The sequence below is a fragment of the Chryseobacterium sp. 22532 genome (genome assembly GCF_052044665.1).
GTDB classification, from domain to species: domain Bacteria; phylum Bacteroidota; class Bacteroidia; order Flavobacteriales; family Weeksellaceae; genus Chryseobacterium; species Chryseobacterium lathyri.
On sequence record NZ_JBQENJ010000005.1, the window covers coordinates 230,686 to 288,356 of the forward strand.

The following is a 57,671-nucleotide window of genomic DNA, read 5'->3' on the forward strand; positions in this document are numbered from 1 at the left end:
GTCACCATCGAAATTTAAAACCACATCTACCATATGCTCCAGCACTTTTGGGCCGGCAATCTGGCCGTCTTTTGTAATATGGCCTACCAGGAATACGGGGGTATTGTTCTCTTTTGCAAATTTTATAATTTCATTCGAACACTCCCTGATCTGGGAAACGGTTCCGGGTGAACTTTCGATCAACTGAGACTGTAAGGTCTGGATAGAATCAATGATTATGAAATCCGGTTCCAGCTTTTTGGCTTCGTGGAGAATCTTTTCCAGTGAAGTTTCCGTAAAAAGGAAACAGTTCGGATTCTGAACATCTGTCAGCCTGTCTGCCCTCATCTTGATCTGTGAAGCACTTTCTTCTCCGGAAACATAAAAGATTTTTTTCTTCATCTTTAAAGCAAGCTGAAGCAGAAGTGTAGATTTTCCGATTCCGGGCTCTCCTCCGATCAGTGTGACAGAACCCAGCACAATACCTCCGCCCAGAACACGGTTTAACTCTTCAGAAGGTGTTTTTATTCTCGGTTCTTCGCTGGTCTCAACTTCAATAATGTTGATGACGTGCTGTTTTGATTTTGAAAACGGCGGAGTTTTGGATGAGGTTTTTTCTACGACTTCCTCCACAAGGGTATTCCATTCGCCACAATTTTTGCACTGCCCCATCCATTGGGAATATTGAGTTCCGCAGTTTTGACAGAAATATGCTGTTTTCAGTTTTGCCATACTGCGAAGTTAAAAAAAATGAATGTCCTTTCAGAATTTTAATTAATTTCCAAACATGAAAAATATTTTAATGAGAAGTTTGGTCATATTTATTGTGATGAGTCTTCTTAATGCCCAATTCAGCGAATGGACATTACGTTTTTTAAAAGAAAAATCAGACGGAATTGCCCTGGTGCCAATTGGGGTTTTAGTGGAATGTATTATTGTAACAATTGTCAGTTTTATTACGATATTAATCTTCAGAAAGAATTATAGTTCAGTTTTAAAAATTGTGGTTTTATTTGAAATCATTTATTTAATAACATTAATTATTTCTGGAACGGACCCCTTTGCTTATTTTTCAAATAAAACAGATGCCGGACTTCTTGCTTTATTCCTTTATGTTAATTCACTCGTTGTATTTCTGATCATATTTGTCTTCAACTTGTTATATTCTAAAATAATTTCATCTAAAATTAAAAACTAACCTACATCAAGAACAGGATAATCAATATGTGTTATCTTTACTCAACTAAAATTAAGTTATTATGAAAAAAGTATTTTTATCTTTCGTTTTCACACTGTTAAGCGTTCTGGGTTTCGCACAAACTGAATGGGCAGTAGATCCTATGCATTCTTCGGTAAACTTTAATATCAAGCATATGGGGATTAGCTTTGTACAGGGACGTTTCGATTCTTTTAAAGGAAGAGTAACGACTGAAGGCACTAATTTAGATAATGCCGTTTTCGATTTTGGAGTAGAGGTGAGCTCTATTAACACAGGAGTAGAAATGAGAGACAGACATCTTAAAAGCGCTGATTTTTTTGATGTGGAAAAATACCCGGCAATAAGCTTTCACAGTACCTCTATTACCAAGGATAAAAATTCATACATCCTGAAAGGAACCCTGAAAATTAAAGAGACTGTAAAGGAAATAAGTGTTCCGGTAACATTCGGAGGAGTCACTAAAAACCAACAGGGAAAAGAGGTAATGGGTTTTCAGACAAAATTCACAGTTAACCGCTTAGACTATGGAATTAAATACGATCCTACCGGTGCAGGAGTAGCTAAAGATGTGGAAGTAAGTCTATATTTTGAGTTGATAAAACAATAATTTTGTAAATAATTAAATTCAAAAGGTTTTTCAAGTGATTGAGAAGCCTTTTTTATGGTCATTAATTTTTCCCGTTGGTCAACATCCTATCAGATTAAAAAGACATTCTTATGCAAAAGGTAATACGGGTGGCAGCTGTTGGAATTTCGGTTTTAATTTGTATGCCGAAATCATGATGGTTATCGCATTTTGTCATTGCGTTTATGAAAATATGGATGAAATTTTTAATCAGAATTTATAAATGATACAGGAGGTTTTTCGGTTTTCAAAATTTAAAAAATTGCTTTGTATCTCTTTTTCCCATAACTTTGCACAAACCTAATCTAATGAGTAAAAAGAATACAAAGTACATCTTTGTGACAGGAGGTGTAACTTCATCTTTGGGAAAAGGAATCGTGTCTGCTTCTCTGGGACTTTTGTTAAAATCACGCGGTTTTAGCGTAACGATCCAAAAACTGGATCCTTATATCAACATCGACCCCGGAACACTGAATCCATATGAACACGGAGAATGCTATGTAACCGAAGATGGTGCAGAAACGGATCTGGATTTAGGTCATTACGAGCGTTATTTGGATGCTCCTACCTCCCAAAACAACAACGTTACTACTGGGAAAATCTACCAAACAGTTATTGAAAAAGAAAGAAAAGGAGATTTCTTGGGAAAAACGGTTCAGGTAATTCCTCATATCACCAACGAGATCAAAAGAAGAATTAAAATGCTTTCCAAGCAGAACTACGATATCATCATTACTGAGATCGGAGGAACGGTAGGAGATATTGAATCTCTTCCATACATTGAAACTGTACGTCAGCTAAAATGGGAGCTTGGTGAGAAGAATTCTATGGTGATCCACCTTACCCTGTTGCCTTATCTGGCTTCAAGCGGTGAATTGAAAACAAAACCTTCACAGCATTCCGTTCGTCAATTGATGGAAAGCGGAATTATGGCAGATGTATTGGTTTGCAGAACAGAACATAATATTCCAAAAGATCAGAGAGCGAAATTAGCTCAATTCTGTAATGTGTCTCTGGATAATGTTATTGAATGTAAAGATCTTGAAACGATCTATGAAGTTCCAATGTATCTTCAGAAACAAAATTTTGACGATGTCGTTTTAAAAGAACTGGATCTGAAAAATGATAAAGAAGCTGATCTGAAAGATTGGAAAACTTTCCTTAAAAAATTCAAAAACCCTAAAAGAACTGTAGAAATTGCCTTGGTAGGAAAATATATTTCTCTGCAGGATTCTTATATTTCTATTGCTGAAGCTTTCAAACATGCAGGGGCAAGTCTTGAAACTGAAGTGAAAGTAAGATGGGTATACAGTGGAGATATCACTGCTGAAAATATTAAAGAGACTTTAAATGGGGTAGACGGAATCCTTATTGCTCCAGGTTTTGGCGATAGAGGAATTGAAGGAAAAGTGCTTACAGCTCAATATGCAAGAGAAAATAAAGTTCCGATGCTGGGAATTTGCCTAGGAATGCAGATCATGACAATTGAATTTGCAAGAAATGTTCTTGGTCATACCAAGTCGAATTCAATGGAATTTGACACCTCTACACCGGATCCTGTAATTTCTATCATGGAAGAACAGAAAAATATCGTAGACAAAGGAGGCACAATGCGCCTTGGAGCTTGGAAATGTTCATTGAAAAACGGTTCCAAACTATACGATATCTACGGAACTAAAAATATTACAGAAAGACACCGTCACCGTTATGAATTTAACAGTGATTATCTTCAGGAATTTGAAAAGAACGGATTCCTGGCAACAGGTACCAACCCGGAAACAGGTCTGGTAGAGGCTCTTGAACTTCCTGACCATCCGTTCTATGTAGGAGTGCAGTACCACCCTGAATACAAAAGTACAGTAGCAACGCCGCACCCTCTATTCAGAGCCTTTGTCAAGGCTTGCGAAAAGAAATAAGGTAATTATTTACTATAAACGTCTTAAAATAAACTCAGGCTGATTATTCTCAGCTTGAGTTTATTATATAGTAACATGGTAATGCATAGAGTTTTGATAAAAAAACAGTATTTTTGTCAGCTCAAAAAGCAGCATATTGTGATGCTTGATTAAATTTAAAATTTTAATATAAAAATAAAATGCAAGAAAACAAAGGAATCGATAAAAGTCAAATGATCAGTTTTGCGGTTTTATGTTTGGTTCTTTTCGGATTCATGTTCTATTTCCAGAACAAACAGTCGAAAGAAGAGCAGTTAAAAGCTCAGGAACAGAAAGTTGAGCAGGTAAAAAATGCTGTAAAACAGACTCAGGCAAGCAATATCAATCCAAATGTAACTCCTGGTGCCATCCAGACGGCCAGTTTGAACAACAAAGAACTGAACGTGGAATTCTCAAGCTTAGGAGGACAGGTTTCTAAAGTGCAGCTTTCGGAATATAAAGCATATGACCATAAAACAGATAAGGCGGATCTTCCTCTTTACCTGATCGACAAAAAGAATTCGAACTACGGTTTTCAGTTTAAAGATAAAACAGGAAAAGTAATCAATACTAAAGATTTGGTTTTTACACCTGCCGTTAATGGAAATACCGTAACAATGACGGCTAATTACAACAGTGCTGTTATTCAGTTTGTTTACACATTACTTCCAAAATATACACTTGATTTTAAAGTAAGAACGAAAGGGCTTGCTGCTATTACTGCTGATAACAAAGCAGATTTTATCTGGGACTACAGTGTAAGAAACCTGGAGAAAGGTAGAGCTCAGGAACAGTCTCACTCAGAATTCTCATATGCCTTCAATAATTATAAAGATTATGATTATGACGGAAGAACAACAATGGAGGAAGAAAAAGAAACTCTTAACTGGATTGGTGTAAAACAGCAGTTCTTTTCCTCTGTAATTGAATCCAAAAGCGGTTTCACACAAAGTAAAGGAAATCAGGAAGCTATTGAAGAAGGCGAATATCTGAAGAAACTTAATTTTGAAGGATTCGTACAGATGACAGGAAGCGAGCTTAACCAGGATTTTACCTGGTATTTTATGCCGCTTGATTTACCTCTGTTAAAATCATATGATAAAAACTTTGATGAAATATTACCATTAGGATGGTCTTTAATCGGTTGGATGAACCGTGGGTTCTTTATGCCAATGTATAATTTTATTGCCAGTTGGGGACTTACAGCAGGTTGGGTGATCTTCTTAATGACAATTATTGTAAAGCTGATCTTATCACCAATTATGTATAAGCAGCATAAGTTAAGTGCGATGATGAAAGTGATTCGTCCTGAAATTGACGAAGTAAATGCCAAGCTGAAAGATGCAGATCCAATGAAAAAGCAGCAGGCTACCATGGAAATCTACCGAAAGGCAGGAGTGAACCAGATGGCAGGGTGTCTTCCGGCTCTGGTACAGATTCCGATCTTCTACGCCTTATTCCGTTTCTTCCCGAACTTTATAGATCTTAGAGGAAAAGGGTTCTGGTTTGCAAAAGATTTAACGGCTTATGATGATTTGATTAAACTTCCATTTAAGATTCCTTTCTTAGGAGATCATTTAAGTATTTTTGCATTAGCGTGTACCATTGTGATTTTAATCTACACAGTAATGACTTCAGGAAATATGCAACAGCCTCAACAGGAGGGCATGCCGAATATGAAAGTGTTGATGTATATTTTCCCTATTACATTCCTTTTCTTCTTGAATACATCAGCATCAGGTCTTTCATGGTATTATTTTGTATCCAATGCGATCAATATTCTGATTATTCTTGTTATTAAATACTGGATACTGGATGAAAAGAAAATTCATGCGCAGATACAGGCAAATAAAGAAAAACCAAAATCTGAAGGTAAATTCCAGAAGAAAATGAGAGAAATGATGGAGAAAGCTCAGGATCAACAAAAAATTCAGGAGCAGCAGAAAAAAAAGAAATAAAATAACAGTATATTATAAAAAAGAGAAGCAAATTTTGCTTCTCTTTTTTGTTATGTTCTATTTAATCATATTCTAATCTGAATGATCTTCGGTGGTGTTTTGTCGGACCATATTTTATTAAAGCCTGCTGATGAGCTTTGGTGGCATATCCAAAATTGGTGTTCCAGTTATATTGTGGAAATTCTTCATGAAGTTCAATCATCAATCGATCCCTGTAGTTTTTGGCAAGAATAGAAGCTGCTGCAATAGATAAAACCTTTGCATCTCCTTGTATGATGCACTGATGAGGAATGTAATTATAAGGATGGAATTTATTTCCGTCTACTAAAATCAGCTCCGGAATTATTGTTAATTGATCTAATGCACGATGCATAGCATGAATGCTCGCATTAAGAATATTGTGTTCATCAATAAAAGAAGGAGGCAGTTCTGCAATGGCGTAATTTTTTACATTATCTTTTATATAACTATCCAGTTCCATCCTCGTCTTGAATGTCAGCTTCTTTGAATCATTAACTAAATTTGGCTTAAAGCTATCATCCAGAATAACGGCTGCCGCAACTACCGGACCGCTTAAGCATCCTCTTCCCACTTCATCACATCCAGCCTCGATGTAGAGATCCGTCCATTTTTGTAATAAGCCCATAAGTTTTTACCATATCATAAAGTGGTGTAAAATTAGTAAAATATATTGTAGTCTTAATCAATGAATATTTAGAACCTATTTATAATATATTGGTTAAAATCTCATAACAACTTTTATCGCTTGTGATTGTGTTTTATTTAAAAGTAGCGCTTTAGTCCCTGTTTAAATAGATAAAATATTTATATGCAATACATTGTATTATAAATGAAGTAAGTAATTATTTATCATTATAATGTGATTAATTCATTTGATAATCAGGTTGTTATCATGATATTTTGTTAATGTTTCCTATAGAAATTATCAATTAAAATGATTTGCCTTTTTCTGAAAAAAGATATTGTTTAAATAGTTTGTTATTGTTAATTATTTTGTTTTTAACTTAATTTAGTAATTTTTATCATATTTTTTTTAAAAATAAATGAATAATTGATATTTTTTTAAGATTTTATTTTGTGTTTTTAAGAAAGTTTTACAAATTTGTAGATGATACAAAATTAAAATTTGATATGAAGAAACTAACGACAAGTCTGCTTGTTTTGGTATTGTCTTCATCTGTTGCCATTGCTAACGCTCAACAGAAGAATGATACTGTAAAAACAAAAGAAATCGAGGGAGTAGTAGTAACTGCACTCGGAATTAAGAGAGAGAAAAGATCTCTCGGTTATGCTACTCAGGAAGTAAAGGGAGAGGCTGTTAATAAAAATCCTACTACTAACTTCTTAAATAACCTATCCGGTAAAGTAGCGGGTTTAGAAATTAAGCAAAGTACAAACTTTGGAGGATCTATCAATGTTGTTACAAGAGGATATAAATCTCTATTAGGAGATAACCAGGCGCTTTTTGTAGTAGATGGTGTTCCTATTATGAATAAAAATATCAATACGGCCAACCAAGCCACTGGTGGTGGTGGTTATGACTATGGAAGTTCAGTATCAGATATCAACCCCAATGATATAGAGACTATCAACGTTCTTAAAGGTGCGGCAGCAACTGCATTATATGGTTCGAGAGCACAGAATGGTGCCATCATTATTACTACAAAAAGAGGAAAGAAGAATAAAGAAGGTATTGGGATGGAATTCTCTACTTCTATTACTATGTCTACTATAGATAAATCTACTTTCCCGGAATATCAGACTCAATATGGACAAGGGTATACGGGCAGAAGCTTTAGTAGTGCATTGTATCAAGGAAGCCCAAGGGTATCTTTTGGTAATGATGCTTCTTACGGTTCGCCTTATGATGGATCAATGGTATGGCAGTATGGTGCATTTATTCCGGGTTCTCCAACTGAAGGACAAAGAACACCTTGGCAAATGGCGAAAAATGGTCCGATTAAATTCTTTAATACAGGAACAAATTACGTAAATAGTTTATCTTTCAATGGAGGAAATGATCAGGCAACTTATCGATTAAGTTATACAAACACTGATGCTTCTGATATAATGCCAAACAGTTCATTGATTAAAAATAACTTCAGTGGAAATGCATCATATAAATTGACAGATAAGTTGACTGCTAACTTATATGCCAATTATATTACTCAAAAAACTGTTGGTCGAAATACGACCGGTTATAATGATAATATTATGACTAATTTCAGACAATGGTGGGCTACAAACACTGATGTTAAAGATTTGCAGTATCTCTATGATGCGTATAAAAAGAATTATACATGGAATATGAGGAGTATGACAGATCTGACACCGGCATTCTGGGATAATCCTTATTTTCAGCGATATGAAAACTATCAGAATGACTCAAGAGACAGATTTGCAGGAAACTTCAGTTTAAGTTATGATGTAACAAAAGATATTAACCTATTAGTAAGAATGGGAAGAGATGGTTACACAATGATTACCGAGGACAGAAAAGCTGTAGGGTCATATACAGGGAATTCCTTTGGGTTAAATGGAGGGGTTAATCAGCCTTCAGGTTATGCTACGAGTCAATATAAGTTTTCCGAAACCAATTATGATTTCATAGGAACATATAAAAAGAATATTACTGATGATTTTAACTTCAATGTTCTATTAGGAGGTAACGTTAATGTACAAAAAACGTATTCTAATCAGCAATCTACATCAGGAGGTCTTTATATTCCTGGAATTTATACAATAGCGAATTCAAATTCTGCGCCAGTTAGACCTATAATTTCAGACTTATCAAAATATGTTTATGGCGTATTTGGTCAAATATCACTGGGGTATAAAAACACATATTACTTAGAAGGTACTTACAGAAGAGATCAGTCTACTGCTCTTCCTGAAAATGATGCTGTTTACTGGTATCCTTCATTATCTGCCAGTGTTGTATTTTCAAACCTAATAAAAGCAAACTGGTTGAATTTTGGTAAGATACGTGCAGCCTATGCAGAAGTGGGATCAGATACTGGAGCAGACCAGTTATTGAATAGATATTTCTCACAGCCTTCTTATGGAGACATTCCAATCTATGCTTACAACACAACTCTTAGAAATTTTGAACTTAAATCTCAAGGGCTTAAAAACATAGAATTCGGTATTGAAACAAAAATGTTTAATAATCGTTTAGGTTTTGATGTTGCTTGGTTCCAGAATAAAGCATTTGATCAGATATTACCGTTGCCAGTTTCTTTTGCTAACGGAGCGCTGGCTAAGACCCAAAATGCAGGAGAACTTACAACAAAAGGTTTTGAAGTATCCATTAATGCAACACCTATTAAAACAACTAATTTCTCTTGGGATTTAAGTTTAAACTGGTCTAATCCTTGGACAAAAGTAACGGCACTTGCTGAAGGTATTGAAAATATTACAATGGGTAGAGCCCAGGGTGGGGTTAGTATTAATGCCCCTCTTAATGGAGATTATGGTTCAATATGGACATCTGACTATGTTTATGATTCAAATGGACAGCGTATTGTTGGAGAAAATGGGGCTTATTTAGTAACAGACACTCCTACATATAACCAAGGAAGTTTCCAGGCTGACTGGACGGCTGGTATGAATAATACATTGAATTACAAGAACTTGTCATTAAGCTTCTTAATTGATTGGAGAAAAGGAGGAAAAATATATTCATTAGATCAATTTTATGGATATGGAACAGGGATCTATCCGGATTCAGTAGGATTTAATGATCTAGGAAATCCAATCAGAAATACGCTAGCCAATGGTGGAGGGGTAATTCTTCCGGGAGTAATGGAAAACCCTAATAGTCCTGGAACTTATATTCCGAATACAATCAGGTTGGATAAATCACAATCAAGCCAAGTGCTTGGAACAGACCTTCCTGGAGCAGCTTATGTATATGATGCAAGTTTCATAAAACTAAGAGAGGTAGCAATAACTTATAGATTTAATAAAGAATTCTTTAATTCTAAATTTATACAGGGCATGTCGGTAAGTTTAATAGGAAATAACTTATGGATTATGCATAAAAATTTACCTTATTCTGATCCGGAAGCAGGGCTTTCCTCTGGAAATATTCAAGGATACCAATCTGGACCAATGCCAGCTACTAGAAACATTTCATTTAATGTAAAAATTAATTTCTAAAGAACATGAAAAAATATATAATAACACCAATATTAGCTCTTTTGTTTATAGGATGTTCAACTACTGATGATGTCAATTTGGATGATCATGCATTTTATAACACGACTCAGGAGTCTTTACTTACTTATGCACAAAAAGAGCTTAGTGATTATATGAACACGCCTAGTGTGAATGAAAACAACTTTAGGCTGACTATGCAGTACTGGACAGAAACTATTTATGTAAATGAAAGTAATTATGACTTTACGAATAGAACCGTATCTAATAATGTTTGGACCGACAATTATGTGAACGTGTTGAAAAACCTGGATCAGGCAGAAAGAATTATTAATGCTTACGCGCCAACTCCCTCAGAAATAGCTTCATGGCCTGCTAAAAAGAAAAATCAGTTAGCTATAGTTGATATGTTGAAGGTTTATACTTATCAGGTTTTAGTGGATACCTATGGAGATATTCCTTATTCACAGGCTCTGAACATAGATCTTTATCCACTTCCGAAATATGACAAAGCATCTGAAATATACTCATCTCTTATAACTAAATTAACTGATGATATTAATAATTTATCAGCTACTGGAGGTACTTTTGGTAATGGAGATATATATTACAAGGGTGATATAGCAAAATGGAGGAAATTTGGAAATTCATTATTGCTTAAATTGGGAATTAGTTTAGCAGATGTTAATCCTACCTTAGCACAAAATACTGTAAACAAAGCAATAACAGGCGGTGTAATAACTTCATCAGGTGATAATTGCCAGTTTCAATATCTAGAAGCTTCTCCTAATGAAAATCCTATGTTCCAGGAAACGAGCTCCAGAGATGACTTTATTGCTGGAAAGACTTTGGTTGATTATATGAATGCTAATAGCGATCCAAGAATCAGTGCATATTATACAGATGTTGACGGTGATTATATAGGCCAAGTTATTGGGACTCCGGGAGAATTTGCTGATTTTTCAAATGCTGGCGAGTTTGCATATACTGCTACTACACCAGGGATAATTTTAAGCTATACTGAAGTGTCTTTTTATCGTGCTGAAGCCGCTGCAAGATGGGGTATAGGAGGAAGCCCTGCTGCATTATATTCTGATGCAATTACTTCATCTTTTAATGATTGGGGATTAGCATCAGATGCTGCCGCTTATATTGCTGCGCATCCATATAATGCTGCCAACTGGAAGAAATCTATTGGTGAGCAGGCTTGGGTTGCAATGTATAATCAGGCAATAACTTCCTGGAATTTTTACAGAAGATTAGACTATCCTCAATTGGTTGCTCCTTCAACTGCAATTCCAAATGCCGAAGGAAAAGTTCCTGTAAGACTTCAATATCCTACTGCTGAAGCTACAACGAATGGTAGTAATTATGCTGCTGCAAGTGCTGCAATCGGTGGAGATAAATTAACCACAAAAATATTCTGGGATATCAACTAAAGATATATTTTAACATTCATATCAAAAGCCGCCTTCGGGCGGTTTTTTTTGTTTAATATTTGTGACTTAAGGATTTTTTACAACGAAAATATGATATGTATGACATTGTTAATTTTGTGATTTATTTTTGCCTTACTCATTTTTAAGTGAGTAATTATTTTATTATCAGTAACTTATTGTGTATTTAGAAATATTCTATATAGAAAATATCAATTAAAATCAGTTGGATTTTTCTGAAACAAAATAATGGTTAGATGTTTTGTTTTTGTTAATTATATTGATTTTAACATAATTTAATGAATTATTGTTATTAATTATTAAATTTAATAAATATTTTGTATTTTTTTTATGATTTTACTTTGTGCTTTTAATAAAGTTTTACAAATTTGTACAGTCTTATAATTAAATTTGATATGAAGAAACTGACAACAAGTCTGCTTGTTTTGGTATTGTCTTCCTCTGTTGCTATTGCTCAAGCACAAGAGAAGAATGATACGATTAAAGCAAAAGAAATTGAAGGGGTGGTAGTAACTGCACTTGGGATTAAAAGAGAAAAGAAATCTCTTGGTTATGCTTCCCAGGAAATTAAGGCAAGTGCACTCTCTGATGGTACAACAAATACAGGGAATATAGCATCGCAATTATCAGGAAAGGTAGCTGGCTTAAATGTTACAACAAATAACAACTTTGGAGGCTCATCAAACTTATTGATAAGAGGTATAAAAACTCTTGGAGGGGGAAATCCTTTAATTGTGATTGATGGATCTCCAGTAAATAATACGTATACCCAGGAGAAAAATATTGATTATGGTAATGCTTTATCTGATATCAATCAGGAAGATATTGAATCTATCAACGTTTTAAAAGGTGCTGCGGCATCTGCTCTTTATGGAGAAAGAGGTTTAAATGGAGTAATTGTAATAACAACAAAGAATGGAAAGGGGAAAGATGACGGTTCCTGGGGAGTTACATTTTCTTCTTCGATGCAGGTTGGTTTTATTGATAAATCAACATTTCCCGAATACCAAACAAGCTATGGCGCCGGGTATTCTCAAAAATTTGGAACGCAGGCTGGTGATGGTTTAAATAATGCAAATTTCAATGCGGATGCATCTTGGGGTCCAAAATTTGATCCTAATTTGATGGTTTATCAATGGGACTCTTTTGACCCGACTTCTCCTAACTACAAAAAAGCTACACCATGGGTAGCTGCTAAAAACGGCCCGATTAAATTCTTTGATAATCCAACTACATTTAGTAATAGTGTAACCCTGGAAAAAGGACAAAAAGGGAAAAATATTAGTTTTACCTATGAAAATATGATGTCAGATGGTTTGATTCCTAATTCACATCTCAACAAGAATAATTTCTCTTTAAAGATTAACTATGACTTAACTCCCAAATTGCATACTTCCTTTTATTCTACAATGACTTTGCAGGATACCAAAGGACGTGGGATTACAGGGTATTCCAATAATATAGCAACAGGTTTCAGACAATGGTGGCAAACCAATGTAGATCTTAAGGACCTGGAGAATTCATATTTTGCGAATGTTGATCCTGCGATTGCCAGTGCATCGAACAATTATGGTAACGTCGTGTGGAATAGAAAATCAGCAACTAATGGAGCACCGGCATATTGGAATAACCCATATTTTCAAGCTTACCAAAACTATACTTCAGATAATAGGTTCAGAAGTTTTACTTATGCACAAGCAACCTATGATGTAATAGATAATATTTCTATTACTGGAAAAGTTTCTTATGATAGATCAAATCTTTTGGCAGAAAGTAGATTGGCTGTAGGATCTCTGCCACAAGCCTTTGGGCAATCCAATAATACTATTTCTTCTGGCTATGCAAGGCGTGATGTATTGAGGACTGAAACCAATTACGACTTAATGGCTAATTATAAATTTAATATAACAGATGATATTAATGTTTCTGGAGTTGTAGGTGGAAATATACGTAGAAATTATTTTAATTCTGTTTATGCTTCAACAGAAGGAGGCTTGGTAGTTGCGGGAATTTATGCATTGTCAAACTCTAAAAAATCACCTTTGGCATCAGATGAAAATGAGTTCACAACTCAAACAAATTCTGGATACATTACAGCCTCATTTGATTTCTTCAAAAAATTCTATATAGACGGAACATGGAGAGTGGATCAAAGCTCAACTTTGCCGGCAGGAAATAATGTATATAATTATCCTTCTGTAACAGGTGCAGTAATTATGTCTGAAATTTTAGATACTAAAAATTGGATGAATTTCTGGAAATTAAGAGCGAACTATGCAGAGGTTGGTGGTACAGCTGATCCATATCAGCTAGCTAATAATTATAGATCTGCAGGAATCTTATCAACTATAGGAATATACAATTCAATCTTAAATCAGTCTAATCCAAATCTAAAACCTCAAAGATCTAAAGAATTTGAAATAGGGACTGAAGCTCATTTCCTAAAAGATAGAATAACCGTTGACTTCGCTTATTATAAAACAAAAACAGTTGATCAAATCATTGTTCTTCCTGTTTCTTCAGGAATCGGATATACAGGTAAGGTTATCAACGCTGGTAGAATTGACAATACCGGATACGAAGTGCAGTTAGGATTAGTGCCAATTAAATCTAAAGATTTTACTTGGAATATAGATGTCAACTGGTCTAAAAATAAAAATGAAGTGGTTAGTCTGTATCCAGGAATCACCAATCTTTTATTAAATAGTTTTCAAGGAGGAGTTTCTTTAAATGCAAGAGTAGGAGAAGCTTGGGGAACATTGGTTGGGGCTGACTATACGTATTTAAACGGTGAGAAAGTAGTTGATCCAAAAACCGGAAAGTATTTGCAGAACCCTAATCAGATTATTGGTAACACTACTCCTGATTGGATTGGAGGGATAAGAAATAGTCTTAGTTATAAAGGATTCTCTTTAAGCTTCTTAATCGATATGCGCAAAGGAGGAGATATATTCTCAACGGATATGTATTATGGATTATCTTCAGGTCTATACAAAGAAACAGCTATTGGAGATTATAGAGATAAAAACGTTATACTCCCAGGAGTTCTTCCAAATGGAACTCCCAATAATATTGAATTGTCTCAGTTTGATAATGGAAGTTCTATGGGGTATAAAACACAGCCATCCCGTGAATTTGTTTATGATGGTTCCTTTATTAAGTTAAGAGAGGCTAGTATTGGATATATGCTTCCTAAATCTTTATTGGCTGGAACCAAAATTTATGATGCTAAAATTTCGATTGTAGGAAGAAATTTATGGATTATCCATAAAAATTTACCATATGCTGATCCTGAGGCTGTTGTGGGTGGAGGGCTCAATTCTTATGGGTGGTCCATCGGCTCAATGCCAACTACAAGAGATCTTGGAGTCAATGTAACATTTAAATTCTAAATTGCGTAAAAATGAAAAATATTTTAAAAATAAGTTTGGTATCTCTATGTGTAGGTTTAAGTTTAAGTTCATGTCAAAGTGATCTGACTTCTCTTAATGATGATCCTAAGCACCCATCGGTTCTACCATCAGAAAACTTGCTAGCTACTGCTTTGTATCAGTCATCCTATTATATGGATAATCCAAGTGTGAATTTTAACAATTACAGATTTTTTACACAACAGTGGGCTGAAACTCAATATCCGGACGAAAGTCAATATAACCTGGTTACCAGAAACCAGCCTAGAAATCATTTTAATAGAATGTATGTCTATAGTCTTAATAATATTAGACAAGCCAAAACTAATTTGAAAAACGAGGTTAATACCGATGATGTTCGTATTAATAAATTGGCAACGTTAGAAATTGAAGAAATCTTTATCTGGGAGAATTTGGTGGATACCTTTGGTGATGTTCCTTATTCTGAGACCTTTAAACCGGATGAAATTTTAACACCAAAATACGACGATGCAAAAACTATTTATGTTGATTTGATCAAAAGAATCAATGATGTTATTGCAACCATTAAGCCGGGTGCTAAAGGATACATGCCAATTGGCGGAGATTACTCCGGAGATCTGGTTTATTCCGGAGACATGGCGAAATGGACAAAGTTTGCTAATTCGATAAAATTAAGATTAGGTATAAATTTAGCGGATGTTGACCCTGCATTATCAAAAACTACTGTAGAATCAGCGATTGCTGGAGGTGTAATTTCTTCAGATGCGGAAGCCTATAAATTTAAATATGATGGAAATACATTTTCAAATCCTGTTTTTGACAATCTTGTAGCTTCCGGTAGAAATGACTTTTTACCAAGTCAGTTAGTTATTAATACCATGAGTAGTTTATCAGATCCAAGAATGGACGTATGGTTTACAAAAGTTGGGGGAGTTTATAAAGGAGGAGTTTTCGGAGAATTAAATGATCCTTATACTAATTTCTCACAATTAAGTCCTTATTTCAGATCTGCAACTACCGCTTCAAATTTATTGAGTTATGCGGAAGTGTCCTTCTTAAAAGCTGAAGCTGCAGCAAGAGGATACTCTGTTGGAGGTACTGCTGCAGATCTTTATATTGCTGCTGTAACAGAATCTATGAGAGAAAATGGAGTAAGTACAGCCAATACAGTAACGTATTTAGCTGCTAATCCATTTAATGTGGCAAACTGGAAACAATCTATCGGTACACAAGCTTGGATTGCAATGTTTAACAAAGGATTTGCAAGCTGGAATTTTACAAGACGTTTGGATAGTCCAACACTTGTTAATCCTCCAAAGTCTAATTTATCATCTGTACCTTACAGAATGCCATATTCCGATCAGGAGTATGTCTTAAACGGGGCTAACGTTAACGCAGCTGCCAGTAAAATTGGTGGAGATAAAGCAACAACAAAACTTTTCTGGGATAAATTTTAATCCCTTAGTATATTTAACATTCATATCAAAACCGCCTTCGGGCGGTTTTTTTATTTCCGTATATTTGTATCTCAAATTTGAGATGAAATAAGGCTATTCCATGTGGCCTTTAAAAAGTTAATATATAACACATGAATATTAAAGATAGTATAGAAAAGAAACTTGCAGAGGTTATTTTAAATGTATACCAGTTAAAAGATATCCATCTGGAGATTCAGGAAAATAAAACGGAATTTGAAGGTGACTTTACCATTGTAACATTTCCATTGGTAAAACAGCTGAAGAAAAATCCGGAAAGTATTGGCGTTGAACTGGGAGAAGCTTTAACTGAGCAGTCTGATCTGTTTGAAAGTTTTAATGTGGTGAAAGGGTTCCTTAATGTTAAGATACAGAACCAGCTGTTTGTGGATAATTTCAGATCTGTGAGCAATGATTTTGATACGATTGAAAAGAAAAATTCTACAGTAATGGTGGAATATTCTTCTCCAAATACGAACAAGCCACTTCACCTGGGACACGTAAGAAACAACCTGTTAGGTTTTTCTGTAGCTCAAATCTTAAAAGAGGCCGGTTATGATGTGATTAAATCACAAATCATTAACGACCGAGGAATTCATATCTGCAAATCGATGTTGGCCTGGGAGAAATTCGGACATGGAGAAACTCCTGAAACATCCCATATAAAAGGAGATAAATTTGTTGGAAACTACTATGTAGAATTCGATAAGAACTATAAAAAAGAAATTGCCGAACTTGTAGGTCAGGGAATAGAAGAAGAGCAGGCTAAAAAAGAGGCTCCTTTGATCAAAGAAGCTCAGAAAATGCTTGTAGATTGGGAAAACGGAGATCAGCAGGTAAGAGATCTTTGGAACGAAATGAATTCCTGGGTTTATAAAGGATTCAATGAAACTTACAAAAGATTGGGAGTAGATTTTGATCAGGTTCAGTACGAAAGCAATACGTATATTTTAGGAAAAGATCTGATCCAGGAAGGATTGGACAAAGGTATTCTTTATCAGAAAGAAGATGGCTCCGTATGGTGTGATCTTACCGATGAAGGCCTTGATCAGAAACTGCTGCTTCGTTCAGACGGAACTTCGGTTTATATGACTCAGGATTTGGGAACGGCTGTTCAGCGTTTCAAGGAAAATAATATTCAGAAGCTGATCTATACGGTAGGAAACGAGCAGGATTATCATTTCCAGGTTTTATTTAAAATCATGAAGAAGTTGGGATATTCCTGGGCAGATCAATTGTTCCATCTTTCTTATGGAATGGTAGAACTTCCTGAAGGTAAAATGAAATCCCGTGAAGGAACCGTAGTGGATGCAGATGATCTCATGCAGGAAATGTATGGGACAGCAAAATCTATCACTACAGAATTAGGAAAACTGGAGGGGCTTTCTGAAGAAGAAAAAGAAGTTTCTTATGAGATAATAGGATTAGCTGCTTTGAAGTATTTTATGCTAAAGGTAGATCCAAAGAAAAAAATGATGTTTAATCCTGCTGAAAGTGTAGAGTTTTCAGGAAATACAGGTCCGTTTATTCTTTATACCTATGCACGTATTCAATCCTTGCTTTCAAAAGCCGGCGTAGATTACAAGGAAATTTCTGATGTAACCTTAAATCAATACGAGAAAGAACTGATCATGTTATTGACAAATTATAAAACTGTGGTTGCGAAATCAGCAGAAGCATTAAGCCCTGCTTTAGTAGCGAACTATGTTTATGATCTGGTTAAATCTTATAATTCATTCTATCAGAGTAATATCATTCTGAAACTGGAAGATGAAAAATTAAAACAATTCCGTTTAAATTTATCTGACCTGACAGCTAAAACGATCAAAAAATCATTAGCATTGCTCGGTATCGGAACTGTAGACAGAATGTAAAAAATAAAGCCTCCTGAAATTTTTGGGAGGCTTTTTTATGTGTAAAATGTATTAATGATAAACAACCATTAATGTTACCGTTTTGTAACTACGTATTCCAAGGTTATCATATTTCTTTCAACTCATCCTCTCTTTTGCTATCTCTGTACAACTTTGCAGCACTCCATTTTGCGTGCTTGGAAAGAACAACCTTATAGCCTTTTTTGTAGTTATACACTTTCGTAAATTCGGCTCCGAAAAAGATAAGCATACAGGAATAATTAATCCACATCATAATTAAAATAACGGTTCCTGCGGCTCCAAAAGTAGATGTAGGTTTAAAATTACCAAAATAAAGGCTCAGTAAAAATTTACCCAGTGTAAATAAAATGGTGGTCAGTAAAGCTCCTTTCCATACAGGTTTCCAACTGATTTTGATATCAGGAAGCACTTTGAACATAAGTGCAAATAAAAGCATCACCAATCCAAAACCAATGGCAAAATTCACCAACTCTACAAGCATATAAGTCTCAAGACCAAAGTAATTGGTAATCCAATTGTTAAACAGGCTGATCATTGAAGATAAAATCATTGTGATCATCAGTAAAAATCCAAGAATCAGGATCATTCCTAATGAGTTGGCTCTGTCCAAAAGAAATTTCACCAGGGCTTTTTTAGGAGCAGCTTCCACATCCCAAAGCGTATTCAAAGTATGCTGCAGCTGAAAAAATAAAGTAGTGGAACCAAAAACTAACGATCCGATCCCTACAATTTTCATAAAAATATTTTGCTTGTCAATGAGTGCTCCCGCAATCATCCCTTCAATACTTTTAGCAACGTCTTTTCCCATCAATCCGCTGATCTGGTTGCTGATCTCACCGCGGATGGCTTCCTCACCAAAGAAATTTCCTGCAATCCAGATAATAATGATCAATAATCCCGGGATAGAAAAAATCGCATAATAGGCAAGACTTGCCGAATCTTTTGATGCGGAAGAATTGTTCCATTCAGCGAAGGTATCTTTCAGTACCTCCCAGAAAAATTTGATGGTATTGATCATATTAGAAAGGATATCCGATGGCTATATTTAAAACTAAATTATCTTTTCTCCATTGTGAATCTCCGAAATTGATCCTGTTAAATGCCCATCGGTCGCCTTTTTCGTAATAAGGAACCCTTAAAGGCATTGCCAGGTCAAGTCTCAAAATCAGGATGGAAAAATCAAGTCTTAGGCCAACTCCGGCTCCCACTGCAATTTCACTTAAAAATTCTTTGGAAAATTTAGCGCCCGGTCTTTGAGCATCTTCGTTAATTAACCATACATTTCCTGCATCTGCGAAGACAGCAACATTTAAAAATTTATAAAGATTGGCACGGTATTCAGCGTTAAGTTCTAACTTGATATCCCCGGACTGGTCAAAATAATAACCGGATTTAATGGTTCTCGGATCAAAACTTCCAGGGCCTAATGTTCTGGCACGGAATGCTCTTACGCTGTTACTTCCTCCCGAAAAGAACTGTTTGGAGAACGGAATATTTTCTGAATTCCCGTAAGGATAAGCTATTCCACCTATAAATCTTGTAGCTAAAGATGTTTTCTCTGTGAACTTATGATAAAGCCTGAAGTCATTCTCCATTTTGGCATATTGGCTGAAAGGAATTCCGAAAATCTTTTTTTCTTTTCCTTTTTCAACATTAGCACCCGTTACCAAACCTGTAATATTTCCTGCTAAGTCCAATGTTCCTTTATAATAAATTGTGGTGGGTTTAGGCAGCATTGTATTGGTGTATGTATAAGAATAGGTAGGTCCAAAAATAAGCTGTTTTTGAACAACTCTTTGCATGGCATCACTGTTCGCCGATATCGAGTCATACAAAGCGGTAACCTTGGCAGGAGAAACCAATGTTACATCCAATAGCTTCAGGTCATGTTCCTTTCTTACATTTTCCTTCCATAAATAACCAAATGATGCACTAAACGTATTAAGCGTATAATACTCGGTGCGATTCTGGAATTCAAATCCTAAATTAATATTTGTTCTAGGAACGAAAGCACTTGAAGAATTAAAACGGAAAGGCGCTACAATTCTTGGAATCGAAAGCTGAACATTCGTTCCTGCACGGAAGAGGTTCTTTGCATTCTCCTGACCTCCCATCTGGAAATCAAAAGCTCCGTAAACAGCTGCCTTAAACTGTTCGGCTCCTCTGAAAAAATTTCTGTGCGTCCAGTTCAGGTTTAATTCACTACCTGCATAATTGGCGGAATTGGTTCTTCCCAAAGCTTCCAGCCTCAACGACTGAATTTGCCTCGGGGTCAGTAAATAATAAGCATCAAACTGATGTTTTAATGAATCCGAAACAATGAATTCGTTTTTTACAAATTTAAAAACTCCCAGACTGATCAGACGGTTAAGCGTAAGGTTGTGATTGGAACGGTTGTAAAGATCCCCTTTCTTAAAATACAGAGCTCTGTCGAAAATCTTAGGTTTGAATTTATGCTGAGGATCAATTACATAAATATCATTGTACGCATATTTAGAAAGTGAATCCGTATTCATCGGAACGCTGTACTTGCCTCGCTTTACGTCCTGTATATTATAATTAGGAAATACAATGACCTTGTCAATACTGAACTGCTGCGTTGCCAGATCTGGAGTATTTTCTTTTAATTTTACGTTAAGTTCAACCTTGTGATTTTTACTTACCGTACTGTCTGCCTGAACAATAATATTATCAGGATTGAAATAATAGAATCCCCTTTCCTTTAAACCATTATCAATACGTTCTCTTTCATCTTTAATCACGTCAAGGTCAAAAGGTTTTCCGGGTTTAAGCAAAGTTTTATTTGTTAAACTTTGAATTTCTTTATTGACAAGAGAAGAATCCTGCTGAAACTTAACATTACTGATGAAGTATCTTGAGCCCGGCCTTAAAGTATAAATTACCTTTGCCTTTTTATTTTTGGAAACCGTATCATAGGTAGCTCTGGCATTGAAATAGCCTTTGTTTTCAGAATAGTTTTCAATGATTTTTCTGTTGAATTCCCGATCTACATCCCCTAGCAGAACAGGTTTTTCGCCTGCTTTATATTTCAGCCAGTAATTGAACCCTTTATCTTTTTTAGGCTCTTTGGCGATGTTATAAAAATACAATCTCGGACGGAGCCCTAATATGGTGGAATTAGGCTTTGGAACCAGATTTTCTTCCAATGCAGACTGAAGCTCATTTTTCTCCTTCTTGGAGATGGTATCATTCTCTATTTTCACTTCTCCACCTACGTAAAGCATCTGGTCTTCCTTCAGGAATTTTGTATTGCTGCATGAGAAAGTAACAGCCGCAAAGCCTGAAACAAATAGGTATTTCCAATATATATTAAATCTGATTTTCATTATTTAAATTCTACTACCTGGTTATTTTTGTTTTCTTTTTTACGTCTGTCCTTCTTGGATTTTTGAAAAATCTCCCGGAATTTATCATAGTCTAAAGTGATGATAAATCCTAATCCCGTTTCTATAATCTGTCCCTGAAGAGCTACCTGATACTCATCCTTACGATAAGCCCGAAGCATATATCTTCCGTCTTTTGAAAGACTGTAGTCTACAGTGACGTTTCCTGCAATATTCGTTGTATTCTCATTTTGGCGTGCTTCACCTTCCAGGGCAAAATTACTTCCTACAGAAACTTTCAGACGGTCATTCAGTAATTTTTTGCTTACTCCCACATTCAGGTCCGTTCTTGTATTCTTTGTTCCGCTTGAATAATCTTCAGAAGAATCAAGACCCAGATCAATATCAACCCCTTTGATCAATCCTGAAGCCAGATTATTCAGCTGCTGGGATAGAATTTTACTCACACTCTGTCTGGCCATCATCTCAGCTGACATTCCTGCGCCGGATTCAAACGGATTCTCCCCAATGAAACGGTTCAGCAGCAGAAGAGCAAAAACCTGTTTGTTCATTTCCGATTCCTGTGTTCTGAGCTGAGTAAGCTTTTGGTCTACAATATCAGTTACCGTTGAGGATACAGAATTGTTTTTTTCGTCCGTAGTAATATCAAAAGTGATTTGCGGTTTCAGAAGCTCACCTTTCATTTTTAATAAAGTATTGAAAGGTATTCTCTGTTTAAACTGATTCATTACAGACGCATCTTCACCGCTTACCTGTTGCTCAACGAGATCTATAGGCGGAGCTTCCGTTTTATAGACTGCGGTAATATCCATTGTTGCTGCGGTAGGCTCTCCGGTCCAGGTAATGGTGCTTCCTTTCTGGATATCAAACTTACGTTTCAGAAGACTTACAGAAAGTTCATAAGATCCTTTTTCCACTTCATACACTCCCACAAGAGTTGTTTTCCCCGACGGGTCTATTCCTCCGGTCAGTTCCGCTTCACCCTGAAGTTTTACAAAATCTCCGTTAGCTTTATCAATAACAATAGAGAGTTTAGCTTCTTTACTTACTTCAATGTTTACACTTACATCCATTCCTTTGAAACGGCTTTGTGCTTTCAGCGAATCGGCAATGATGGTTTTATTTAAAACTACCTGATCCTGGTCGATAAATTCTACAATTCCGTCTCTTTCCTGCAGAGAGGGGCTGGACTGTGGAAGAACAAAAGTGAAATCCGTATCATCAGAAACCGACAGCCTGCCGTCAACTTTTGGAAGATCTAAATTTCCTCTGATATGAAGTCCTGCATCAATCGCAAGAATCCCATACATCATCGCATCATTGGATTTTTCTGAATTGACTACCTTGAAGTCTTTGGCGTTCACATCCAGGTTGAATGCAAAATCCCTGTAAGTCTGAGTAAGAATCTGCCCATTGATCACAAGAGAATTTCCATCCTTATCATTTATTTTAAACTTATTAAGCTCGATTCCTCGGTTTGTAAAATCAATTTCGTCATTCAATTTTCTGAAATCGCTGCCTGTTTTTGTAATTTCAAGTCCGGCATCATTGAATTTTACTTTACCTAAAATATTGGGTTTATCTGTATTTCCTGTGATTTTTAAATTTCCTGAAAGATAGCCTTCCGTATTCGTTATCGCATTCATGGAAAAGCCCTGAACACTCTTCATCTGGAGCTGGTTGATAGCCATATTCAGATCAAATGTACTGGAAGAAGTATTGTAATCTCCAAGAATTTTCACATCATTGTTATTGCCGGAAAGAGCAACATCAGCATTTAAAATATTCGGTGAAGTGTTGTTCACTTTTACCGCCAGATTTCCAACCGGACTTCCGTACACAATCAGATCTGTAATATTAAGATCGGAAGTGAAGGTCATGTTTTTCGTAACATCTCTAAGTTGAGCTGTTCCGTTAATGGTTCCTTTTGCAAGGACCGTATCTTTTTTGATGAGTTCAGTAATGGTTTCAATTTTAAAATCTTTTAATGAAACATTTAAAGGGCTGGTTGGGCGGTCGGTTTCAGACTGAAGCGAAATTTCACTTCCGCCATTGGACAGGATGAAATGATCTGCTAAAATCCCCTGGCTGCTGATCTGGATTTTATTGTTTTCAGCAACATTCCAGTCCGAATAATTTAATTTCAAACCGTTCGGATTCAAAGAAATTTCTGTAATGTCATTCAAAGATTTGGCATTTCCTGCAATCAGAAACTGTGTGGCATCTTTATCATCTTTTGTGGTAATATTGTAATTGATGATATTATTGGCAACATCTCCATTGACTGCAATTTTTTTCAGGGTGAAGCTGGAGCTTTTTAAAGCACCTGCGTTAAGGCTGTACTGTAGCGCCTGATTTTCATTGGTTACTTTTAAAGCAACATTTTCCAACGAATTTTCACCATATAATAATTGCGGGATCTGCCCGTCTATTTCTATTTTTTGAGAATCTGCATCATAATTTCCGGCTAAATTAATGGTTTCAAAGCTTTTCAGATCCGGAACAAATTTCCTGATCAGGTCATCATTTTTGATCTTTGCATTGAATGTGAAAAACTGCCCCGGATCAATTTTCTGTCCTTTATCGGGCTTCTGGAATTGGTAATATTGATTAACCGTCTGCGTTAAAGCACCAAAAATCTGTGTCAGCTTATATTTTCCTTTTAAAGAAACATCAGCAATCTGAGAATTGAAAATAACCTTCGTTGAATCCTGTGTGGAAGAAGCTTTCAGATTCATTTCCTGTACAGGATAAACCTCTTTGGTATCTGAAAAAGCAAAATCTTTCAGGTTTAGGTAACCGTTTAAAGCATCTGGATTGAGGCTTGAAAAATCACCATCAATTTTTCCGGCAATAATCATTGGTTTTTCATAGAATCCAAGTTTATTCACATCGAGCTTGATCACTTCACCATTGATCTTTATCGTAGGATTTTTTTCGCTGTAGACTCCGGAAGCTATTAAATTCAGATTGGCGTTCGGGTCTTTTGAGTTCAAAACGATATTATAAACACCACGGTTTATTTTACCTGTTAAATCCATGTTCTGATAACGGTATCCTTTGTAGACAGCTGATGCTACATGACCTTTCAGATTAGCGTTGGCATTTTTGAAATCAAAGCTTTCGCCTTTTGCTGAAATTTGTGCGGTAATAGGACCAATATCTTTATTTTGAATGATCTTTCCAACCTGAACAGCCTGAAGATTGGCTTTTACATCATACAGTTCCCTGTTTTTTCTACTCATGTCCACATCAGCAATAATACCGGCATTTCCAAGGGTAGAGTAGAGGTTCAGGTCTGCCTTAACTACTTTTGTTGTTCCTTTTGCATTTCCTTTGATGCTGAAATGAGAAGGCAGGGATATATTGGAAGGAATTGTATTTTTCGGAACCAGATTGTACACTGTTTTAGCTTCTGCTGAAAATTCTCCGACCCTAAGATCATAATACAGATTTTCAGGTTTCATCGCATTTTTAATTTTTCCTGATGCAGCAACTCTCAACTGATCCAGTCCTGAGACTTTAAGATCTTTGATCAGAAGGTCATTCACCATTCCCTGAACGTTGGCATTGACATTCAGTATAGCGTTCGGATATTTGTTGAAGGGAACAGTATTTCGTAAAGTCGGAACAATGTTTAAAATATCGGCGAAACCTATTTTGGAATCTTTAATGTTGGCTGAAATTTTTACAGCGCCCGGGTTTGAAGTCAGCTGGTCAAAGGAGTCATAATTTAAAATCACCTCATCACGGATCAGTGTCTTCGGGGTTTGCAGATAAAGATCTTTCAGGTAAGCCTGTTTTTCTGCATACACAAAATCTGTATTGAATTTCTGGATATTCAAGCCCCTTCCTTCCTGGATTTCTGCTGAATTCACTGTGCCTGCAAAAGTATTGTTCTCCATTTTGAAGCGTCTTACCTCCACGTTCATTTTAGAAAAATTCATGTGGTTGAAATCCATTCCCTGTTTGGTAGGAGCCATAGCTGTGTTATTGTAAATGGCTTTTACATCATTCAGGACAAGCTTCCCAAGAAGCAGTTTCATGGCTTTCTCCTTGTCTGAAACTTTTGAAATTTCAGGTTCTTTCTGATCTTTCGGATTGGCGTCCTGCGCAGGAAGATACAGATTGGCGTTAATATCTGCCCCGGAAAGAAAAACATTGGAAATATTGTAGGAGTTATTCTCAAGATCAAGTTTATTGACCTTCGTACTTAATTCTTTAAACAGAACTTTAGCAAAAGTTTTAGTGTTATCGTCACCGTAATCAATATTGAAATTGGTAAGTTTGATTCCTCTGAGACCAATACTCATTGGCTTTTTATTATTAAGAGAATCTACCTTTTTCTCTACTTTTTTAGAGACTTCTTCAACAAGATCCTGCTTTAATTTTAGTCTCAGTCCGTCCAGATTAATATCATTAACGGCATAGGTGTTTTTATTAAGGTCAAAAGTTTTAACCCTTGTGTCAAATGATTTGAAATATAACTGAATGTCATTCCTCGACTGTTGGTCGTTGAACGTCACCCCGATATCTTTTAAATTGATCTTATCCAGGGAAATAATAAACGGTTTGGAAGGGCTTTCCTCTTTATCGCTGGTCGCAAAAGCATTGATAATATAATCGAAATTGAAAGTCCCGTTGGGTTTTCGTACTACATTGGCGCGGGCTCCTTCAAGATCTACCGAAGTAATATCAGCTGTGGAACTGATAAGCTTCAGCATGTTTAAGCCCACATCCAGCTTTTTTACAGCAAGAAGTGTATCTACATCCTGGCCTTTAAGGTAAAGGTTTTCCATGATAAGGCTGTTCGGAAATCCTATATTAACCCTTTCCAGGCTTACTTTGGTTTTGATTTTTTTCTCAAGATATACAACCAGTTTATCTTTAATGAAGTTCTGAACGACAGGAAGCCTTAAGCTAAATATCAGAAGGGTAAGAAAAACCAATATTGAAATAAAGGTTATTGCAATACGCTTTAAGAGCTTTCTTTTGTTAATTTTCAGTTTCAAATGCGATTAGGTTTCAAACAAAGATAGGAATACTATTTTATAAGTTCTTTGTTGTGGTATCCTACTAGCAATACAAAAATCCTGCCTTGGCTGCCTTATTATGGAATTTAGTTTAGTAGTTGTCAAGTGAATCAGTTGATAAAGACAGCCAAGGTTTGGATTTTTTTTTTTAAAGCCCCCTTTTAATCATTTTTAATGTTGAAAAGGTTAGCAAAAATGAAATTCAAATGTTAGAGTAGTTTCAAAGGGGGCAAGGAATATATGGAGTTAATAAATTTTGTTAAGTTATGTGAGCTAAGTTTTAAAGGACTGGAAGCTGGAGGAGGGAGGCTGGAAGTTATATTGTATATTCATTTTTAACAGTGCTCTTAAACTAGCTTTAAAAAAATAATAAAATGGTTCTGTAAGTCTTCTTTTAGACTTCAATAACTTCCCTCTTCCAGCTTCAAACTTCCATACTAAATTAATTGTTTCCGTTTTCCCATTTCACTTCTTCACCCTGTGGAGCGGCACCGCCCTGAGCCGGAGTGATAGGAGAAGTTTCCTGGTTGATATGATAGATATAGGCTGCAATTTTTTCAGCATCTCTTCCTGTGATTGTTCCTTCTTTGATGAAAGGTCTCATCGTAGGATTATTGGGAGAGCCGTTTTCAAGCATCCAGAAAACATTTTTAAACAGGCTTTTTTCTTTGATATTGATCCAGTGCGTATCCGTAAGGTTCGGGCCAATGCCTCCTTTTCCGCCGTCACCGTGACAGGTTACGCAGTTGGTTTTGAAAAGTTCCTGGCCTTCTGCTATATGGTCTGCGCTGTATTTTGCCGTTTCCAGGTCAATCTGGGGTGCCGTTTTTTCATATTCGGCTATGGATGCCAGCATTGTTTTTACTTCTTTATCGTATTCTGCTTCTGGGTGGGCATATTCTGTAAAAGCAAAAGCAGTCATATACACGACGCAGAATATGCATCCGAACCAGAAAAGACCTATCCACCATTTAGGCAGTGAGTTGTCAAGCTCCGTGATTCCGTCAAAACCGTGGTCGATCAAAATATCTTTTTCTTCGGTAGCAGATTGTTTTTTGAACGCTGAATTCCAAAGCTTCTGGTAATACGGAATGCTTTTTTCAGCTAAATATTCTTTCTTTTCCTCTTCCGACAGTCTGCTGAAACTCTCGTTTTCCACCAGATCTCCGATAGAGTTCATAATCAGAAGAAGGATTACAGCGATTAGAATAAGTGCCCAGAAAAACGGCGAGGAAAAATAACCTGAGTCTCCGGCGAACATTTCAAACGCCATGATCGTTAAGCCTATCGTTGTTGCGATATATATTGAAATGGGGGTTCTCTTTTTCATTGCAGTCAATTTTAAAAGTTACTCAGCGCTTGCTGTCTGAATCTGTGTTGTTTTAATATCGGTTCCTAATCTTTGCAGGTAGGCGATCATCGCTACAATTTCTCTCTGCTCAAGCGGCACATAAGATGCACCTTTCGCTGTTTTTTCTTTTTCCATTTGATCTTTCACATCCGTTGCCTCAGAATAAATTCTCTGTACAATGGCTTTAGACTGGTTATCTGCCCATTTTCCCGCAGAATCTATTTCTGCTTTTGAATAAGGCACATCGAAAGCATTTTTCATTAACCTCATTTTGTCTACCATTTGAGTACGGTCCAGCTTATTGGTGATCAGCCATGGGAAACGAGGCATAATGGAGCCTGCAGATGTAATTCTTGGGTTATACATATGTTTGAAGTGCCACGAATCAGGGTTCCTGCCGCCTTCTCTGTGAAGATCCGGTCCGGTTCTTTTGGATCCCCATAAGAAAGGTCTGTCATAAATGAATTCTCCGGCCTTGGAATACTGTCCGTTTTTGCCTTCAAACCTTACGATTTCATCACGGAAAGGGCGGATCATCTGTGAGTGGCAGGAGTTACATCCTTCACGGACGTATAGATCTCTTCCTTCCAGTTCCAGCGGTGTGTAAGGTTTTACAGCTGTAATTGTAGGAACACTCTGTTTCAGTGATAATGTGGGAACGATTTCTATTAATCCACCTATCGCTACAGTGATGAAAGCTAAAATAGAAAGTAGTTTTGGAGTTCTTTCCAGCCAAAGGTGTACACCTTCGCCTTCTTTTCTCGCGGTACCGATGTCTGCCAATGCCGGTGCTTCTGCCGGAACGTTTTTCTGGAATGAGCCCGATCTTACAGTTTTGATCACATTCACCACCATTAAAATTGCTCCTGAAAGATAAAGGATACCTCCTAAGAATCTCATTTTAAAATAAGGAATGATTGCCGTTACCGTATCCAGCCAGTTTTTATACATTAAAGTACCATCCGGGTTGAACTGTTTCCACATCAATCCCTGGGTGAATCCTGAGATATACATCGGAACTGCATAGAAGATAATTCCTAAAGTTCCCAGCCAGAAGTGCCAGTTGGCCAGTTTTTTAGACCATAGCGGTGTTCTCCACATGATAGGGATCAGGTAATACACGACTCCGAAGGCCATGAACCCGTTCCATCCAAGCGCTCCTAAGTGTACGTGCCCGATCACCCAGTCGGTGTAATGCCCGATTTTATTTAAAGATTTTGTGGCTAATAAAGGTCCTTCGAAAGTAGCCATACCATAACAGGTAATCGCTACCACAAAGAATTTAAGGATCGGGTTTTCTCTTACTTTATCCCAGGCTCCTCTTAAGGTAAGAAGGCCGTTCAGCATTCCTCCCCATGATGGAGCGATAAGCATGATAGAGAATCCAGTTCCTACGGCCTGAGCCCATGCCGGAAGCGCCGTATACTGAAGGTGGTGAGGGCCAGCCCAAAGGTATACGAAAATCAGCGACCAAAAGTGAATAATGGATAATTTATAGGAGAATACAGGTCGCTGTGCCGCTTTCGGCATGAAATAGTACATCAGACCTAACACCGGTGTTGTCAGTACGAATGCTACGGCGTTGTGACCGTACCACCACTGTACAAGTGCATCTTTTACGCCGGCATATACAGAATAGGATTTCCAGCTTGTGAATGATAAGGGAACTTCAAGGTTATTAAAGATGTGCAGCATGGCCACGGCGATCCAGGTTGCGATGTAGAACCAGATGGCTACATAAAGATGTCTTACCCTTCTCTTCGCAATGGTTCCGAACATATTGATTCCGAAAATAACCCATGAGAAGGTAATCAGGATATCAATAGGCCACTCGTGTTCTGCGTATTCTTTGGAAGTATTGATTCCCATTAAGAATGTAATCACTACGGCAACGATCATCAGCTGCCAGCTCCAGAAATGGATCCATGAAAGCGTGTCGCTGTACATTCTTGTTTTTAAAAGCCTCTGCATACTGTAGTAAGCACCGCAGAAGAAGGAATTACACACAAAAGCAAAAATAACGGCACTGGTATGGAGCATTCTGATCCTTCCGAATCCCATGGCACCCTGCGTGTTGATAAGGCCCTGGATATTTCCGCTTCTCAGACTCTGGATTGTGGTATCATCTGTCCCGAATAAAAACTCTGGTAATTCAGGGTAGAAAAGCATCAGCGCGGCTGTAAGTCCCAGCAGAAAGCCGACCAGCCCGAATACGATAGTAGCATACAAGAATGCTCTGACAATGTTATTGTCATAATTGAATTTTTGCGTCTCCATAATTCCAATTGTATTGTACCGAAAATATTTATCCTCTGAAATCAGATGGTATTGACCTTGATTTATATGAAAAAATAAATATCATGTAACGTGTATAATGTTTTGACAAAGGTATTTATTAACTTTGTGTAAGTCTAGTAGGTATCCTTCTAAACTATACTGAAAACTACTAAAAACAAAAACGATGAAAGTATGTGGTCAAAATATCAGGAAAATCCGTAGAAGCAAAGACTTTACACAGGAGTATATGGCTTTTGAGATGGGCATTTCCCAGAAGGCCTATTCTGACATTGAAAATTCTAAAGTAAAGATCAATCTGGAAATCCTGACGAAGATCTCCGATATCCTGGAAATTAAGCCTTCCGATATCTGCAGTATTTCCCATAAATGCGGAACAGATGGGAATGATGACCGATATCAGTCGCTTTTGGAGTATATGAAAAAGAATAATATTTCAATTCCGGAGGAGTATTTGTAAAGAAATATGGCTTTTTTACTTTTTATTTCTTTAAAACTGAATCTATTGACTGTTCTTACAGCTTCATAGAAGTCAAATTTCTCTAAAGTTTTATATATTTAGGGCATAATTGATTTTATGAGCAGCGAACAGAAAACGGAGCCCAATGATGGGACTCTAGTCAGAGGATTAACCAACAGACATATTCAATTAATTGCCCTTGGAGGAGCCATAGGAACAGGATTGTTTCTTGGGATCGGTCCGGCAGCAGTTTTAGCGGGACCTTCCGTTATTCTGGGATATGCTTTAGCAGGGATTATTGCATTCTTTATTATGCGCCAGCTTGGTGAAATGGTGGTTCAGGAGCCTGTTTCGGGAAGTTTCAGTCATTTTGCCTATAAATACTGGGGGAATTTTCCCGGATTTGCTTCCGGCTGGAATTACTGGATTCTCTATATTCTGGTAAGTATGGCTGAATTGACGGCTATCGGGCATTATATTCATTTTTGGTGGCCCGAAATCCCGCTCTGGGTGTCCAGTTTATTCTTTTTTGTCATGATTACAGCCTTAAATCTGGCTTCTGTAAAAGTGTATGGGGAAACTGAATTTTGGTTTTCTATCATTAAAGTGGTAGCCATTATTGGGATGATCGTTTTTGGTATTTATTTACTGTTGAGCGGTACTGGAGGAGATAAAGCAAGTATATCGAATTTGTGGAACGACGGCGGATTTTTCCCCAAAGGATTTTTTAATAAAGGAGAAGGTGGATTTTCCGGATTGTTTGCCGCTATGGCGATGATCATGTTCTCTTTCGGAGGCTTGGAATTAATAGGAATTACGGCTGCGGAAGCTAAAAATCCTGAAAAGACCATTCCTAAAGCGACGAATCAGGTTATTTACAGAATTTTAATTTTCTACGTGGGTGCTTTGGTTATTTTATTTGCATTGAGCCCGTGGAGAGAGATTACAGAAGGGACAAGCCCGTTTGTTATGGTTTTTCAGAATTTAAATGGATTTGAATTCAATATCTTCGGAAAGGTGATCCAGTTCAATGTTTTAATTGCCAATATTCTTAATCTGATTGTTTTAACCGCGGCTTTGTCGGTGTACAACAGCAGTGTTTACAGCAACAGCAGAATGCTTTTTGGGTTGGCTCAACAGGGGAATGCCCCTAAGTTTTTAAAGAAACTGAATAAAAACAGTGTTCCTACCAATGCAATTCTGATCTCGTCCTGTTTTGCCGGAATCTGTATTATCATCAATAAACTGGTACCTGAAAAAGCATTTGAGTATTTAATGGCTTTGGTGGTTTCTACGTTAATTATCAATTGGCTGATGATCTGCTATACCCATTTGAAATTTAGAAAGGAGAAAGATAGAACGGGTGTGAAGACCTCATTCCCTTCCATATTTTATCCGGTATCGAATTACATCTGTATCCTGTTTTTAGTCGCTATTTTGGTATTGATGAGCATTACGGGAATGGAAATTCAGGTGATCCTAATTCCCATATGGCTGGCTTTCCTGTTTCTGATGTTTAAGCTGTATAAAAACAAATAATCAGTGAATGAAATATAAGGGATGGATTTTTATCTGTCCTTTTTTTGTGCATTATTGTGATGTTTACTGAACTACAGTATTTAAGGAAAATATAATGTTATGGTGAATAGTTCAGGAGAAAAAATAACTGCTGCATGAAAATCAATTCTGCGGCAGTTATCATCATTGTGTATTTAGAATCGCTGTAAACATTCTGAAACAGGGAACATTATTTCATCATGAATACAATTGTTTAGAGAATACATAGAAATGTGCTTCTAAACAAGTTTTATAAGTATCCGGATAAGCCTAAGCATTTTCTGAACTTTTTTAGTTGATTAATGGTGTATACGGCAAAATATTTAAATCTGTGTCAAGTGATCATAGCCTCCCCCGAAAGGGGCCGGAGTGTGGCTTATCTCCGGCCAATAACTAAACTCTTAGCCACAAAAAATATATTTTATAAAAATTTGTTTTGAACTTTAGAGGTACATATAAATTGTTTTAATTTTTATTTGTCATGATTAAAACTATAGTCCTTTAATAATTGCTATTGAGCTGTAAAGTTGAATGATCAATCCATTTATTCAAAAAAAACATCTATTACATGAATATTACATGAGTTGAATCAGCTGAATTTTCAGTAATAATTTGAATTGAGAATGCTTATAACTGCGGTATGAAAATAATTTTTGCAGCAGTTGATCATCGTTGTATATTAGAATATTCTGAAATAGGGAACATTATTTCATTCATGAATACAATTTATTTAGAGAGTTAGATAATCTTTATTTAACATAAACGTCTGCTCTGCCTACCGTACCCCAATTGGTAACAGCACCTACTCCTATTTCTCCTTCCCTTGAAACTTGTAAATTAAAGGTGTAGGTTCCAGGGTTCAGACCTGAAATGGAGTATGAGGTTGAATGATTAAAGCTTCTAATAGCTCCACTGAGCGAGACCCAGCTCATCATGTTTACTGAGCCATATGTTGCCGTTGCTGTGCCTGTCTGAACAATTTGGAAACGCAATGTACCTTGGGCATTTGTTGTACCTGACCCTTCTCCAAAGCCTGTAAAATTTAATACTACTTTTCTCTGAGTGTATCCTGCCGGAACTATTACAGTAACCGCACTGCCACTTAATGTAGTATAGCCCGATGTACTTATTGCCTGAAATGCAATTACCGGTCCTTGGTTATCCATACTGGCAAGCTCCCAATTATTAGCAGCAACGCTGGATACAACAACATCCAGATCCCATCCATTGGCCCCACTGGCTGTAAGCACGGCATATTTTCCCGGCTGCATCATAAAAGTATTATTTGCAGCTGCCATTCCTCCCGAGCGTATTATTTGTCCGGCCGCAGCTACTAATGTTAAATTGTTTGTCGTACTATTATTCTTGATATAGTATTTCCTGCCTCTAAAATCTGCAGGAGTACCATCGGTAGTAGATTTTGCAGGAAGGTTCAGAGTTGCATCTGATGTCCCGGAAAAAGAAACATGGTAGTCCAGAATGTCAAGAGTACTTGTGCCTGTGATTTCCCGAAAATTGCCTTCAACAGATCCCTTTACATCTAAGGTACTGGAAGGTGTTGGGGTATTAATTCCTACTTGGGAGTGAGCGTTTACTGATAAAAATAAAATGCTCGCTAAAAGTAATAATCTTGTTTTCATTTTTTTATTTTTAATGGTTAAACTATAGTTTTTTAATAATAGTTGTTGAGTTGCAAAGTTGAATGATCAATCTATTTATTCAAAAAAAACACCTATTACATGAATATTACATGAGTTGAATTAGCTGATTTTTCAATAATTATTTGAACTAATTAATTGAGGATATTTATAAACTGCCGCTTCTGCAGCAGTTTATCATCATTGTGTATTTAGAATAGCTGTAAACATTCTGAAACAGGGAACATTATTTCATCGTGAACATCATTGTTTAGAACGCATGGAACTGTGCTTCTAGACGCAAGCCTATACATTTAATTGATTAATTGTAAAATATTTAGATTTCACCCAAGAGATCGTAAATGCTATTTAATCTTTAACATAAACATCTGCTCTACCCATTGTACTCCAAAATGTGGTTGTTATACCAGTTCCTGCTTCATTCTCCCTCCTTACCTGTAAAGTAAAAGTATAGGTACCCGGCGCAAGATTCGAAATAGAATATACAACAGGATAATTATAACGAACCACAGCCGCAGAGCCTAATGCCCAAGAGGTCATCATTGTTGAAGCATAAGTTGCAGATGATGTTCCTGTCCTAACAACCTGAAAACGAAAAGAACCAATAGGACTTCCACTACCGACGGCATCTCCCCAACCTGTAAAACTTAATACTACTTTTGAACTTGTTACGCCAGCAGGTACAGTAACGGTAACTTCACAACCATTTACAGTTGTGAAGGAAGCTCCTGAAGGTATATTCTGTGATGTAGGTACGGCAGGCCCGTTAATATCAGAATTAGCCAGCACCCAGTTGTCGTTATATGCCGTAGCAACAAAGTCTAAATCCCACCCATTCAATCCATTAGCGGTAAGGAACCCAAATTTTCCGGGTTTTAAATCAAGGGTATTGGAAGCAGTTCCATTTCCTCCTAGACGTATGGTCTGGCCAGAAGCAGCGGTCAAAGTCAGCTTGCTGGAAGTGCTGTTGTTTTTTATATAATATTTCCTTCCCCTGAAATCCGCCATACTCCCATCAGTAGTAGATTTTGCAGGAAGGTTCAGAACTGCATCTGCCGTTCCTGAAAAAGAAACGTGATAATCTTTATTATCGAGGGTACTCGTGCCTGTAATTTCCCGAAAATTTCCTTCAACGGATCCCCTTATGTCTAAAGTGCTGGAAGGTGTTAATGTATTAATCCCTACTTGTGAGTAAGCATTTGCTGATAAAAATACAGTGCTTGCTAAAAATAACAGTTTTGTTTTCATTTTTTTTCATTCTTAATTGTTAAACTATAGTATTTTACTAATTGCTGTTGAGATGCAAAGTTGAATTATTGGTTTGTTTATTCAAAAAAAAGACCTATGACATGGATGTTACATTTGTATAATGTGTTGAATTTCAGTGTTTTTATATGTGGTTTTGGAATTGTATAGCTATAAAGCCAGGTCTATAAAAAAGATTTTGTTGTCTTATGTTACAACATTAGAAAAATTGTTTTTGTAAATAGTTTAATTTAGATAATGACAATCTCCGAAACTATAGATCGATTACGAGTATATCTTTCAATTTGTGCTGTATACTTCATTCGATTTTTAAAAGATGGCTGGGATAAGGAATCCCAGCCAAATTAAGAGACTTAGAATTTATTTTAGTGAAAGGGTAGATATTTTAAGTTACCCTTATTTTTGTTTTTTTATTTCTGAAATTGCCTTCTTAAGTTCATTTATTTCAAACTGCTGCTGCTGTATAGCATTAACCAATATTTTGGTAAGGGCACTTTCGTCTAATTCCCTTTTGTCTGCCAAACCACTTTTTGCGGTATCGTCTATAACATTGATCATATAGGGGGCAACTTTTTCTACATCCTGCGCTATAAACCCTACATACTCTTTATTCAAATCTTTATATCCTGATTTTTCGTTGTATTTATAAGTAACAGGTTTAAGTTGAGTAATCACATTCAGACCATCTTTAAAATCAGTAATATCTTTTTTAACTCTTCTGTCTGAAAAAGTTCCCCAGCTTCCTCCACCGGGTTTATCTGCTGTCCCATTTACGGAAAGTGTAGAAGTAGGAGCATATGTGCCGATGCCAAGACGTCCGTTGTCTTGAAGCACCATAGTGGGAGCCTGATTGTTTATTGTTCCGGCATGGAACTGAAGGGTACTAGCACTGACTCCTAAACCGTAAAAATCATTTCCATCCGCACTGTTATAAACTGCTAGTTTCTTACTCAACGGATCCGCAATACCCCCCATTGTAGGTCCCATATCAATTATATTATGAGGGTTATTTGTATTAATACCTATTTGATGAATATTATTCGTGTACTTTTTAAGTACCATACTGGGAGACTGATTATTTACTGTTCCGGCATGAAACTGAAGGACTGAAGGACTGACTCCTAAACCATAAAAATCATTTCCATCCGCACTGTTATAAACTGCGAGTTTTTTACTTTCCGGATCCGAAATATTTCCCATTGTAGGTCCCATATCAATGACATTATGGGGGGTGGTTGTATTAATGCCTAACTGAAAAAAATTAGTCTTATACTTTTTAAGTATCATAGCCGGAGCCTGATCAGATATTGTTCCGGCATGAAACTGAAGGACTGAAGGACTGACTCCTAAACCATAAAAATCATTTCCATCCGCACTGTTATAAACTGCGAGTTTTTTACTTTCCGGATCCGAAATATTTCCCATTGTAGGTCCCATATCAATGACATTATGGGGATTGGTTGTATTAACACCCAATTGATAAAAATCAGTCCGGTATTTTTTTAATATCATGGCTGGTAAAGTGTTAGCAGGTGCAGAATTGACATGAAACTGCAGGAAGCCCGGGCTTACCCCTAGTCCATAAAAATCTGTACCATCTGTATTATCATAAATGGCCAATTTTTTACCTGACCTATCAGTTACACTGCTGCCAATTTTAGTGCCCAGATCAAGTGTACTATGAGGTTTGTCTGTTAAAATACCCACTTGGGAATACATACATACTGGCAGTACTAGTGCAACTGCCAAAATCGAAATTTTGTTTTTCATTTGTAAGGAATTGTTTTTTTATTATTGTGTTTTTAGAATCATTAGATTTTATCCATTCTCAATCATATTGGGTGAGATACAAATTTGAGTGATTGGACCGCTTATTCAAAAAACACACCTATTACTTGGGTGTTACATTGATTTAATGGGTTGAAATTCAGTAGGAAGTAATCTGAATTCTATCCAAGCAGGTAAAGAAAATAGTTTCCATATCCAGTCTTGTTGACTGGAAAATATAGAAATGTGTTGAAAGTTGATACTGTTAAGATTTAAACACACATATAGACACCTATTAAGACTTTATCTCAAAGGGATAGCTAAATAAAGAAGACTGATATTATTGAATATTGGTAAGGTTAATAAATATATTATTGATTATTCATATTTTTCATCCAGATGTAGATATCTTCTTCAGAAGAAATATTTAGCTTCTTTCTCAGCCTGTTTTTTCTGGTTTGTATGGATTGTGGCTGAACAAATGTATAAGTTGCTATGTCTTTAGAAGAAAAGTTTAGAAACAGTAAAGCGCAAAATTTTAACTCACTATTTTGCAATTGTGGTTCTATTTGTAACAATTTTGGGAAAAAGTTAGGATAAACTTCCTGAAATCTTGTGAGAAATTCAGGGTCGTTATTTTTTGCAAGTCGTACAACCTCCTCAAAAGCAAGATTTAGTTGTTGATTTAACGCTTGGGTTTCCTGCTCTTTTACCCTCAAAATTTTATTTTTTTTACGCATTCTTTTTATAACCAATAGAATAAAAATAAGAATACCAAAAGCTCCAATCCATATAATATAGATCAGAAGCTTACTCTTGGTTTTTATTTCATTTTCTTTTTGGGTAACTAATTCTTTTACTGTATTTTCAATAGCGGGTTGTTTGGCATTGGCCAGGCTATCTTTAATAGATGTATATTTTTGAAAATATTTTTCCGCAGAGTCTTTATCACCTGTTTTCTTATACACATTGGAGGCTGCATTATATAACCATTGAACCTGGGTAATATTCTTAAGGTTTTGTGCTAATGGGATTGCTTTTTGATAATTGGAAATAGCTGAATCGTACTCTTTTTTATGCTCATGGATCAGACCTTTTACTTTATATAGCTGGAAGTTATAATTTCCGGGAATTTTTTTTGCATTGCCTTCAAGTGATTTAAGTTTTATTTCAGCCGAATCAATTTTATTTTCATAAACATCGATTTCAATTAACACTAAGGAATAGATCAATATATTTACTTTTGATTCATACGTTACCTTTCTATTATTCCGTAAAATAGCAAGTCCTTTCTTTAAATATAATCTGGAGGAATCCAGTTTGTTCTGATCCTTATAAACTATCCCCATTTCAATATATGCCGCTGACTTAAAGTATCTTGAGGTATCGATCGGGATTTCATCTGATAATGCGACAACGTCTTTAAATGAAGTAATAGCTTCCTGATAAAGCCCCATATTATAATAGTTAAAGCCTAAATATCTTTTAATTAAAATCTGAAATTCCGGATTATTGTCTGCGTATTTTTCATTCCTTGCCAGTTTAAGATATTCTAATCCCTTTTTATAATCTTTTGCATATGAATAACTGCCGGCAAGATGTAAATAGCCTAACGCAATTCCTTTAGAATGGTTTATCCGTTTGGATTCCTTCAGTAAGAGCAGGTTTTTTTTTACATATTCATCAAATTTTCCTTCTTTACGTAAGGTTTCAACCTTATTATACTCCGAATCAATATACTGAGGGGTAATTTTTTGTTGAGCAAATATGAATAACGGGAAAAAGAAAATAAAAAGTTTCATCATTTTAAATGTTTTTATGTATTTGTTTTATTAGTGTGTTGTTTCATTTAAAATAAATTTATAAATGTAAAATTAAATATAAAATGATTATTTATTTGATTTATTCTTAATGTTTTCATTCTTTCTTAATTGTTTGGCTAATTCATAGTCTTCAATGTCAAGGTATGGTCTTTTAATAGAGCATTCATTTTTTGTCCGGCAATGTTATAGATTTAAGAAGACGGATGATTAAAATAGGGTATTACATAGGTGTTACATATTGCACATACCTGTTGTTTTCAGTGATCTTTATTTGCTGCAAGACATGAATGAGATGATCCGAAAAGCAGAATGTTTGTATTATAAGAGTCTGAAAAATAATATTTTGTATGGTTTGTAGCTAAAAATAAAAGACGTCATATATAAGTAAAGTCCGGTTTTTTGTTTCCCTTATTTTAATCATGTAAAATTGCAAATCCATCGAGCCTGACTGATACAATAAGATCCAGGTTCATCTCACCAGATAAAGTGGCACAACACTTTAAAGTATAAGTGAATCCATCAAAATCAAAAGTATAGTATTAATTTAATGCCTCCACTTATCAATTTTTATTCACAAATGGAGGCTTTCATTTAACTTAAAAATATGGGACCAGATCTTAAAGAGATATATGTCGGGCAATTAATCAGACAGAGAGTTTTAGAATGTAACATAAGTGTGAAAAGGATCTGTAATTTTTTTAAATGCCCTGAAGAGGATATTGAAAAAATGTACGAAAAACAATCGTTAGAAGCAGATATATTATTAAAGTGGAGTAAGTTATTAGAGTATGATTTTTTCAGGCTGTACTCTCAGCATCTTATTTTTTATTCGCCCCAGGCGTCTATGGAGTACAATAGCGGTGTTACACAACTTCCATCTTTCAGAAAAAATATTTATACAAAAGAGATCATTGAATTTATTCTCGATCTTGTAGTTGCCGGAGAAAAATCCAAAGCACAGATAATAAGAGAATATAAAATTCCAAAAACTACTCTTTACAAATGGCTTAGCAAATATGGTAATTCTAAAAAGTTATGAAAAATATGAATGATGCCCCTGATTATAAAAAGATTTATACTGATATTTTGGATAGGAAATATCCAGATAAAATATCTGCATGTCAAGTAATATTAAACAAGAAAATGCTTTCCACCTTAGATATTATTACACTGAATAAAATAATATTTGGAGAGCAGGATAAAGAAGCAGTCATTTTCAATCAAAAGCTTCGTTCTTACTGTGAACAAACGGTAAAGGAAATTATTGACTATCAAAAAGAATATAAACTCAACAATACCCAAGTCGCTATAAAATTTAAATTAAGCCGTAATAGTATTGCAAAATGGAAGAAAAAATATCATGTCCTTTAATATGTAGCAATGTTTTAATATATACCTCTGGAAACTTGTCTGTAAGAAAAACAGGAGTGAATTTTTTTGAAATTTACTTCTTGTAAATAAGCATGTTGACCGGAAAAGAAAAACCACTTGATTTTCAAGTGGTTTTTCTTTTGGATGTAGACCCACAGGGATTCGAACCCCGACTGACGGTACCAAAAACCGGAGTGCTACCGTTACACTATAGGTCTGCTTTATTTTTGGTGGTGCAAATCTACAATTTTTTTCTTTACACACAAATAAGTGTTCGGAAAAAATTCAATGAATTAAGTCCTATTTTTACCTGATCTTGTTTTTCGTGCTGTAGTTTTAAGCCCGATTTCAGTTGATTTTGAAATGAGTTTAAAAGAATAATAAAAGGCTGGAAACTAAAAAACAAAAACCACCCTTAAAAAGGATGGTTTGTAGACCCACAGGGATTCGAACCCCGACTGACGGTACCAAAAACCGGAGTGCTACCGTTACACTATAGGTCTGTTTTATTTTGGTGAGGCAAATTTACAGCTTTTTTGTTTAGATACAAGAATTTTTTAAAGTTTTTTTTAAATTTACAACACTTTTTATCTACCCTAATCATGCTGATAGACTTCAATAATCTCAATATTAATAATTTATCCTTTCAAACAGATTTCGAACATAAAATCAAAAAATTTTTGGACGAATGGTTTTCCGATGGATCTACTGTAAAGGTTCAGACCTCAGGCTCTACCGGAACACCAAAAATTTTTGAAATCGAAAAAGAAAAAATGCTGAACTCTGCTGTAATGACCTGTAATTTCTTAGGCTTGAAAGAAGGAGATAAAGCGCTGTTATGCCTACCGGTTGAATATATTTCAGGTAAAATGATGGTAGTCCGTTCTATCGAAAGAAAATTAAAACTGATTGTTTCAGATCCATCCTTGAAACCAGTTGAGCATTTAAGTGAAGAAATTGATTTCTGTGCAATGACTCCCCTTCAGGTAGAAAACTCCCTGGATAAACTCCATTTGATCAAAAATCTGATCATCGGTGGCGCAGCTGTTTCCGAATCATTAAAAAGAAAGATAGCCCAAAATAAAAGAATAAAAAGTATCCGTATTTTTGAAACCTATGGAATGTCTGAAACGCTTTCCCATATTGCTTTAAAGCAGCTTATGCCGGAACCGCAAGATTATTTTACGGCTTTCGAAAATGTATCTGTCAGCATAGATGAAAGAGGCTGTCTGAAAATCTATGCACCCAATGTTAACGCTGAAGTACTACAGACTAATGATTTAGTTGAAATTAAAAATGGCAAACAGTTTAAGTTCCTGGGACGTTTAGACAATGTCATTAATTCCGGAGGGGCGAAAATTTTTCCTGAAATACTGGAAACATTGGTAAAAAAAGAAATCCCCAATGAAGCTGTTTTTATAGGTCTGAAAGATGAAAGCCTGGGCCAGAAGCTGATATTGGTGATAGAAGGATCAGAGTCAGTGGGTCTTATTGAAAAGATTGCCGGAATATCTTTTGAAAAAAGCTTTCACAAACCCAAAGAGATCATTTTTATCGAAGATATTCCACGAACACCGAACGGAAAAGTGAACCGGATAGAGCTGAATAGAATAATAGCCGAAAGATTATAAATTTTTGCCCATTATTTGATGTACTTTAATTCCTGATTCCTGGCTCTTGAATCAAGACCTTTAAAATAAAAAACATGAAAGACTTTTCGAAAGAACTCAGCTTTAAAACGTCCCGGAGCAGCGGAGCGGGAGGGCAGAACGTAAATAAGGTGGAAACTTCGGTGACCGTTCTCTGGCTCGTTGCCGGGTCTGAATTCTTTAATGAGAATCAGAAGGAACTAATCCTTACTAAACTGAAAAACAGAATCAATGCAGACGGATATCTGTTTCTGACTGTTTCTGAAAGCAGAACCCAGCTGATGAACAAGAATAAAGCAATTGAAAAAATGATTGAACTCGTCAATAAAGCTTTAATTGTTCCCAAGAAAAGACTGGCAACAAAACCTTCAAAAGGGCAAAAGCAGAAGCGCCTGGATACCAAAAAGAAAATTTCTGAAAAAAAGGAGAACAGGAAATTTAAGTTTTAGATTTTAAATAAAAGGGTAGAGTAAAAAAGTAGTTTCTTTCACGAGTCAAAATTTTTAAGTATCTTAGGGTATTATTAATAATTTTAAGTATGGCAGCAATTATTTCTTTATCCTCAGCGGACCGTTTTTCAGGTCTTCTGCTGTCGTTGCTGTATTTACATAGAGATTCTTTTCTAAAAAGTTCTAAGGACTTTATCAATTAAGCCCTGTCAGGATTCAGGACAGGGAAAATATTCCGATAAACTTTACGTATTATTTTTGCAGTTTTCTACAGGAAAAGGCTGTCTGCTATCCTGCATTGGATCATGGAATGACTGTATTCATTACCTTAAAAAATATAAAAAATGTCCAATCATATTATTGTAACCACCGGAATTTATGATGCTATAAAAGATACACTCAGAAGAAAAAAAGTAAGCATGCCGGAGGAAAAAAGACTTGCTGAAGAATTGAGAAAAGCTAAACAGGTACTGAGAAGAGAGCTTCCTGCCGATGTAGTGACGGTTAACAGGAAAGTGACGATTAAAGATCATACTCAGAATTTTGAACACGAATATATTTTCGTGGCTTCTTCAAAAGCTAAGCCGGTAAAAAACAAGTATTCCATTTTATCAGATATTGCGCTTGCTACAGTTGGATATAGAGTGGGAGATATCATTGACTGGCCTTTTAAAGACGGTGAAAGAAAAATTGAGATCTTAAAAGTAGAATCTTGTCACGGGTAATTCCTGTGTATCTATATTTGTTAGATGAAAGTACAGCTTCACGGCTGTACTTTTTCATGGGAAGCCTTATGGATAAAGCTATTTTTATCATTTGTTAAAAAAGAATGGTCAGGCAAGAGTTTCTTTAAGTACTCATGTTGCATTCCGTTTTTAAGTTTTATCTTTGCAAAAATTAAAAAAAATGAGCAAACCGATTTCTGAATTTATAGAGAAATATTACCTGCACTTCAATGCGGCTGCATTGGTAGATGCATCTAAGGGGTATGTTGCACATCTTAAAGATGGCGGAAAAATGATGATCACTTTAGCAGGTGCGATGTCTACTGCTGAATTGGGGAAAATCCTTGCAGAAATGATCCGTCAGGGAAAAGTTGATTTTATTTCTTGTACAGGAGCCAACCTTGAAGAAGATTTGATGAACCTTGTGGCGCACTCTCACTACGAAAGAGTTCCGCATTACAGAGATTTAACGGCGCAGGATGAGTGGGATCTATTAGAAAGAGGATTAAACAGAGTTACAGATACATGTATCCCTGAAGAAGAAGCCTTCAGAAGACTTCAAAAGCATATCGTGGAGATCTGGAAAGATGCAGAAGCTAAGGGCGAACGTTATTTTCCACACGAATTCATGTATAAAATGATCCTTTCAGGGGTTCTTGAGCAGTATTACGAAATTCCGAGAGAAAACTCATGGATGATTGCTGCGGCTGAGAAAAACCTTCCAATCGTAGTTCCGGGATGGGAAGATTCTACCATGGGTAACATCTTTGCTTCTTACTGCATCAAAGGTGAGCTTACAGCAACCACTATGAAATCAGGAATCGAATATATGACCTATCTTGCTGACTGGTATACTAAAAATTCAGCCGGAAAAGGAGTTGGGTTCTTCCAGATCGGAGGAGGTATTGCAGGAGATTTCCCAATCTGTGTGGTGCCGATGTTGTATCAGGATATGGAAATGCATGACATTCCTTTCTGGTCTTATTTCTGCCAGATCTCGGATTCTACAACGTCTTACGGTTCGTATTCAGGAGCAGTTCCGAATGAGAAAATCACTTGGGGTAAACTGGATATCACGACACCGAAATTTATCGTTGAAAGTGATGCTACGATCTGTGCACCATTAATGTTCTCTTATATCCTGGAAAATTAAAAATAAATTTCTTTTAAAATACCAACGCTTCAATTCATTTTGAAGCGTTTTTTATTTTCCGTTCGTCATTGCGAGCGAAGCCAATCAATCTCACTTAAAAATGAAGTTTGAACTTATTCTTAAAGTCTTATCTAACTTTAATGTTTCAAAATAAACCATTAAGAAAAAGTTTAGCAGGTAAGATCATTAAGAGATTGCTTCGCTTCGCTCGCAATGACTTACTTGGAGATCAGTCAAGAGAATTCACCAGCACAAAGTATCGGTAGGCCAGAATTCCTTTCTCTATTTTACTCAGTTTGTTCGGATCTTTATTGCTCAACTTTGGGAGCAACTTTTTATTGACTGCATTCAGCAGCCGGAAAAATGATTTTTTCATATCTTTATATTTACAATCAGACATTATTGAATGTTTGAGAATTCAAAAATGATGCAGAAAGATGTTTAAAGTTTATTTAGACTCTATTTTTCATAACGATAAAGCAGGTTACTTGACTATGGATGAAATTTTTAAACAGCAGATTTACGAGATTACAAGGCTTATTCCAAAAGGAAGAGTTTCTTCTTATGGTGCCATAGCTAAGGCAGTAGGTTATCCTAATCATTCCCGTCATGTAGGGAAGGCGATGGGAGGATGCCCGGAAGATGTCCCGGCACATCGTGTCATATCCAGCTCAGGCGTATTATCTGTTCCCGAGTTTCAAAAGAGACTGGAAGCAGAAGGCATTACCGTTGAGAATTTAAGAATAAAAGATTTTAAAAAGCTATTCTGGAATCCACTTGAGGAAATTTAGAATTAAATTGTACAGTCTGTTAAGAATTTACAGTTCAGACACCTGTTTTTAATTGTAAATATTAAAGGACTTCGGTTCATAAATGAAATAGGACTTATAATAAATTTAGTTTCCGGCGGCGAAGCCGCCGGAAACTAAAAAACGGCCATTCAATGTTTCAATTGCCAAAAGTCGTATTATTCCCCTTCTTTGAAAGACTGGATTTTTGCCTGTAAAAAGATGGTATAATTAAAAATATTCATAATAAAAAAGCCTTGAATATTTTTGAATAGGCAAGGCTTTTAAATTTATATGTAAAAAACAGGTGATTTTTATAACAACAACCTTATTTTCTTCCTTTCGGTGTTCTTAATTCTTCTTTTAATTTTTCATTTTCCTCTTTCAGCAAGGCAATATAATCCTGCAGGTTCTGAATAATAGAAGTTGAAATATTATGAAACTGAGTGATCACTCCTGATGATGATGAAGATTGATCATTGTATACAGGATGATTATTATTGATCACAACTTTTGCTTCTTCATCCTCATAAATATCTTCTACCGAAACATCCAAAAAACGGGCAATCTTTTCCCATTCATCCCTTACGATCTTTACATCACCACTTTCCTTCCTGCTGTAGTTGGATACATCAGTCGCGATAATATCAGCTATCTGCTGTTGAGTATAGCCTTTTTGTTTTCTGATAACGCGTAATTTTTCTTTTTGCATATCCTACATTTTATACAAAAATGGAAAAAAAGCACAATGTGTACAATAAAAAAGAGAAAAAATATGCATTGAACCGTAGGATTTAAACAAAAATGCTGGAAAAGTTTAGAATATCAAGTTAGCTAGGGGTTTTACTTTAAACCATTAGGGCTATTATTAAAATTTTATGTTACTTTCTTTTAACTAAATGAGATTGATTCACTTTCGTCTGAAATGACAAGAGTTTACAATTTTATCGAATGAAATCTTTTCACCTTAAACAGTTTTAACTTTGCTTTAGCCCAATCTTTGATTAAATAATTTCACGAAATCTGTACATAAAAAAAGCTGTTCCCATTGGAGAACAGCCTTATTCATTTCTGTATTATTTTATTATTTTTCCAACTGCTTATAGCTTCTCTGGATAAAATCTGTCAGGTCTTTTCCTTTCAGCAGGTTCTGTGAAAGTTTGGCCAGATCAAGAGCATATTTAATAAGCGTTTCCTTTTCCTCAGGATTTTCTGTCTTTAAAATTTGGTTCGAAAGCTCACTGTTAGAATTCACCACAAGATTATACATCTCTGGGAAGCCTCCCATTCCGAACATACCGCCTCCTCCGGTTGCCTGCATTTCCTTCATTCTTCTCATGAATTCCGGCTGCGTGATTGTAAACGGAGCATCATTGCTGTCTAGATCTTCAAGCTGTACAGTAAATTTAGCATCCTTTACAGCCTCTTCTACATCTTTCTTTAAAGTTTCTTTTTCAGTTTCATTTAATTTGGAAATAACCGGCTCATCTTTTTTGATGAGGTTATTGATGTGATCTGCATCCACTCTGGCAAATGAGATCTTTTCTTTTGAAGTTTCCAGTTTCTGAATAACATGGGAGATCACAGGTGAGTCTAATAACAGAACGTCATAACCTTTATCGTTAGCTGCCTGAATATAGCTGTGCTGCTCATCAGCATTTGTTGCATAAAGGATTACTGTATTGCCGTCTTTATCCGTATGGGCAGGCTGGATTTTTTCAATTAATTCATTCCACAGGAAATACTTTCCGTCTGTGGTAGGATATAGTGTAAATTTATCTGCCTTTTCTGCGAATTTATCTTCCGTGATAATTCCGTATTCGATCACGATTTTAATATCGTTCCATTTTTGCTCATAATCTTCACGGTTTTCGTTGATCAGGGAAGACATTTTATCGGCAACCTTCTTAGTGATGTAAGACGAGATTTTCTTCACTGCACCATCAGCCTGAAGGTAAGAACGCGAAACATTCAACGGAATATCCGGAGAATCAATCACCCCTCTTAAAAGCATTAAGAAGTCAGGAACAATACCTTTTACTTCATCCGTTACGAACACCTGGTTCTGATACAATTGGATTTTATCCTTGTCGATATTTAAATTATTGCTCAGTTTCGGGAAAAATAAAATTCCTGTAAGATTGAAAGGATAATCAACGTTCAGGTGGATATTGAATAAAGGCTCCTCAAACTGCATTGGATACAGTTCGTGGTAGAACTTCATATAGTCTTCATTCGTCAGCTCGCTTGGTGCAATAGTCCATGCCGGGGTTGGATTGTTGATGATATTATCTACTTCTTCGGTTTCTGCAACAGCATCTTCCGGAGCATCCTCAGGTAATGGGAGAGTATGTGTCCTTGTCCCGAATTTAATTGGAACAGGCATGAATTTATTGTATTTTGATAGCAATTCACGGATTTTAGCTTCTTCTAAAAATTCCGTAGAATCTTCTGCAATATGGAGAATGATCTCAGTTCCTCTGTCAGTTTTATCAGTAGTTTCCTCAAGGGTAAATTCCGGGCTTCCGTCGCAGATCCATCTTACAGCAGAACCGTCTTTATAAGATTTTGTAAGGATCTCCACTTTTTCTGCCACCATAAATGCGGAATAAAACCCAAGGCCGAAATGTCCTATGATTCCTGAATCTTTTGCACTGTCCTTATACTTTTCCAGGAATTCTTCGGCACCGGAAAAAGCAACCTGATTGATGTATTTTTCAACCTCTTCACCAGTCATACCAATTCCCTGGTCGATAATACGTAAAGTTTTCTGTTCCTTATCGATCTTAACTTCAATCTTCGGATTTCCGTATTCAACCTTTGCTTCCCCGATGCTTGTCAGGTGCTTTAATTTTAAAGTGGCATCAGTTGCATTGGAGATCAGCTCTCTCAGGAATATTTCGTGGTCACTGTAAAGAAACTTTTTAATAAGTGGGAAAATGTTTTCCACAGATACATTAATATTTCCTTTAGTCATAATAATTTTTGTTTTTAATTTTCTATGTAAGCCTCAAAAAAAATACCATGAAAAAGAATGTGACAGAATGACATTGATTTGTGAAAAATTACTTTAAAATCTGAAGATTTAGCAACAAGAATTTATAATGACTTATTAATTCTCCTTTGTTTCCTAAACTGAAAGACAGAACCTATAATAAATAGCACAAAAAGACCAAGAAGTGTCTGTCCGATGATTGCGTCCGTAGGTGCTTTAGCTAACGGGTGTCCGAGCGGAACACGCGTAAAAGTCTCATTAACGGTAGGAACCAGCGATAAGAAAAAACTGAAGGAAAGAAGAAAGGTCTCAATAAAACGGGCTTTGTTGTTTCCTGCTCTTTTTCTATGAAGAAAATAAGCCGTCACTATTAAAATGACAATGAAAAGGGCAAAAATATGTCCCGGGTTAAATCCTCCATGTTTAGATAATCCCAAAGCGGTGAGTGAAGTGATCAGCGTAAGATAAAAATAAATTTTTCCGGCGGACGAGCTCAGATCAATTTTTCCTTTTTTTATAAAATCTGTAACAGCTGCTACAATAGCAATAATACCTATCACGGTATGAAAAATTCCCAAATACGATAGTCCCATAATTAATTTTTTTGAATGTTGAATTACTGTTGACAAAATTGCAACAGAAACAGAAAAGAGATTTTGTAAATAAGCTCAATTATCTGTCTGTTTGGTTCAAAAAACTTTATAAAATATGTGGAAAGTCGGTTTTGATAAAAAAGTTTAATCCTCCTTATTTACCTTCGAGCGGTAATTTGTGGGAGAAGTATTGTATTTGTCATGAAAGCTTTTGGTAAAATTGGCTAAGTCATTAAACCCGCATTCAAAAGCAATATTGGATACACGTTCATTGGAAATCAGTAATAATTCAGCAGCTCTTTCCAGTCTTTTGGTTTTAATGTAACTGGCGGGAGAATTATTATATAACTTTTTAAACTCTCTCTTAAAAGAAGAAATGCTTAAATTGGTTTTATGGGCCAATTCTTCAATACTTACCGGTGAAAATAAGTTGTTTTCTATAATTTGCCTGAACGTATAAGATGTGGGTGAGAAAAGCTGGGATAATATGGCCTGTATGGTTTCTGCCTCTTGTGTCTGTGACAGCAGAAGAATGATTTCCTTTAGTTTCAGGATCAGGATCTCTTCATTGATCAAAGCCGGATTCTCAAAATAGAAAAGCAGGCCTTCAATATATTTATGAATCAGGAAATCATTGTTGATTTTTCCACTCAACTGGTTGGTTGCTTTGTTGCCTGGCTGGAGTAGGACAGGAAGCTCTCTTTCGTAAATTTTCTTTAATATATCCGGATGGAAGGTTACAATCACAACTTCGCCCTTGCTGTCAGCATTTGAATTATGGATATGATTTCCGGAATTGATACAGTTGAGTAATAACGAATGTCTGGTAGGAATATCGGTATGAATATCATTAAACTGATATTGTATCTCACCTGTCAGCATATATAAAAAGCAGGCCTGCTCAGCAACCGGGAAAGTAAATTCAAAAGGAGATATTACATCTACTTTCTGAATGAATGTCTTCCCGAACAGATCAATTTTTTTATAATCAGTAATCATTTATTTCAATGTGTTTTGGCAGGCGTATAAAGTTAAAAAGAAAAACGATCTGAATTTCAGACCGTTTTCTATTAATTATTTCTTGTTTTTCAATTCTTCCTTGATCTTGTTTTCCAATTCTTCAGCAAGCTCAGGATTGTCTTTTAAAACATCCTTCACTGCATCACGCCCCTGACCAAGCTTTGTCTCCTCATAGCTGAACCAAGAACCGCTTTTCTTTACAATTCCCTGTTCTACAGCCTGATCAAGAATTTCTCCTGTTTTGGAAACTCCCTCACCGTACATAATATCGAATTCAGCTTGCTTGAAAGGAGGTGCTACTTTATTTTTTACGATCTTCACTTTTACACGGCTTCCGATAGCTTCATCGCCATTTTTAATAGGCGCACTTGCTTTTCTGATATCTACTCTTACGGAAGCGTAGAATTTCAATGCATTACCCCCAGTAGTGGTTTCAGGATTTCCAAACATCACACCGATTTTTTCTCTCAACTGATTGATGAAAATTACGGTACATTTAGTTCTTGAAATGGTAGCCGTCAGTTTTCTCAATGCCTGAGACATCAATCTTGCATGAAGTCCCATTTTAGAATCTCCCATTTCCCCTTCAATTTCCGCTTTTGGAGTAAGGGCTGCTACAGAGTCAATAACCACAATGTCAATCGCTCCCGAACGGATCAGGTTATCAGCGATTTCCAGAGCCTGCTCACCGTTGTCAGGCTGAGAAATGATTAAATTTTCAAGATCAATTCCCAGTTTCCCTGCATAACCTCTGTCAAAAGCGTGCTCTGCATCAATAAATGCGGCAATTCCCCCTGCTTTTTGAGCTTCTGCAATAGCATGAAGCGTTAAAGTTGTTTTACCGGAAGATTCAGGTCCGTAGATCTCAATGATTCTTCCTCTTGGATATCCACCTACTCCCAGAGCGATGTCTAATCCCAAAGATCCGGAAGGAATAACTTCAATGGTAGTATCAATCGTACTGTCACCTAATGTCATTACAGTTCCTTTTCCGTATGTTTTATCTAGCTTGTCAAGCACTAATGCAAGTGCTTTTTTCTTATCGTCTATGTTGCTCATCTGTTGTTAAAATAATTGTTCAAAATTACGGAATTTTAATGTCAAAAACTAATATTATTTAGTGTGAAAAACTGTTTTTAGCGTTAAATAATAATAATTTTTTGAGACTGATGTTATTCATTACGAATGGAATGCAGAGTTTTATGATTCAAAACATAAAAATATTTTTTTTCCGTTTAATGTACTTGCAGTTCAGTATTCTTTTAATGAAAATTTGAATTTTTAGTAACTCTAAGATAGTCTTCCAGCACTTTCATCTGATCTTTATTTCCCTTTTTTATTCTTGTGTCCCGGCTTATCAGGTTATCATAAACTTTGTTGATGATCATTTTGGTTTTAGGAAACATTTTCCGGTTGGAAACCTCAGGGATCTGCAGTCTTTTACATACCTCGTCATCCAGTAGAAACCACGTGCAGCAAATATGCAGGTATCTCAGATTTTTCCTTTGAAATTTGAATTTTAAGATTGGATTTTCCAGAGATTCATTCAGTAAAGAATGAGCCAGTAAAATAGAATCTTTATCTGATGGCGGCTGTACAGAAGTCCACAGATAAAAATATTCTGTTGCCTGTTTTTTACTGTCAGGAAGAAGCTGCTCAGGAATTCCAAGTAAGTATCCGACATATTTCCACAAATGAAAAATTCCTTTTTCCTCTTCTTCCGAAAAAGTATTTCCAAGTTTTTGAAGGCTATGAAGAAAAACAAGACTAAACCCTATATAAGTAGCCATCATATCCCAGGAGTTGATCGGTTTGCCCCAATTTTCAGTATCCCATTGCTTATAATGTTTCTTTATCGAAAGTCTTGCGTAAGAATGGATCAGGCGGGTCTTAATAGCAAATTCATAACCCTTCGCATGAATTTCAAGTGCATCATACCGCGTTGCGTTGACCCAAAAGTCCAGCGTTTCTGAAAGACGTTTTACAGCACCTTTTTTCAACGCCTCTGTGGCTGTGAGAGGCTTATTAAGATAGGCATAATCATAACCTCCAATCAGGCAGTAATCTCTTAATGAGATGAGCGAGTCAATGTTGCCTCTCATACAGAGTTCTGCGCCGCTTTTCAGCAGGTTGAAATCAAGCCAGTCGGGAATCTTCTGGGTTTGGCTGAAAAGTTTTTTTACACTTTCAGGAACGTCGTCCGTTTCGGAGACTCCGTTTCGTATATAGCCTTCAATTTCTCTTGAGGCTTCATGAAATTTTTTGGTAAAATAAACATCTTTTACCACTTCATCTCCCACCTCATCCACATGATAAAAATAGCGTGAAAACCTTTCAAAGTTCCTAAAACTCACTTCAGCTCCTGAAAAGTCGATGAGTTGTTTTCCGTTTCCCTTTTCCCAGAAATGCTTGAAGTGAGGCGAATCTTTAAAACGCGGCTGTATAATCATGTTTTCCATTACTATAAAAATACAAGTTTTACACCGAAATTTCCTGGTGAGATTTGTCAGTCCTTATTAAAAGTTTAAGATATTAAATAAGCCCTCTTTCAAAAGCTTTTTTTACAAGTTCTTTGCTGTTTCTGGAATCTGTTTTTCGTAAAATATTTTTTCTGTGTGTACGGACTGTATGTTCAGACAAGATTAATGCCTGGGCTATTTCGGGTCCGGAATAGCCTTTGGTGATAAAGGCAAGAATCTCCATTTCTCTTTTCGTTAAATGCTCAGAAAAATTCTCCGGTTTCGAAAAGGAATCCAGCTTCACCTGGTGAAAATCATTTCTGGGACCTATACCCGAAACCAAAACGGTATAAGGATTTTCTTTTGTAATATGATGAATGTTGGTGTGAATGTTTATAGCCTGCACAGGAATTCCGGTTTCATCCTCCAGGGTGATAATGGACTGATGATGGAACAACTCATAATTCCCTTCTGCTGTTTTCATTCTGAAACAATAGCTGCCCTTAATGTAGAGTTGATGCTCCAGACCGATCTCTGTCATTTTGTTAATAAGGACCTGTTCGGCTTTCATTACAAATTCTATATCATCAGGATGGGTAAGGTCAATAACATCTTTCAAATTTTCGGGGTATGATGAAAGACCATGAAGCTTCAGAATGTTCTCATGATGGTGAGAAAGTGTACTGTTTGTAAGATTCAGTGCATAATAATAAAATTCTCCTATAGCAAACATTTCACTGATGATGCGCTCTATAGGTGGTTTATCCAGGATCTTCCTGTCTCTTCTGACGCCGGGGTATGTATTCCAGACTTCTATGAGAGGATGTTTTTTTTCTGAGCTTTCCATGAATAATTAGTTTTAGCTAAAATAACTAAAATACTTACAAAATACCACAAAAGGGGGATTTTTTTACACTGATAAAATGCTAAACTTTGTACTAGCTAATAACCATGGCGGCTCAATTTTTTTGTTCCGTTTTGTTTTATGATTTATTTTTTTTCCATAATTTATTTTAATTAGGAAAATAGTAAGTCTCGGAGCATTAAATTTTATACACTGTTTATTCGAAGTTAATTAATGAATGTTATAAAAACAGTTTACTCTTTTCTTTTTTAGTTGTTTGAAAATGATAAACTAATAGCCTCTCGTTGCTGGAGAGGCTTTTTCTTTTGTAATATATTCCATCAAACATTGCTCTTTTTGATACTCAAAATCACCCGAACGGGTAATTTACTTGTATTCATGGAATTTTAAACTTTGTAGAAAACTAATAGCCATGAAAACTTATTTATTAAAAATTCTTGCTTTTGTAATTTTTATGCCCTCAATTTTTTTTGCACAAATAAAAGTCGAAGTAAGAAAGGAAATTGGAGAGAACAGTAAAAAGGAAATCAATAGAACGATTACTATTGATCTGTCTGTTGAAATCGACAGCGTGGAAATGCTCGTTGAAAAAGGAAATTATAAATTATATATACCATCCTCGCAGCTGAAAAGTCTGGTCATTAGAAAGAAAGCTATTGAGTATGAACCATTGAAAATGGAGAGAAAGCAAAAAGACAGTACTAAAAGCCTGCATGGCGAAAGTGACGTAATTGCAGAATTGGTTTTTAGAAGCAACACTCAGTATATTCTCTTTGTTGGGGTAACAGGGGAAGAGAAAATAAGGAAGTATATTATAAAAAGTGAATCTGACTGGAAATGGACGACTTCCTTCGGAGCAAATGCTGTTTTTCTCACAAGCCGCTCAAGGTTTACTTCTGTAAATAATGTAGTAGCAGAAAACAAGGATGGGAAAATGATGGATCTTACGCCTAGCATTATGTTTACCTTTATGAATAACCAGCGAAATTTTTCTCCCGGATTTACAGGTGGTTTAGGCTTTGATTTTGAAGAGTTGTCTGTTTTTGCCGGTGGTGCGCTGGGAATTGGACAAAATATTATTCTAACAGCAGGTATTGCCGTGCACAAGCAAAACCGTCCTAATACAGATTATACAGTGGGACAGGCAATCGACACCTCAGTGACATCGGATAATCTGAATAAAATGCAGTACAGAGTGAATCCTTTTGTAGGAATATCTTTTAGGTTTGATAAAAATCCATTTGTAGCCAAGTAATAATTTGATAAAGTCATAAAAACAAAAAAACCTTCCCATCGGGAAGGTTTTCATTATTTATTGCTAATTGCTCATTATTTATGATAAAGAAGCAGCGTGTACAAGCATATCTACCAACTTGTTAGAATAACCCATTTCGTTATCATACCATGAAACAAGTTTTACAAAGTTTGGAGAAAGCATGATACCGGCATCTTTATCGAAGATAGAAGTTCTCTTATCTCCTACGAAGTCCTGAGAAACTACTGCATCTTCAGTGTATCCTAAGATTCCTTTCAATTCACCTTCAGAAGCAGCTTTAATTACTGAACAGATTTCTTCATAAGAAGCAGCTTTTTCAATTCTCACTGTTAAATCTACTACAGAAACGTCAACAGTTGGTACTCTGAAAGACATACCTGTTAATTTTCCATTTAATGAAGGGATTACTTTTCCTACCGCTTTAGCAGCACCTGTAGAAGAAGGGATAATGTTGTTAAGAGCAGCTCTACCACCTCTCCAGTCTTTCATTGAAGGACCGTCAACTGTTTTCTGAGTTGCTGTTGTAGCGTGTACCGTAGTCATAAGACCTTCAACGATCCCGAAGTTATCGTGGATTACTTTAGCTAAAGGAGCTAAACAGTTGGTAGTACAAGACGCGTTAGATAAAATTTTGATATCGTCAGTAAGTTCTTTGTGGTTCACACCCATTACGAACATCGGAGTGTCGTCTTTAGATGGAGCAGAAAGGATTACTTTTTTAGCACCGGCATTAATGTGAGCCTGAGCAGAGTCCTTAGATAAGAAAAGACCTGTAGATTCTACGATATAGTCTGCACCGATCTCATTCCATTTTAGGTTGTTAGGATCTTTCTCAGCAGTTACTCTGATTTTTTTTCCGTTTACTACAAGATCATTTCCTTCTACAGAAACTTCTCCCGGGAAGATACCGTGTACAGAATCATATTTTAACATGTAAGCCATGTATTCTGCGTTGATTAGGTCATTGATTCCTACTACTTCAATGTTATCTCTTTCAGTCATTGCTCTGAAAACAAGACGTCCAATTCTACCAAAACCGTTGATACCTACTTTGATTGTTGACATAATAGTTTGTTTTAGATTATAAAAAAATAATTAGATTGCTAAAATTTCAGAAATCAGTAAAAGATCTTTATTGATTTCATTATGTTTTTTAATAGCTTCTTCGATCGGTGTGTACACCATATCGTTGGAACGCATTCCGGCCATTACATTTGTTTTTCCTTCCATAAGTCCCACTACGGCACCATAACCCAGTCTGCTTGCCAGAACCCTGTCTGCACAGCTTGGAGAACCACCTCTCTGGATATGTCCTAAGATGGTTACACGGATATCGTAATCAGGGAATTCCTCTTTGGTCTGTTTAGAAAGCTCGTAGATATTCCCAAGCTTTTCACCTTCCGCTACTACAACAATGCTTGATGCTTTTCCTGTTTTTTCAGCTTTTCTGAAATTGGCAAAAAGATCTTCCATGCTATCTTTCTTCTCAGGAATAAGAATATCCAGAGCACCGGTAGCCAACCCACTGTTTAAAGCGATGAAACCTGCATCACGGCCCATTACCTCTACAAAGAAAACTCGGTTGTGGGATGTTGCCGTATCACGGATCTTATCGATAGCTTCCATAGCAGTGTTTAAAGCCGTATCGTAGCCGATGGTGTTATCCGTTCCGAAAATATCATTGTCAATAGTCCCCGGTACACCAATTACCCTGATCCCGAATTCTTCGTTGAAGATCTTTGCTCCGGTAAAAGTTCCGTCACCTCCAATGCACACCAATGCATCCACACCATGTTTCACACAGTTGTCGTAAGCTTTCTGACGTCCTTCAGGAGTTCTGAATTCTACAGATCTGGCGGATTTTAGAATCGTTCCGCCCTGGTTGATTATATTTTTTACGGAACGGGGGCCCATTTTCAGGAAATCATCATGGATGAGTCCGTTATAGCCTTCCCTTACTCCGTAGCATTCGATATTATAATAGTTTGCAGTTCTAACGACTGCTCTTAATGCTGCATTCATACCCGGAGAGTCACCTCCTGAAGTAAGAACTGCAATTTTTTTTACAGCACTCTCTTTCATCTAGTAAAAAATTTCGAACACAAATTTACAAAAACAAGTTCAGATAATGGCAGTAAGTTGAGAAGAGTTTTGAATATAAATAATTAAAATCGTCTAAAATTTGTAAGCTTAAAAATCCCTCGCTGTTTTTGTTTCTGAAGAATTTACATTAAAACTGTGGCAACGTGAAATATTTTATCGAAAAAAATTGGAAAGCATATGAACAAATAGCATCCAAGTAAATACTTCGCTAAATAACTTTTTACATAATAGTATAAAAGTATAAATGTTATATTTTGATCACCACTAGCTCAGTCTATGAGAATATTATCACAGTAAATCCACATTACCACTTTTCCGTCAGATACTTCCAATATCTTTTTGGAACATGCTGAACGTGCAGTTTCAAATTCTTTCTTTCCACAATATTGGTCTTTGTAAAATACCGCTGCCATAGTTTTTGATAGTTGTTTTCATCATCATGAAACTTCTGCTGGTACTCATGTAAATCCAGTTTTTCTTCCGGATAAAAGAAATCGCAGCTTTCCAGATCGTATAAAATTCCATAATTCCTTCTCAAATCATAGATCATCCATTTCTGATCCTGATACCGGTCTTTAAAATGTTTACGGATAAGCGGAAGAACATCAAAGTCAGGATCTATCTTCGCAAAGAAAACATCATCCTGCATTTTCTCAAATCTCACAAAAGCAGTCATTCTGTGCCTTTCACGGCCTACCGATTTACAAATTTTTGAAATTTTTAAAATATCGCTGTCAGCATAATTTTGCAGAATATTTTCATCAGGATGTTTTACAGACTGTTTTACGGCTGATAAAATAAGACGTTCCGATTCAGGATCTTCTGATAAATAAACTTTTAATAACTCATGTATTCCTGACTGTCCAATATGTTGTTCCAGTTTGCTTAAAACCCGTTCAGCCTTATCATTCTGAGTAATGACTTCATGAATTTCAGCAAAGATATTTTCCTGATGGAATCTCTCCTTGCTCACTATTTCCACCTCTTTATACCGGTATTCGAAAACTTCAAATACTGCTGTAAAAAGTCCGTCGAAACTGCCGTCATAGAGTAGAGTGGTCATGTTAATTTAGAGAGTTATAAGGTTTTGGAGTTTTAGAGTGAGTTGAGATGTTAGTCTTAGAATGATTAGTGAAGTTCGTGAAACAATTCTTGTAATTGGTGTTTAAAATCAAAACAGACTCAGCTGCTGTGAAAACTGATTGTGAAACTTAGAAGAGCTTCCACCCACAAGCAGCTTTCTGAAATTTTTATCCGTTAAATATTTTAGATAAGCATTTCCGGCGTTAAAGTCAATGAAATACTTTGCTCTGTTAACCGCAGCTCCCAGTTTTTTCAGATGGTCCATATTTAAAACCTGAAAACGCCTTGCACTCACAATTTTCTGCGCAGTTTTCACGCCAATTCCAGGAATTCTTAAAATCATCTGATAATCTGCAGTCTGTAAATTAACAGGAAATTGATGCAGATGTCTCAAGGCCCAGCTCAATTTAGGATCAACTTCAAGGTCTAAAAACGGCATATTCGGGTCTAAAAT

Annotated in this window: 42 protein-coding genes and 2 tRNA genes (2 of these 44 only partly in view); 19 read left to right on the forward strand and 25 right to left on the reverse strand. The window is 36.1% G+C overall.

Annotated features, from left to right (window positions below; all coding sequences use genetic code 11):
* Positions 1 to 711 carry the 5' portion of a DNA repair protein RadA gene (radA, locus tag ACTJIV_RS15205; RefSeq protein WP_111955249.1) on the reverse strand. 639 nt of this gene lie to the left of the window's left edge, so only the first 711 of its 1,350 coding nucleotides appear in the window; the start codon lies at positions 709 to 711; its stop codon lies beyond the left edge, outside the window.
* A 55-nt stretch (positions 712 to 766) separates the two neighbouring features.
* On the opposite strand from radA, the gene ACTJIV_RS15210 reads away from it, so the two are divergent.
* The 4 genes from ACTJIV_RS15210 (at position 767) to yidC (ending at position 5,715) form a co-directional block, all read left to right on the forward strand.
* On the forward strand, positions 767 to 1,177 hold the full coding sequence (locus tag ACTJIV_RS15210) for a hypothetical protein (RefSeq protein WP_440628450.1): 411 nt from the start codon (positions 767 to 769) through the stop codon (positions 1,175 to 1,177).
* 61 nt (positions 1,178 to 1,238) lie between these two features.
* Positions 1,239 to 1,805, forward strand: a complete 567-nt coding sequence (locus ACTJIV_RS15215; RefSeq protein ID WP_111955245.1) for a YceI family protein — start codon at positions 1,239 to 1,241, stop codon at positions 1,803 to 1,805.
* A 326-nt stretch (positions 1,806 to 2,131) separates the two neighbouring features.
* Positions 2,132 to 3,739, forward strand: a complete 1,608-nt coding sequence (locus tag ACTJIV_RS15220) for a CTP synthase (protein ID WP_111955241.1) — start codon at positions 2,132 to 2,134, stop codon at positions 3,737 to 3,739.
* A gap of 179 nt (positions 3,740 to 3,918) precedes the next feature.
* Positions 3,919 to 5,715 (forward strand): membrane protein insertase YidC, encoded by a 1,797-nt coding sequence (gene yidC / locus ACTJIV_RS15225; protein WP_440628453.1) that lies wholly within the window; start codon positions 3,919 to 3,921, stop codon positions 5,713 to 5,715.
* A 61-nt stretch (positions 5,716 to 5,776) separates the two neighbouring features.
* Here the strand turns inward: yidC and ACTJIV_RS15230 are convergent, their stop codons facing one another.
* Complete coding sequence (locus ACTJIV_RS15230) at positions 5,777 to 6,361, reverse strand: ribonuclease HII (RefSeq protein WP_111955237.1); 585 nt, start codon at positions 6,359 to 6,361, stop codon at positions 5,777 to 5,779.
* A gap of 506 nt (positions 6,362 to 6,867) precedes the next feature.
* On the opposite strand from ACTJIV_RS15230, the gene ACTJIV_RS15235 reads away from it, so the two are divergent.
* From ACTJIV_RS15235 to argS, 5 genes are all read left to right on the forward strand, one after another.
* Positions 6,868 to 9,897, forward strand: coding sequence for a SusC/RagA family TonB-linked outer membrane protein (locus tag ACTJIV_RS15235; protein WP_111955634.1), 3,030 nt, complete (start codon positions 6,868 to 6,870; stop codon positions 9,895 to 9,897).
* 5 nt (positions 9,898 to 9,902) lie between these two features.
* The gene (locus ACTJIV_RS15240) at positions 9,903 to 11,333 is read left to right on the forward strand and encodes a SusD/RagB family nutrient-binding outer membrane lipoprotein (protein WP_111955235.1); all 1,431 of its coding nucleotides are present in this window, start codon (positions 9,903 to 9,905) and stop codon (positions 11,331 to 11,333) included.
* A 413-nt stretch (positions 11,334 to 11,746) separates the two neighbouring features.
* Positions 11,747 to 14,743, forward strand: coding sequence for a SusC/RagA family TonB-linked outer membrane protein (locus ACTJIV_RS15245; RefSeq protein WP_111955233.1), 2,997 nt, complete (start codon positions 11,747 to 11,749; stop codon positions 14,741 to 14,743).
* 11 nt (positions 14,744 to 14,754) lie between these two features.
* A complete protein-coding gene (locus ACTJIV_RS15250) occupies positions 14,755 to 16,200 on the forward strand; it encodes a SusD/RagB family nutrient-binding outer membrane lipoprotein (protein ID WP_111955231.1) in 1,446 nt (481 codons plus the stop codon).
* Positions 16,201 to 16,331: 131 nt separating this feature from the next.
* Entirely contained in the window at positions 16,332 to 18,092 is a 1,761-nt protein-coding gene (gene argS / locus ACTJIV_RS15255; protein WP_440628457.1) for an arginine--tRNA ligase, read from the forward strand.
* A gap of 106 nt (positions 18,093 to 18,198) precedes the next feature.
* On the opposite strand, the gene ACTJIV_RS15260 is transcribed toward argS, so the two are convergent.
* The 5 genes from ACTJIV_RS15260 to ccoN form a co-directional block, all read right to left on the reverse strand.
* Positions 18,199 to 19,131 (reverse strand): YihY/virulence factor BrkB family protein, encoded by a 933-nt coding sequence (locus ACTJIV_RS15260; protein ID WP_111955227.1) that lies wholly within the window; start codon positions 19,129 to 19,131, stop codon positions 18,199 to 18,201.
* 1 nt (position 19,132) lies between these two features.
* On the reverse strand, positions 19,133 to 21,460 hold the full coding sequence (tamL, locus tag ACTJIV_RS15265) for a translocation and assembly module lipoprotein TamL (RefSeq protein WP_440628459.1): 2,328 nt from the start codon (positions 21,458 to 21,460) through the stop codon (positions 19,133 to 19,135).
* Positions 21,460 to 26,490, reverse strand: a complete 5,031-nt coding sequence (locus ACTJIV_RS15270; RefSeq protein ID WP_440628461.1) for a translocation/assembly module TamB domain-containing protein — start codon at positions 26,488 to 26,490, stop codon at positions 21,460 to 21,462. Before ACTJIV_RS15270 ends, tamL begins: the two co-directional genes overlap by 1 nt.
* 463 nt (positions 26,491 to 26,953) lie before the next feature.
* Positions 26,954 to 27,841 carry a cbb3-type cytochrome c oxidase N-terminal domain-containing protein gene (locus ACTJIV_RS15275; protein ID WP_336378990.1) on the reverse strand — a complete coding sequence of 296 codons (888 nt, stop codon included), beginning with the start codon at positions 27,839 to 27,841 and terminating at the stop codon, positions 26,954 to 26,956.
* 18 nt (positions 27,842 to 27,859) lie between these two features.
* Positions 27,860 to 30,139 (reverse strand): cytochrome-c oxidase, cbb3-type subunit I, encoded by a 2,280-nt coding sequence (gene ccoN, locus ACTJIV_RS15280; protein WP_336378989.1) that lies wholly within the window; start codon positions 30,137 to 30,139, stop codon positions 27,860 to 27,862.
* Between the two features lie 184 nt (positions 30,140 to 30,323).
* Between ccoN and ACTJIV_RS15285 the strand changes: the two genes are divergently transcribed.
* Both ACTJIV_RS15285 and ACTJIV_RS15290 read left to right on the forward strand, forming a co-directional pair.
* On the forward strand, positions 30,324 to 30,617 hold the full coding sequence (locus ACTJIV_RS15285; protein ID WP_111955217.1) for a helix-turn-helix domain-containing protein: 294 nt from the start codon (positions 30,324 to 30,326) through the stop codon (positions 30,615 to 30,617).
* Positions 30,618 to 30,734: 117 nt separating this feature from the next.
* Entirely contained in the window at positions 30,735 to 32,156 is a 1,422-nt protein-coding gene (locus ACTJIV_RS15290) for an amino acid permease (RefSeq protein ID WP_111955215.1), read from the forward strand.
* A gap of 767 nt (positions 32,157 to 32,923) precedes the next feature.
* On the opposite strand, the gene ACTJIV_RS15295 is transcribed toward ACTJIV_RS15290, so the two are convergent.
* From ACTJIV_RS15295 to ACTJIV_RS15310, 4 genes are all read right to left on the reverse strand, one after another.
* Positions 32,924 to 33,814 (reverse strand): hypothetical protein, encoded by an 891-nt coding sequence (locus ACTJIV_RS15295; RefSeq protein WP_440628465.1) that lies wholly within the window; start codon positions 33,812 to 33,814, stop codon positions 32,924 to 32,926.
* Positions 33,815 to 34,180: 366 nt separating this feature from the next.
* A complete protein-coding gene (locus tag ACTJIV_RS15300; RefSeq protein WP_336378987.1) occupies positions 34,181 to 35,080 on the reverse strand; it encodes a hypothetical protein in 900 nt (299 codons plus the stop codon).
* A 414-nt stretch (positions 35,081 to 35,494) separates the two neighbouring features.
* Positions 35,495 to 36,847 carry a tail fiber domain-containing protein gene (locus tag ACTJIV_RS15305; protein ID WP_336378986.1) on the reverse strand — a complete coding sequence of 451 codons (1,353 nt, stop codon included), beginning with the start codon at positions 36,845 to 36,847 and terminating at the stop codon, positions 35,495 to 35,497.
* Between the two features lie 389 nt (positions 36,848 to 37,236).
* A complete protein-coding gene (locus tag ACTJIV_RS15310; RefSeq protein WP_440628468.1) occupies positions 37,237 to 38,670 on the reverse strand; it encodes a tetratricopeptide repeat protein in 1,434 nt (477 codons plus the stop codon).
* A gap of 622 nt (positions 38,671 to 39,292) precedes the next feature.
* Here ACTJIV_RS15310 and ACTJIV_RS15315 point away from each other — a divergent pair.
* The gene (locus ACTJIV_RS15315; RefSeq protein WP_111955205.1) at positions 39,293 to 39,727 is read left to right on the forward strand and encodes a transposase; all 435 of its coding nucleotides are present in this window, start codon (positions 39,293 to 39,295) and stop codon (positions 39,725 to 39,727) included.
* The gene (locus tag ACTJIV_RS15320) at positions 39,724 to 40,059 is read left to right on the forward strand and encodes a helix-turn-helix domain-containing protein (protein ID WP_223560249.1); all 336 of its coding nucleotides are present in this window, start codon (positions 39,724 to 39,726) and stop codon (positions 40,057 to 40,059) included. The genes ACTJIV_RS15315 and ACTJIV_RS15320 overlap by 4 nt, the downstream gene beginning before the upstream one ends.
* Before the next feature lie 147 nt (positions 40,060 to 40,206).
* Here ACTJIV_RS15320 and ACTJIV_RS15325 read toward each other — a convergent pair.
* Both ACTJIV_RS15325 and ACTJIV_RS15330 read right to left on the reverse strand, forming a co-directional pair.
* A tRNA-Gln gene (locus tag ACTJIV_RS15325) sits at positions 40,207 to 40,277 on the reverse strand.
* Positions 40,278 to 40,491: 214 nt separating this feature from the next.
* Positions 40,492 to 40,562, reverse strand: a tRNA-Gln gene (locus ACTJIV_RS15330).
* A 99-nt stretch (positions 40,563 to 40,661) separates the two neighbouring features.
* On the opposite strand from ACTJIV_RS15330, the gene ACTJIV_RS15335 reads away from it, so the two are divergent.
* The 4 genes from ACTJIV_RS15335 (at position 40,662) to ACTJIV_RS15350 (ending at position 44,035) form a co-directional block, all read left to right on the forward strand.
* Entirely contained in the window at positions 40,662 to 41,690 is a 1,029-nt protein-coding gene (locus ACTJIV_RS15335) for an AMP-binding protein (RefSeq protein ID WP_440628471.1), read from the forward strand.
* A 74-nt stretch (positions 41,691 to 41,764) separates the two neighbouring features.
* Positions 41,765 to 42,157: an alternative ribosome rescue aminoacyl-tRNA hydrolase ArfB gene (gene arfB / locus ACTJIV_RS15340; RefSeq protein ID WP_111955201.1), complete on the forward strand. Its 393-nt coding sequence runs from the start codon at positions 41,765 to 41,767 to the stop codon at positions 42,155 to 42,157.
* A gap of 344 nt (positions 42,158 to 42,501) precedes the next feature.
* Complete coding sequence (locus ACTJIV_RS15345) at positions 42,502 to 42,882, forward strand: GreA/GreB family elongation factor (protein ID WP_116012677.1); 381 nt, start codon at positions 42,502 to 42,504, stop codon at positions 42,880 to 42,882.
* Positions 42,883 to 43,063: 181 nt separating this feature from the next.
* Positions 43,064 to 44,035: a deoxyhypusine synthase family protein gene (locus ACTJIV_RS15350; protein ID WP_111955197.1), complete on the forward strand. Its 972-nt coding sequence runs from the start codon at positions 43,064 to 43,066 to the stop codon at positions 44,033 to 44,035.
* Positions 44,036 to 44,264: 229 nt separating this feature from the next.
* On the opposite strand, the gene ACTJIV_RS15355 is transcribed toward ACTJIV_RS15350, so the two are convergent.
* Positions 44,265 to 44,411, reverse strand: a complete 147-nt coding sequence (locus ACTJIV_RS15355; protein ID WP_223560247.1) for a hypothetical protein — start codon at positions 44,409 to 44,411, stop codon at positions 44,265 to 44,267.
* A gap of 118 nt (positions 44,412 to 44,529) precedes the next feature.
* Between ACTJIV_RS15355 and ACTJIV_RS15360 the strand changes: the two genes are divergently transcribed.
* The gene (locus ACTJIV_RS15360; RefSeq protein WP_072922467.1) at positions 44,530 to 44,826 is read left to right on the forward strand and encodes an MGMT family protein; all 297 of its coding nucleotides are present in this window, start codon (positions 44,530 to 44,532) and stop codon (positions 44,824 to 44,826) included.
* A gap of 325 nt (positions 44,827 to 45,151) precedes the next feature.
* Here the strand turns inward: ACTJIV_RS15360 and ACTJIV_RS15365 are convergent, their stop codons facing one another.
* The 7 genes from ACTJIV_RS15365 to ACTJIV_RS15395 form a co-directional block, all read right to left on the reverse strand.
* Positions 45,152 to 45,535 (reverse strand): helix-turn-helix transcriptional regulator, encoded by a 384-nt coding sequence (locus ACTJIV_RS15365; protein WP_111955195.1) that lies wholly within the window; start codon positions 45,533 to 45,535, stop codon positions 45,152 to 45,154.
* A gap of 372 nt (positions 45,536 to 45,907) precedes the next feature.
* Complete coding sequence (gene htpG / locus ACTJIV_RS15370) at positions 45,908 to 47,800, reverse strand: molecular chaperone HtpG (protein WP_440628475.1); 1,893 nt, start codon at positions 47,798 to 47,800, stop codon at positions 45,908 to 45,910.
* Between the two features lie 122 nt (positions 47,801 to 47,922).
* A complete protein-coding gene (locus tag ACTJIV_RS15375; RefSeq protein ID WP_440628477.1) occupies positions 47,923 to 48,411 on the reverse strand; it encodes a hypothetical protein in 489 nt (162 codons plus the stop codon).
* 144 nt (positions 48,412 to 48,555) lie between these two features.
* Complete coding sequence (locus tag ACTJIV_RS15380) at positions 48,556 to 49,410, reverse strand: helix-turn-helix domain-containing protein (RefSeq protein WP_440628479.1); 855 nt, start codon at positions 49,408 to 49,410, stop codon at positions 48,556 to 48,558.
* A gap of 75 nt (positions 49,411 to 49,485) precedes the next feature.
* Positions 49,486 to 50,490 carry a recombinase RecA gene (recA, locus tag ACTJIV_RS15385; RefSeq protein WP_111955189.1) on the reverse strand — a complete coding sequence of 335 codons (1,005 nt, stop codon included), beginning with the start codon at positions 50,488 to 50,490 and terminating at the stop codon, positions 49,486 to 49,488.
* 203 nt (positions 50,491 to 50,693) lie between these two features.
* Entirely contained in the window at positions 50,694 to 51,881 is a 1,188-nt protein-coding gene (locus ACTJIV_RS15390; RefSeq protein WP_440628481.1) for an oxygenase MpaB family protein, read from the reverse strand.
* A gap of 82 nt (positions 51,882 to 51,963) precedes the next feature.
* A complete protein-coding gene (locus ACTJIV_RS15395) occupies positions 51,964 to 52,737 on the reverse strand; it encodes a LuxR C-terminal-related transcriptional regulator (RefSeq protein WP_223560243.1) in 774 nt (257 codons plus the stop codon).
* Between the two features lie 430 nt (positions 52,738 to 53,167).
* Between ACTJIV_RS15395 and ACTJIV_RS15400 the strand changes: the two genes are divergently transcribed.
* Positions 53,168 to 54,010, forward strand: a complete 843-nt coding sequence (locus tag ACTJIV_RS15400) for a hypothetical protein (protein ID WP_440628484.1) — start codon at positions 53,168 to 53,170, stop codon at positions 54,008 to 54,010.
* A gap of 78 nt (positions 54,011 to 54,088) precedes the next feature.
* Here ACTJIV_RS15400 and gap read toward each other — a convergent pair whose 3' ends face one another.
* The 4 genes from gap to ACTJIV_RS15420 form a co-directional block, all read right to left on the reverse strand.
* The gene (gene gap, locus ACTJIV_RS15405; protein ID WP_440628486.1) at positions 54,089 to 55,096 is read right to left on the reverse strand and encodes a type I glyceraldehyde-3-phosphate dehydrogenase; all 1,008 of its coding nucleotides are present in this window, start codon (positions 55,094 to 55,096) and stop codon (positions 54,089 to 54,091) included.
* Between the two features lie 30 nt (positions 55,097 to 55,126).
* A complete protein-coding gene (pfkA, locus tag ACTJIV_RS15410; RefSeq protein WP_116012686.1) occupies positions 55,127 to 56,113 on the reverse strand; it encodes a 6-phosphofructokinase in 987 nt (328 codons plus the stop codon).
* A 325-nt stretch (positions 56,114 to 56,438) separates the two neighbouring features.
* A complete protein-coding gene (locus ACTJIV_RS15415) occupies positions 56,439 to 57,197 on the reverse strand; it encodes a TIGR03915 family putative DNA repair protein (protein ID WP_440628488.1) in 759 nt (252 codons plus the stop codon).
* 108 nt (positions 57,198 to 57,305) lie between these two features.
* Positions 57,306 to 57,671: the 3' portion of a putative DNA modification/repair radical SAM protein gene (locus ACTJIV_RS15420; protein ID WP_426046402.1), read on the reverse strand. It continues 894 nt past the right edge of the window; the window shows 366 of its 1,260 coding nt (coding positions 895–1,260); its start codon lies off the right edge, out of view; its stop codon occupies positions 57,306 to 57,308.

Excerpts from the sequence above, each read along its gene's own strand:
- ACTJIV_RS15210 (WP_440628450.1), top strand. The coding sequence starts at position 767 with ATGAAAAATATTTTAATGAGAAGTTTGGTCATATTTATTGTGATGAGT.
- ACTJIV_RS15215 (WP_111955245.1), top strand. The coding sequence starts at position 1,239 with ATGAAAAAAGTATTTTTATCTTTCGTTTTCACACTGTTAAGCGTTCTG.
- ACTJIV_RS15220 (WP_111955241.1), top strand. The coding sequence starts at position 2,132 with ATGAGTAAAAAGAATACAAAGTACATCTTTGTGACAGGAGGTGTAACT.
- yidC (WP_440628453.1), top strand. The coding sequence starts at position 3,919 with ATGCAAGAAAACAAAGGAATCGATAAAAGTCAAATGATCAGTTTTGCG.
- ACTJIV_RS15230 (WP_111955237.1), bottom strand. The coding sequence starts at position 6,361 with ATGGGCTTATTACAAAAATGGACGGATCTCTACATCGAGGCTGGATGT.
- ACTJIV_RS15235 (WP_111955634.1), top strand. The coding sequence starts at position 6,868 with ATGAAGAAACTAACGACAAGTCTGCTTGTTTTGGTATTGTCTTCATCT.
- ACTJIV_RS15240 (WP_111955235.1), top strand. The coding sequence starts at position 9,903 with ATGAAAAAATATATAATAACACCAATATTAGCTCTTTTGTTTATAGGA.
- ACTJIV_RS15245 (WP_111955233.1), top strand. The coding sequence starts at position 11,747 with ATGAAGAAACTGACAACAAGTCTGCTTGTTTTGGTATTGTCTTCCTCT.
- ACTJIV_RS15250 (WP_111955231.1), top strand. The coding sequence starts at position 14,755 with ATGAAAAATATTTTAAAAATAAGTTTGGTATCTCTATGTGTAGGTTTA.
- argS (WP_440628457.1), top strand. The coding sequence starts at position 16,332 with ATGAATATTAAAGATAGTATAGAAAAGAAACTTGCAGAGGTTATTTTA.
- ACTJIV_RS15260 (WP_111955227.1), bottom strand. The coding sequence starts at position 19,131 with ATGATCAATACCATCAAATTTTTCTGGGAGGTACTGAAAGATACCTTC.
- tamL (WP_440628459.1), bottom strand. The coding sequence starts at position 21,460 with ATGAAAATCAGATTTAATATATATTGGAAATACCTATTTGTTTCAGGC.
- ACTJIV_RS15275 (WP_336378990.1), bottom strand. The coding sequence starts at position 27,841 with ATGAAAAAGAGAACCCCCATTTCAATATATATCGCAACAACGATAGGC.
- ccoN (WP_336378989.1), bottom strand. The coding sequence starts at position 30,139 with ATGGAGACGCAAAAATTCAATTATGACAATAACATTGTCAGAGCATTC.
- ACTJIV_RS15285 (WP_111955217.1), top strand. The coding sequence starts at position 30,324 with ATGAAAGTATGTGGTCAAAATATCAGGAAAATCCGTAGAAGCAAAGAC.
- ACTJIV_RS15290 (WP_111955215.1), top strand. The coding sequence starts at position 30,735 with ATGAGCAGCGAACAGAAAACGGAGCCCAATGATGGGACTCTAGTCAGA.
- ACTJIV_RS15295 (WP_440628465.1), bottom strand. The coding sequence starts at position 33,814 with ATGAAAACAAGATTATTACTTTTAGCGAGCATTTTATTTTTATCAGTA.
- ACTJIV_RS15300 (WP_336378987.1), bottom strand. The coding sequence starts at position 35,080 with ATGAAAACAAAACTGTTATTTTTAGCAAGCACTGTATTTTTATCAGCA.
- ACTJIV_RS15310 (WP_440628468.1), bottom strand. The coding sequence starts at position 38,670 with ATGATGAAACTTTTTATTTTCTTTTTCCCGTTATTCATATTTGCTCAA.
- ACTJIV_RS15315 (WP_111955205.1), top strand. The coding sequence starts at position 39,293 with ATGGGACCAGATCTTAAAGAGATATATGTCGGGCAATTAATCAGACAG.
- ACTJIV_RS15320 (WP_223560249.1), top strand. The coding sequence starts at position 39,724 with ATGAAAAATATGAATGATGCCCCTGATTATAAAAAGATTTATACTGAT.
- ACTJIV_RS15335 (WP_440628471.1), top strand. The coding sequence starts at position 40,662 with ATGCTGATAGACTTCAATAATCTCAATATTAATAATTTATCCTTTCAA.
- arfB (WP_111955201.1), top strand. The coding sequence starts at position 41,765 with ATGAAAGACTTTTCGAAAGAACTCAGCTTTAAAACGTCCCGGAGCAGC.
- ACTJIV_RS15345 (WP_116012677.1), top strand. The coding sequence starts at position 42,502 with ATGTCCAATCATATTATTGTAACCACCGGAATTTATGATGCTATAAAA.
- ACTJIV_RS15350 (WP_111955197.1), top strand. The coding sequence starts at position 43,064 with ATGAGCAAACCGATTTCTGAATTTATAGAGAAATATTACCTGCACTTC.
- ACTJIV_RS15355 (WP_223560247.1), bottom strand. The coding sequence starts at position 44,411 with ATGAAAAAATCATTTTTCCGGCTGCTGAATGCAGTCAATAAAAAGTTG.
- ACTJIV_RS15360 (WP_072922467.1), top strand. The coding sequence starts at position 44,530 with ATGGATGAAATTTTTAAACAGCAGATTTACGAGATTACAAGGCTTATT.
- ACTJIV_RS15365 (WP_111955195.1), bottom strand. The coding sequence starts at position 45,535 with ATGCAAAAAGAAAAATTACGCGTTATCAGAAAACAAAAAGGCTATACT.
- htpG (WP_440628475.1), bottom strand. The coding sequence starts at position 47,800 with ATGACTAAAGGAAATATTAATGTATCTGTGGAAAACATTTTCCCACTT.
- ACTJIV_RS15375 (WP_440628477.1), bottom strand. The coding sequence starts at position 48,411 with ATGGGACTATCGTATTTGGGAATTTTTCATACCGTGATAGGTATTATT.
- ACTJIV_RS15380 (WP_440628479.1), bottom strand. The coding sequence starts at position 49,410 with ATGATTACTGATTATAAAAAAATTGATCTGTTCGGGAAGACATTCATT.
- recA (WP_111955189.1), bottom strand. The coding sequence starts at position 50,490 with ATGAGCAACATAGACGATAAGAAAAAAGCACTTGCATTAGTGCTTGAC.
- ACTJIV_RS15390 (WP_440628481.1), bottom strand. The coding sequence starts at position 51,881 with ATGATTATACAGCCGCGTTTTAAAGATTCGCCTCACTTCAAGCATTTC.
- ACTJIV_RS15395 (WP_223560243.1), bottom strand. The coding sequence starts at position 52,737 with ATGGAAAGCTCAGAAAAAAAACATCCTCTCATAGAAGTCTGGAATACA.
- ACTJIV_RS15400 (WP_440628484.1), top strand. The coding sequence starts at position 53,168 with ATGAAAACTTATTTATTAAAAATTCTTGCTTTTGTAATTTTTATGCCC.
- gap (WP_440628486.1), bottom strand. The coding sequence starts at position 55,096 with ATGTCAACAATCAAAGTAGGTATCAACGGTTTTGGTAGAATTGGACGT.
- pfkA (WP_116012686.1), bottom strand. The coding sequence starts at position 56,113 with ATGAAAGAGAGTGCTGTAAAAAAAATTGCAGTTCTTACTTCAGGAGGT.
- ACTJIV_RS15415 (WP_440628488.1), bottom strand. The coding sequence starts at position 57,197 with ATGACCACTCTACTCTATGACGGCAGTTTCGACGGACTTTTTACAGCA.